Raw genomic sequence first — 57,671 nt, 5'->3', positions numbered from 1 at the left:
GTCGCTAAAGCAATGCCTGGGTTAGCAACCACCAGATCAGCCTCAGCTAGCCATTGGCTATTCCAGCTTCCAGAATGCAGCTCAACCGACTCAGGCAAAGATTCCTTTCCTGGTGGTAGCTCTCGCGTATCAATTACCTTTACGCAAGTATGGGGCTGATATTTTACGAGATGTTTAACGACAGAGAGCCCGGTAATACCGAGCCCCACAACCACTACATTTTGAATATTTTGCCAACGTTCCATTTAAACAAGATGCTCTTAATAGTTTTAAAGAGCCCCTATTCAGAGGCTCATACAGGATTAACGAACTTTCAGTGTCGCTAGGCCAACCAGTACTAATACCATTGAGATTATCCAAAAACGCACGATAACACGCGGCTCTGGCCAACCTTTAAGTTCATAGTGGTGGTGAATCGGTGCCATGCGGAAAATACGCTGACCACGCAATTTGTAAGAGCCCACCTGCAGAATCACTGACAGAGTCTCCATTACAAACACACCACCCATGATCACTAGTACCAACTCTTGACGAACGAGTACCGCAATCACACCTAACGCACCACCCAGTGCTAGAGAGCCAACATCGCCCATGAATACTTGTGCTGGGTAAGTGTTAAACCATAGGAAGCCAAGGCCTGCACCAACGATAGCAGTACATACCACCACCAGTTCAGAGGTGTATGGGATGTATGGAATGTGTAGGTATGCTGCAAAGTTAACGTTACCTGTCGCCCAAGCGATAACAGCAAAACCCGCAGCAACCATAACCGTTGGCATAATCGCCAAGCCATCTAGGCCATCAGTTAGGTTTACCGCGTTACTGGTACCCACAATAACAAAGTAAGTTAGAACAATGTACAGTAAACCAAGTTGTGGCATCACATCTTTAAAGAAAGGCACCACTAATTGTGTCGCAGCAGTGTCTTGCCCATGAGCATACAGAGCAAACGCCACAACCAATGCAATAGCCGATTGCCAGAAGTACTTCCAACGCGCAATCAAGCCATCAGTGTTCTTACGAACGACTTTACGATAATCATCAACAAAACCAACTGCACCGTAACCGCCTAGCACGACAAGTACGGCCCAAACGTAAGGGTTTGATAAGTCAGCCCAAAGTAAGACCGTAATGATGATCGCAGCAAGGATCATCACACCACCCATGGTTGGTGTACCACGCTTACTGAAGTGAGATTCTGGGCCGTCATTACGAACAACTTGGCCAATTTGCAGCATTTGCAGACGCTCAATTAAACGAGGTCCCATCCACAGCGACAGACATAAAGCCGTCAAAATGCTCGCGATTGCACGAAACGATAAGTATTCGAACAAACGGAAAAAAGAAAAGTGTGGCTGTAGTAGCTCTGCAAGCCAAATTATCATGAAAAGTTCTCCTTTAAAGCAGCGGCTATTTTACTCATTCCTGCACTATTGGCGCCTTTTACCAACAAGGTATGTGGCGCGTTTTCTGGCAAGCTCAAGTGCTGCTCTATGTGCGCGATCATCGCTTCATGCGTTGCAAAGTGAGTGCCGTTACACACTTCACTAATCACCTTGGTATCATCACCGTAAGTGAGTACATGCTCAAAAGCGAATGGGGCAGCATATTCACCGACTTGACGGTGAAGTGCAAGGCTTTCATCGCCTAATTCAGCCATATTGCCTAAAATCAACCAACGCTGACCTTTGAAGCTCGACAACAATTTAGCTGCAGCCTTCATTGCCGGTACACTGGCGTTGTAACTGTCATCTATCAGCTTGATATTCTGACTTAATTGTTGAACCTCAACTCGGCCTTTAACTGAGATAAGATTCGCTAAACCGCTTTTAATTTCTGCAAGCGTGGCACCGAATTGAATGCTCAGTGCTGCTGCGGCTAATGCGTTGGCTACATTGTGCTGACCAATAATGCCAAGTTCGACATCGATAGCACCTTGCGGGGTCTGCATATCAAAGCAAGCTTCACCCTGCTCGTTGATGCGAATATTCGTCGAAAAGTAATCCGCCGTGTCATCACTTTCAGAAAAGGTCAGTACGTTTTTGTCTGCAAGCACATCTTTCCAGAAGTCACCACCATTGCTCTCTAGGTTAACAATAGCAGTATCACCAGCAGCAAGCCCCTGAAAAATTTCGCCTTTCGCTTGTTTAACACCATCAATTGAGCCAAAGCCCTCTAGATGCGCGGCAGCAACGTTATTCACTAAGGCCACCTGTGGTTTCACAAGCTGCGTGGTATAGGCAATTTCACCAATGTGGTTCGCGCCCAGTTCTATCACGGCATAGTCGTCATTGGGTTCACTGCGCAGCAAGGTTAGTGGTACTCCAATATCATTATTGAAGTTACCCGCTGTAAACAGCACTTTGCCACGTTGTTGTAGAATACTCGCGACCATCTCTTTGACGGTCGTTTTGCCACAGCTTCCTGTTATCGCCATGGTTGGCACGTTACATTGTTTGTGGATCCAAGCACTTAGCTGACCTAAAGCAAGTTTAGTGTCTTCAACAACAACTTGAGTAATATTTAGGTCAAGTTTTCGTTGAACTAATAACGCACTCGCATTGGCCTCAACAGCCTGACCACAAAAATCATGCGCATCAAAACGTTCACCTACGAGAGCAACAAACAGTGCACCTTCTTCAACGGTGCGAGTATCGGTAGAAACCGCATTGATCAAACTATTGCTCGATTTGCCAGCCTCTATCAGCTGACCGTTCACCGCTGAGCAGATCTGCTCGAGTGATACATCAATCATTATGAAATACCTAAAAGTTGTAGTGCTGACTCTCGATCCGAATAGTGGATCGTTTTGTCTTTTAATACTTGGTAATCCTCATGGCCTTTACCAGCCAAAAGAATAATGTCATTGCTGTCTGCCTGTTCAAGCGCGAACTTAACCGCTTGGTAGCGATCGTGTTCAACAAAGGCGACTTCAGGCTCACTTAAACCTGCCAGCATGTCTTTAACAATCAATGCCGGGTCTTCACTGCGAGGGTTGTCATCTGAAATAATAATGTTATCGGCGAACTGCTCTGCGGTAACCGCCATCATTGGGCGCTTGCCTGTATCTCGATCACCACCGCAGCCAAAGATTGCCCATAGCTTTCCAGAGCAATGTACACGTAGTGCTGCCAATGCTTTCTCTAATGCGTCAGGTGTATGCGCGTAGTCGACAACCACTTTCGCTTTGTTTGGTACTTGGAACAGTTCCATACGGCCAATCACAGGTTGCAATTGAGGTGCTGTGTCGATCAAGGTTTGCTTGTCGATGCCTAGTACAAGTAGGGTCGCGAAAGCAACCAATACATTTGATGCGTTGAACTGGCCAATTAAAGGAACAGACAGTTGTCCCTGCCCCCAGCTACCATCAAAAGCGAGTTTGATACCCGTCTCTGCATAAGCAACATCCGATGCCCACACTGACTGCTGGTAGCCCGATAACGGAAGCAATGACACAGCTACTGCATTGGACAGATCAGCCATCCAAGCTTTACCGACTTCATCATCAACATTAATCACAGCGTGCTTACACTTATGCTGAGTAAACAAGCTCTTCTTAGCCAGAGCGTACTCTTGCATCGTGCCGTGGTAATCCAAGTGGTCACGGCTCAAGTTAGTAAATACACCAGCCTCAAAATCCAATGCCTTAACTCGGCCTTGAACCAAACCATGAGACGAGATTTCCATCGCGGTATAAACAGCGTTTTCTTCAGCCAACTCACTCAGCGTACGTTGTATTTCAATCGCACTACCGGTCGTATTCGCCGCCGTTTTAAGGTTGTCTAGAAAACCGTTACCCGTGGTGCCCATTACCGCAGAGCGTTGGCCGACTAAATCTAGCCACTGAGCAATCAATTGGGTGATAGTGGTTTTGCCATTGGTGCCGGTAACACCAATCAGCTTAGTCGCCTGAGACGAGTAAACACGACCGGCCAACTCAGATAACACCAAGTTAAGGTCTTTAATGTAAACAACCGGAACAGCATCCAACCACTCAATCAGACCATGGGCCTTTTCAGCATCAGCTTGTGCGATAACGGCATTGGCTCCCTGTGAGACCGCTTTGTCAATGAAACGACGGCCATCAACAGCATGCCCAACTACAGCAACAAAAATATCGCCGTCTTTGATGGCACGACTATCCAACTCCAACTGTTCAACGGCAATCGCATCCAGCTCAGGTGAACTAAAGTCACCCCAAGGAGAAAGTAAAGATGACAGCGTGAGGCTATTACTCATATTGAATCCTGATTGGCTCTATTCTTGAAACTTGTTTTCATCAGCAGGGACATTCAGAATTTGCAGTGCGCCCTTCATGATTTCAGAAAAAACAGGGGCTGCGACCGAGCCACCATAGTAGAGGTCACCTTGAGGTTCATTGATCATCACAACCAAAGAGACTCTTGGGTCACTCACTGGAGCAACACCTGCGGTATAGGCGAAGTACTCGTCTCCATAACCACCGGAAATCGCTTTTCTAGATGTACCTGTTTTTGCTGCTACTCGGTAACCCGGCACGGCAGCTCTTGTCGCTGTACCGCCCTTTTGGGTTACGCCTTCTAGCATGTTCAAAACCAACTCAGCATTTTCGCGCTTGATGATCTGTTTTGAGAAATCTTGGTCGTTGCTTTTAACGATATGGATAGGTTCGTAAACACCGTGATTCGCTAACGTCGCATAGGCATGAGCCAATTGCAGCGGAGTAATCGCTAGACCATAACCAAAGGATAAGGTAGCGATTTCAAACTTAGACCAGCGTCGACGGTTCGGGAAAATACCCGCGGTCTCACCGACTAGATTCAGCCCAGACATCTCGCCAAGACCAACAGAACTGTACATGCCCAGTAGCGCTTCAAGTGGCATATCCAGTGCTAACTTCGCCACACCGATGTTACTCGACTTCTTAAGGATTAACGCCAAGTCTGCCTTACCAACTTTGGAAGTATCACGTACACGGCTACCACCGATTTGCATGATGCCGTTACCCGTATCAATTACAGTATCAGCATCCGCGGTACCATTTTCGAGAGCGGCAAGAACAACAAACGGCTTAACCGTCGAACCTGGCTCAAAAGCATCGGTGATCACGCGGTTACGCATCTTAAAGCTTTGTAAATCAGCACGATTGTTTGGGTTGTAAGACGGTGCGTTAACCATGGCCAAAACCGCACCCGTTTTTACGTCTAATAAGATGGCAGATCCAGACGTCGCCTTGTGATCGGCTACCGCCTGTTTAATCGCTCGATAAGCGATGGCTTGTAAGCGCTGATCGATGGTCAATTCGAGTGGTTTACCTTCTTCACGCTCTTCTAGTGCAATGTTTTCAACTACTCGCCCGTAACGGTCTTTACGGATTGTACGTTTACCTGCTTCACCCGTGAGCCACTTATCGTAGCTGCGCTCGACACCTTCTAGGCCGTGTCCATCAATTCCGGTCACACCAATAAGATGCGCGCTGACTTCACCGGCTGGGTAATAACGACGTGATTCTGCTTTAAGACCAATACCCACCAGCTTTAAGTCGCGGATGTATTTCGCCATTGCTGGGCTAACTTGTCTTTGCAGGTAAATAAATCGACGGGATTTGTTGCTAGAGATCTTGTCGATCATCGATTGTCGCTCTAAGCCAAGTACATCGGCTAACGCGTACCAACGATCAATTTGGGCCATGCCGTTTTTATCGAAAATCGTTTTAGGATCGGCCCATACCGCTTCAACTGGAACACTCACAGCAAGCGGCTCGCCATTGCGGTCTGAAATAATACCGCGAGCAGAAGGAATGGCCTTAACACGTACTGAGCGAAGGTCGCCCTGACGAATTAAGTTATCTGGTTCAATAATTTGGATGTAAGCCACACGACCAACCAGCGCAGCAAAGGCAAGAAACACGAAAGCAATAACGACGTTGAAACGCCATTTAATAAGAATTGGATCCGAATCCTTTTCGCTCTTCACTCGCTCTTTCGTTGGTTTCTTAACAGCTTTTGCGGGTGCTTTTTCCTTTTTACCGGTCATTTCAGTGTGATCACAACTTCTTTTTCAGAGTCTGGACGTTTCATGTCTAGCTCTCTTTTTGCCGATGCTTGAACGCGACTATGTTCAGCCAGAGCCGTCTCTTCAAGCATTAAATTTCGCCACTCATCATCAAGCTGTTCTCGCTCCACCAACGCCGTGTCTTTTTGCGTGATCGCCTGACGTGACATATGTGTCGTAAGAACGACCCCCATCGCACTCGCGAAGATACAGATAAGAAGCATCAATGGGACCTTGCCCACGGAGATCAAATCAAAAAATATTATCTTGGCTAAGTTCGGTTTGGAGGTCTTCATTGACTATAGCTTTTCTGCGATTCGTAATACTGAGCTACGCGAACGAGTATTCTCATCCACTTCATCTTTAGAAGGCTTGATCGCTTTACCAACAGGCTTAAGATCAGCACTGCCTAGCGCTTTGATCTGCTCTTCTGTTAGTGGCAGGCCATGTGGTACTTGCGGACCTTGGCTCTCTTTACGGATAAAGCGCTTCACCATGCGGTCTTCAAGAGAGTGAAAGCTAATAACAGACAAACGGCCTTCAGGAGCAAGAATGCTTGCTGCGCCTTTCAGGGCTGTATCGATCTCTTCAAGTTCACTGTTGATGTAGATACGGAAGGCTTGGAAAGCACGTGTTGCTGGGTGCTTTTTCTCTTTGAAGCTTTTTGGAGCTACATCCGAGATAAGCTTAGCCAACTGACCAGTGCGCGTTAGAGGTTCGTTCTCTTCATTCTCTTGATAAGCGATGATGCCTTTCGCGATACGACGAGCGTGTTTGTCTTCACCGAACTCACGGATAACCCATGTGATGTCATCAAGATCGGCTTCAACTAACCACTGAGAGACAGGAATACCGGTTGTTGGGTCCATACGCATATCAAGCGGACCGTCTTTCATGAAGCTAAAGCCACGCTCAGCGTCATCTAGCTGTGGTGAAGAAACACCTAGATCCAGTAACACACCATCCACTTGACCGACTAAGTCATAACGCTCCGCATATTCAGCCATACCTGAGAACGGGCCGTGAATAATCGTAAAACGAGGGTCATCAATCTTTTGCGCTTCTGCAATCGCTTGTGGATCGCGGTCAATACTAAAGAGTCGTCCATTCTCGCCCAGTTTAGACAGGATTGTACGGCTGTGACCACCACGGCCAAAAGTACCATCGATGTAGGTACCGTCAGGTTTGATCGCAAGTCCGTCAATAGATTCGTTAAGCAATACTGAAATATGTTTGAATGCTTCTGTCATAGTCTTCTCAGTGAGTGGATTGAGCCATTAGTTCGGCAATAATTTGTTCTATTAACGTTTTAGTGTACTGATTTCACGCCGTATCTCCACCATATTGTGTATAGGCTTTGGGAATTTTTGACCCAAGCTCATATCAGGGTGAAGGATTCTAAGGAAATCTAAATAATTTACGTCAATATAAAGCAAAAAACCCATCACTACCGTTAAGTAATGATGGGTTCTTTATATAGGTGGAGTTGACACATACGCCGGGTTCTGTTCCGCTTGCGCGGCGGTAACCATTCGTCTAGGCCTGCAATCGCTCACAGGCTCAAGCAATCTACCCGCCCCCATACGCGAGCAACGCAATGTGAGGGCCTATTTGATCTTGCTCCGGGTGGAGTTTACCTTGCTACGAACTGTTGCCAGTCGCACGGTGCGCTCTTACCGCACCCTTTCAGCCTTACCTGTGCCCCTTCCGAAGAAATGAGGCCATCGGCGGTCTTCTCTCTGCTGCACTTGTCGTGGGCTCGCGCCCCCCAGACGTTATCTGGCACCCTGCTCTATGGAGCCCGGACGTTCCTCCCCTCTACCAGTCTCCCGAAGGACTTCAACGTCAGTTTCCCGAAGGACCTCAACGTCAGTCTCCCGAAGGACATCAGCAAAGCAGCGATTACCCGTTCAACTCCGAGGGCGGATTGTATAGAGATTAGGGTGCAGTGTCTAGCGAGATCACAAATATGGTGCAAACCTCTAAGCAACTGCGTAAATTTCACACAATTCAAACAAAAAAAGAGGAATGACGGCAATACCATCATTCCTCACAAGCTTTTCAATACAGGTTAGCTACTCTATAAAGAGGTTTCTAGTTGTCTAGATGCTCTAGGCCCCATTTGTATAACGCGTTCTTTTTCAGATTGTAGATTTCTGCCGTCATTGCCGCCGCTTTTTTAAGAGGCAGCTCTTTGGTTAGAATGCCTAGTGTGCGAGTCGCTTCGTCTGGCAATTCTGTGCTCGCTTCTTCACGGTGGCCGTGAATCAGTAACACCATCTCACCGCGTTTACGGTTCGCGTCTTCTTCAATCCACTCAATAAGTTCACCCAGTGGCAGCCCTTGGATGGTTTCGAAGGTTTTAGTTAGCTCACGCGCCAATACAACCTCACGGTCAGGGCCAAGAATCTCAAGCATATCTTGCAAAGAGTCTGAAATACGGTGTGGTGATTCATAGAAGATGCAGGTGCGCTCTGCCTTTGCGATCTCTAAGAACTTGTCTTTACGACCTTTGCTTTTGGGCGGTAAGAAGCCTTCAAAGCTGAAACGATCTGACGGTAAACCAGAAGCACTTAACGCGGTAATCACAGCACAAGCACCAGGAAGTGGCACAACTCTCACACCCGCTTGACGACATTGTGAGACAAGATGGTAACCTGGGTCACTAATTAAAGGAGTACCCGCATCAGAGACTAATGCGATAGACTGACCTTCTAATAACCTTTCGACTAGAACTTGCGCTTTAGTTTGTTCATTATGATCATGTAAAGCGAACGTTCTGGTTGATATATTGAAGTGAGCAAGCAGCTTACCCGTGTGGCGTGTGTCTTCGGCTGCAATAACATCGACACTTGATAAAATTTCAATTGCTCTTTGAGTGATATCTCCCAAATTTCCGATTGGGGTTGGCACAATGTAGAGAGTTGGGCTCTCTGTGAGCAAGGTTTTGTTATCTGTCATTTGTTTACCATCACTTCAACGATTAATATAGATACAAATTTATACGGAATTTAAAGAACTCATGGCAACGATGAACCATAAGAGACTCAGTGTACCACGCTTACTAACTCCAATTGCATTAGCAATTACATTGGCGGCTTGTTCTTCAGGTCCTCAAGCACCAACGAGCGTTGATATTACACTAGATCCAGCGCAATCAACTGAAAGTTACATGATGCAAGCGGATAGTAGCAAAGGAAGTCTACAAAACGACTGGTTAATCATGGCGCTTAAGGCTTCTGTGCAAGCTGGAAAAACCGATCAAGCAACTCTGCTTATTAAACGCTTAGCAAAACAAGAGCTGAGCGAAACGCAACAAGCGGAATGGCAATTAGCTCGCGCTCAACTGTTGGTGAATAACTCGCAGCCTGAACAAGCTTATAGCCAACTGAACTTCCAGCCTTGGTGGAAGCTTCCGAACGAGCAGTGGAAAGATTATCACGAGCTACGCGCGAACATCTCAGAGATGAAGAGTGAGTATTTCGAGGCAAGCCGTGAGTTAGTGCTCTATTCAGAGTACCTAGAGGCTGACGACGAGCTTCAACAGCAAACTGCCGACCGTATTTGGCAAAACCTGAATAGCTACTCTCAATACGAGATTCTAGAACTGAAAACATCACCGACAGAAGATGTGCTTTCAGGTTGGTTACAACTGGCAATCTACATGAAGACGCTGAACTCAAATCTTCCAAACCTGCAGGAAACCTTATCGGATTGGTTAGCCGAGAATCCTCAGCACCCAGCTGCTACTTACACACCTCAGGCGATCACCGACATCTTGGCGCTAGAGATCAGCAAGCCAACCAGCACTGCACTGTTGCTGCCGCTAACGGGTAAATACGGTAAGCAAGCACAACTGGTACGTGATGGCTTCATCTTTGCGATGATGAACGACAAAGAACGCGAAGAAGATGCAACGCTGACAGTAATGGATACCAACGTGCAAAGTGCTGCTGAGATTAAAGCGACACTGGAAGAGAACAACGTTGATTTCATTGTGGGTCCGCTGATCAAGAGCAACATTACTAAGCTTCAGCAAGCGCAGAAAAACCACGAGAATTCGATTCCAGCTTTAGCTCTGAACATTCCAACGCAACTAGAACCTGATACCAATATTTGCTATCTCGCTCTATCGCCTGAACAAGAAGTTGCTCAGGCAGCGAAACACCTATTTGCTCAAGGCTACAAGTATCCGCTTATCCTTGCGCCAAGAGGACGTTTAGGTGAGCGTGTTGAGCAAGCGTTTAAAGAAGAGTGGAAAAAATACAGCAGCAACGATGTGGCTATCAGCTTGTTCTCTGACAAACGCCAACTGCAACGTAATGTGAATCAGGTATTTGGCTTGCAAGAGAGCCAACAACGTATCGCTCAAATGGATGGGTTACTGAACCTAGACCTAGAAACAGAGCCACGCAGCCGTCGTGATATCGATTCTGTCTACATTGTGGCTAAGAACTCAGAGCTAACGCTAATCAAACCCTTCATTGAAGTTGCAATTAACCCTGATGCTAGCCAGCCCGCTCTTTTCTCAAACTCACGCAGCAACAGCGGTGATAAGCAGTATGAAGACCTAACCGGCGTGTTCTACAGCGACATCCCACTATTGGTTGAGAACAAAAACGAGCTTAATAAAGAGCTAAACGACCTATGGCCTGCACACTCAAACGGCCAAAAGCGTCTGCAAGCACTGGGAATGGATGCATACTACCTAATGGATGCACTGCCACAGATGAAAGCCGTACAGGGTTACAGCATTCCAGGTGAAACGGGTGTGCTAACCATCGATAACAACTGTGTGGTTCAACGTGAAATCAGCTGGGCAGAGCATGGGGCTTTTTAGCCGAAAGTTCCTACCCAAACCAACCATCACCCACAAACAAGTGGGTGATAAATACGAGGCCGTGGCAAAATCTTATCTGATTAACCACGGTTTATCGTTAATAGAAGAAAACTTCATAGCAAAATGTGGCGAGATTGATCTTATAATGCGCCATAACAATACGGTTGTGTTTGCTGAGGTAAAATACCGCAAGCAAACCCGCTACGGACATGCCGCTGAAATGGTGACTGCCAAGAAGTCACAGAAACTGCTCAAAACAGCCAATGTTTGGCTTATGCAGCAAGGCTTGTCGGTGCACTCTACAGATTTCAGGTTTGATATTGTTGCCATTGAAGGGCCGAATGACACTATCGACTGGATTCAAAACGCGATTACCCAAGGATAAACATGCTAGACAGCATTAAAGAAAGTTTCACAGAAAGTATTCAAATCCAAATTGCGGCTGCAGAAGCTCTGCCTGACGCAATCACGCATGCCGCTCAAGCAATGGTTGCGACCTTGCTTAACGGAAACAAAATTCTTTGTTGTGGTAATGGTGGTTCGGCGTCGAATGCTCAGCAATTTGTATCGTGCCTACTCAACCGGTTTGAAACAGAGCGCCCTAGCCTTCCAGCAATGGCACTCACAGCAGACAACACCACGCTAACGGCTGTGGCTAACGACTACCACTATGAAGAGATCTTCTCTAAGCAGGTGCGTGCATTCGGTCAAACTGGCGATATTCTGTTGGCTATCTCGACTAGCGGTAACAGCAAGAACATCATCAAGGCAATGGAAGCGGCGGTAACTCGCGACATGACCATCATCGCCTTTACCGGTAAAGATGGTGGTGAGATGGCAGGTTTGCTTGGTGAACACGATGTAGAGATTCGTATCCCGTCACACCGTACAGCGCGCATTCATGAAGTACACATGGTGACACTGCACTGCCTATGTGACCTAATCGATCAAGTACTCTTCCCTGCCCACGAAGAGTGATATACGGAGCATCACAATGAAATCATTAACCTCTATGAGGCTGTTTAAGCTGATTAATGTTTCGCTACTTACACTGTCTCTGTCTGGTTGTGCTGGCATTTTCATTGCTGGTGCTGCAACTACTGCAAACCTAGTCACAGATACGCGAACAACCAAAGAGATTTGGAACGACAACAACATCGAATTTGAAGTTGCAGCGATTACCAATAAACAACCATTCCGTGGCAATGTACGTGTCACCGCAAGCTCATACCGAGGTTCAGTGGTGTTGATGGGGCAAGCAACCACAGATTCAGAACGTCGCGCTTTTGAAAACCAAGCCAAAGAAGTGGCTGGCGTTGAGAGCATCCACAATCAAGTTCGAGTGAAAGAACCTTTGTCTGTAAGTGCTATCAGTAAAGACAGCTGGATTACCACTAAGGTGAAATCAGCTCTGCTTGCGAATGCTGAGCTTAACGGCATCAAAGTAAAAGTGATTACTGAGGATTCTGAAGTATTCCTACTTGGACTCGTGACTAGAGAGCATGCCGATATCGCGACAGAAGTTGCGCGTAACATATCTGGCGTAAAACAGGTTATTCGAGCGTTTGAATACGGTGAAGAAGAGACGGCTGTTAACTAGCCGTAAGCCAGTCAACTAAATGCGATATAGCAGAAAAGAAAAAGCAGCGACGAGTCGCTGCTTTTTTATTTGGTTCGTTATCTAATACCAATCGTAGTAAATAATCTATCATTCTAGCTTGTTAAAAATCTCGATAACTGCGTTAGAATTTTTGATTGTAGAATAACTACTTATCAAAAAATTCCGCCTTGCTCTCAAGCTTTTTTCCTGCGCTATTTCTGATCACTTACTTACTGTGATTGGTATAACTAACGTTATTTGATAACACGAAGGCTTGGGCGACCTTTCGCTGGACGAGGTGGCTCAGGATCTGAGTCTGGCTCTTCAGCATCTACGTCTGCCGTTGCTACGCTCAAAGATGGGCCTTTTTCTGGTTCTTCAAAAGGACTTTCTTCAATCCCTTCTTCAAACGCTTCCATGTAAGCCTCTTCAGGTTCAAACATGGTACCAGCACCATTTTCACGAGCATAAATCGCTTGTACTGCGTAAAGCGGAACGATCACAGAGTGTGGACGACCACTAAAGCGAGCACTAAACGTCACAGCTTCGTTACCCAGTTCAAGTTGTCCAACCGCACGAGGCGCGATGTTCAGAATGATCTGACCATCTTGAACAAACTCTTCTGGAACTCGCACACCCGGTAATGTTGCTTCAACAACAAGGTGTGGAGTTAGTTCGTTATCAACCAGCCACTCATAAAATGCACGAAGCATGTATGGTCGGCGTGGAGTCATATTAGAAATATCCATAAACGCTTAGCGAACGAGTCGCATCTCACGCTCAGCTTCAGTTAGAGAAGCTAGGAATGAATCACGTTCGAATACGCGGTTCATGTAAATCTTAAGCTCTTTAGAACCAGGACCAATTAGTTCGATACCAAGCTCAGGTAAACGCCATAATAGCGGAGCTAGGTAACAATCAATTAGGCTAAACTCTTCGCTCATGAAGTATTCATACTCAGCGAAGATAGGAGCAAGAGTCAGTAGGTCGTTGCGCAGTTTAACGCGAGCTGCTTCAGATTCTTCAGCGTTGCCTTTAACGATCTTCTCTGCAACTGAATACCAGTTACGCTCAATGCGGTACATCATTAGACGGCTGTTACCACGAGCAACCGGGTATACAGGCATCAACGGTGGGTGAGGGAAACGCTCATCTAGGTATTCCATGATGATCTTCGAGTCATATAGAGCAAGCTCACGATCAACAAGAGTAGGTACTGATTTGTACGGGTTCAGTTCAACAAGCTCTGCTGGTAGATTTTTTTCATCAACCAACTCAACTTCAACACTTACGCCTTTTTCAGCAAGAACGATGCGCACCTGATGGCTATACATATCAGAAGCACTTGAGAAAAGAGTCATTACAGAACGTTTATTGGCAGCTACAGCCATGGAGCCCTCCAGTACACTTTAAATAAAAACAATGGAGGCCTAAAGCCTCCATTGAACATTAACATAATTTGGGAATTAGCACGGTATTATAGCACAATTAGTGCACATCACGCCAATACTCTTTCTTCAGTAAAATCACGATGATAGTGAAGATTACTAAGAAGGCCATTACCCACCAACCCATAGCGTGACGCTCAAGTTGAACTGGGTCGCCCGAGTAAACCAAAAAGTTAACAAGGTCACGAACTGCTTCGTCGTATTCACCAGCACTTAATTCGCCAGAGCCGTCAGTCTCAGTGCCAACAACAACCGTCACTTCCTCGCCATCTACCATATGAGTATCGTAGATTGGTGTTGGGATACCTTGCAGTTCTTCAAGAACGTGCGGCATACCAACGCTTGGGAAAACAATGTTGTTCACGCCAAATGGACGAGACGGATCTTCATAGAAAGTACGAAGGTAAGTGTACAGCCAGTCTGCGCCACGAACACGAGCAACCAATGTTAGGTCTGGTGGCGGAGCACCAAACCAACTTGCCGCTTGATCAGAAGGCATAGCATTAACCATCAAGTCACCGATTTTCGCTTCAGGGTCGAAAATCAGATTTTCCTTCATAAGATCAACGGGGATCTCTAAATCATTCGCAACACGTTCATAGCGCTGGTACTGCGTTGAGTGACAAGCGAAACAGTAGTTCATGAACATCTTAGCGCCATTTTGCAATGAAGCTTTGTCTGTTAAATCATTGTTCGCTTTGTCTAATGGTACGTTTGCACCCGCTGCCATCACCAGTGACGGCAACATAGCAAATAAAATTACAATCCACTTTTTCATTTGAATGTCACCCTTTCTGGTAATGGTTTCGTCGCTTCATTTTTACTGTAGAACCACAGTAGAACGAAGAACATGAAGTAACCTAAGCTAAAGATTTGAGCCAGTAGCGTGTATGTTGGCGTTGCTGGAAGCGCACCAAGTACACCAAGCGCAATAAAGCTTATTGTGAATTGGATGATGTTAATCAAATGCAGTTTGCTACGGTAACGGTAAGAACGCACTTTACAACGGTCGAACCATGGTAGTAGGAATAGCACAACAATAGATGCGCCCATTGCTACAACACCTAGCAACTTATCAGGAACAGCACGCAGAATTGCGTAAAACGGCGTGAAGTACCATACCGGAGCGATGTGCTCTGGTGTTTTCAGTGGGTTAGCAGCTTCAAAGTTTGGCGGCTCAAGGAAGAATCCACCCATCTCTGGGTTAAAGAACAGCACATAACAGAAGAAGAATAGGAAACCGGCCACACCAACCATATCTTTCACGGTCCCGTATGGGTGGAAAGGAATAGAGTCAATGATGTCGTATTTCTTAGTGTAATCCTTGTGGAATGGGAACTGCGTTTTGTAGTCGTCGCCCATTGTGCCTTTAGGAAGTTTCGTCTCAATACCGTCTGGGTTGTTCGAACCCACTTCGTGCAGTGCTAGTACGTGAAGTACGATAAGCAGCAGAAGTACAATTGGTAGAGCGATAACGTGCAGTGCGAAGAAACGGTTCAGCGTTGCACCAGAGATGATGTAGTCACCACGGATCCAAAGCGTTAGGTCATCACCGATAACAGGGATCGCACCAAACAGAGAAATGATTACCTGAGCACCCCAGTAAGACATTTGACCCCATGGTAGTAGGTAACCCATGAAAGCCTCAGCCATAAGCACTAAGAAGATCAACATACCGAAGATCCAAAGTAGCTCACGAGGCTTTTGGTAAGAACCATAGATTAGGCCACGGAACATGTGCAGGTAGATAACAACGAAGAATGCCGAAGCACCTGTTGAGTGCATGTAACGTAGTAGCCAACCGTATTCCACATCACGCATGATGTATTCAACAGAAGCAAATGCACCCTCACCTGACGGTACGTAGTTCATTGTTAGCCAAATACCCGTAAGGATTTGGTTAACCAATACCAACATTGCCAAAGAACCGAAAAGGTACCAAAAGTTAAAGTTCTTAGGCATTGGGTATTCAGATAAATGCTTTTTATACGCATTCATCGCGGGTAGACGTTTCTCTACCCAATCAAGCAATCCTTGCATTACGCGTCTCCCTCGTCCACACCGATCATGATCTTAGTGTCACTCAAATACATATGCTTTGGTACAACAAGATTCAATGGAGCTGGTACGCCTTGGAATACTCGACCTGCCATATCAAACTTTGAACCATGACAAGGACAGAAGAAACCAGACTTAACACCCTGAACTTGTTCTGCAAAAGAATCCGGCAGGTAAGTTGGAGAACAACCTAAGTGCGTACAGAAACCAACAGCAACGAAGAATTCCGGCTTAATTGAACGGAACTCGTTCTGTGCGTATTCTGGTTGTTGTTCAGCTTCAGATTGAGGGTCACGAAGTTGACCACCGATCGATTTTAGGTTTTCTAGTACCGACTCAGCACGGCGTACAACCCATACAGGTTTACCTTGCCACTCGACACGAACCATTTGTCCCGGTTCTAACTTACTGACTTCCACTTCCACCGGCGCGCCCGCAGCTTTCGCCTTGGCACTCGGATTCCATGATTTAATAAAAGGCACGGCTACAGCAGCTGCTCCTAAACCACCAACAACGGCTGTTGTTGCGGTTAAGAAACGCCTGCGACCGTTATTTAAAGGCGCGTTGCTCATCCAAACATTCTCCCATTTGCTCCTTGTGGATTGAAATAATTCCGATTAAAGAGCATGGCTAACAAAATATGTATTTAGTTCTATTTATTGACGGCAAATGATAAATAAAACCCTACTTTTTGACAAGATAAAGCTACCTTTTTGTAACAATCATGAGGCAAAGCGCACATTGGGTTACAAAAGCTTTCAAAATATAAGAATTTGGAAATAAAACGAGGAAGGGAAAGCGTTTAGAGGGGGTATAAAAACAAAAAGCCCGGCATATAGCCGAGCTTTGAACCACAATTCCAGTCGTAAAACTGGGGGCGTGTACTTTTTCGTAAAGAAAAATTAACGCTTAGAGAATTGAGGTTTACGACGTGCTTTACGTAGACCAACTTTCTTACGTTCAACGCAACGAGCGTCACGAGTAACGTAGCCAGCTGCACGTAGAGCAGGACGTAGAGTTTCATCGTACTCCATAAGAGCGCGAGTGATACCGTGGCGGATTGCGCCAGCTTGACCAGAAATACCACCACCAGAAACAGTGATGTAAAGGTCAAGTTTCTCAGTTAGTTCAACTAGCTCAAGAGGTTGCTTAACAACCATACGAGAAGTTGGACGACCGAAGTAAACATCAAGGCTACGCTTGTTGATTACGATCTCACCAGAGCCTGGTTTGATGAAAACACGAGCTGCTGAGCTTTTGCGACGACCAGTGCCGTAGTATTGATTCTCTGCCATTTTCATAATCCCCTTAGATGTCTAGTACTTGTGGCTGTTGAGCAACATGGTTGTGCTCAGTACCAGCGTACACTTTAAGCTTACGGTACATCGCGCGGCCTAGAGGACCACGTGGAAGCATACCTTTAACTGCTAGTTCTAGAACCATTTCTGGTTTCTTAGCAATTAGCTTTTCAAAAGTGATAGTTTTAAGACCACCTGGGAACTCTGAGTGACGGTAGTAAACCTTACCCTTAGCTTTGTTACCAGTTACAGCAACTTTCTCAGCGTTAACAACGATGATGTAATCACCAGTGTCTACGTGAGGAGTGTATTCTGCTTTGTGCTTGCCGCGTAGGCGAGAAGCGATTTCACTTGCTAGACGGCCAAGAGTTTTGCCTTCAGCGTCTACAACATACCAGTCGCGTTTTACAGTTTCTGGTTTAGCAACGAAAGTTTTCATGCTAATAATTACCTATTTAAAAAATTTACACTTAAGGAATACTCGCGTATTCCCACTGTCTAAGAGTTACCATTCATCACCCCTTCGAGTGTTGGAAAACTCTTGGCATAACGTGATTTTACTCATCGCTAGAGGCCCGCAGTAACGGTAGGTCGCAGGATTATAGAGAAGAGCGAAGAAAAAATCACCTCTTTTTGAACAAAATCACGATTTTTTTAATTCTATTTCTTATTCGAGATAATCAAAGCTAACTTAAGTGTTCTTTTGCCAAATATTCATGGCTCTGCATTTCAATTAAACGCGACTGACAACGTTTAAATTCAAACTCTAGCTGACCATGGGTGTATAGCTTTTCTAGCTCCACTTCCGCTGAAATAATCAGCTTCACATTGCGCTCGTAGAACTCATCAACTAATGCAATGAAGCGCCTCGCAGCGTCATCTGAAGTCGCGCCCATTTGCAATACATCCGCCAATAGAACTGTGTGATAAACCCGAGACAACTCAATATAGTCGTTCTGGCTACGAGCCGACTGACAAAGCTGAGCAAAGGTACCATGCAGTACGCCATCACTCGCTTCGACTACATCTAATTGACGGTGGTTAACCTCTATCTGCTTAAGCTTCTCTTTATCTTCACCAACGAGCTGAGCGTAATACTTTTCGAGATTAATATTCGCTTGGCTATCTAGCGGGTAATGGTAAATCTCAGCCTGTTCTAAGGTACGTAGACGATAGTCAATACCACTATCGACATTAAGGATATGACAGTTGTCTTGAATGAGCTTGATGGCAGGTAAGAAACGCGCTCGCTGTAACCCGTTGCGATACAGATCCGCAGGTGGAATATTAGAGGTCGCAACCAAGATAGCGTTTCGAGCGAATAACTCTTGGAACAAGGTTCCTAGGATCATCGCATCGGTGATGTCTGAAACAAAGAATTCGTCGAAACAGATAATGTCCGCTTCTTCCTTCAACTTGTCTGCGACTAAAGGCAATGGATCACTCACATTACCTAGCGCCTTTAGCTCATCATGAACTCGATACATAAAGCGGTGAAAGTGAACACGCATTTTTTTAGTGGTCGGTAAGGCATCATAGAACGTATCCATTAAGTACGTTTTTCCTCGCCCTACGCCACCCCAAAAATAGAGACCTTTCGGTGGTTGTGGCAGTTCTGGCTTTTTGCCTAGTAATTTCTGGAAGCGAGTCAGTTGAGGAATGGGCGTATTCATGTAATCTTGAAATTGATGAAAGAGTTCATCTAAAGATTTTACGGCTTGCTCTTGTGCTGGATCTCTTTGAAATCCATGTTCTTTTATATCTTGTTCGTATTTTTTAATGGGATTCATGACGACATTTCCACAATGAAAGCAATATCAGACAACAACTAAAAATGAGCCCAAACAGTACGAGGAATAACGTGATGTGGTGAATAATGCAGCATCAAACTGCTAACTAGCGCACACGCATTTCTCTTTATACTGCGGCTTTCTCATAGTACCATGGAGCTGTATCACGTGTAACTAAGTAGTAACAAACATGTTAAAAAACAATAATAAGGAGCTGTTATGCCTTGGATGTATGCCGTTGCCGGTTTACTAGTCGGAGTTATTTTAGGGGTCGCTATTTCTCGTCTCATGACACCTGAATACAAAAAACAAAAGAACGTACAGAAAGAATTGGATAGCGCAAAGTTTGCCCTTGAGCAGCAGCGACAAGAGCTGGCTGATCACTTTGCGAAATCAGCAGAAATGTTGGACACATTAGGTAAAGACTACACAAAACTGTACCAACACATGGAAAAAACAAGCTCAGAGCTGATTCCTAACCTGCCAGAGCAAGATAACCCGTTTGTGAAAACAGCCGCTGCCCATTCGGACAAGCCACAAGAGAAGCCTTCAGTAAAAGAGGCGACACTTGAGGAACAACCGAAAGATTACGCTAATGGCGCAACCGGTTTATTTACAGAGCAGAAGAAAGAAATCATGAATGCTCCCGATGTTGTTACAGCAAAAGCATCGTAAACATTTAACAACTCTGTGAACTTTACAAAGGTTTTTGAGTCATAACTTTCACTCAGGTCATTTGAAACTTATCATACTTATTAAACGTATAAGAGGGTTAAGACCTTAACTAGAGAGGAGTTTATGATGAAAAAACCTTTGCTTGCTTTATCAGTGCTAACTTTAAGCTTAAGTTCAATCATCACCCCCATTAAAGCAACAGCCGCACTGCCATTAAGTGTGGGTAATGAACAATTACCGAGCCTTGCTCCTATGCTTGAACAAGTGACCCCCGCTGTGGTTAGTATTGCCGTAGAAGGCAAACAGGTACAACGTCAGCAAATCCCTGAACAATTTCAATTCTTTTTTGGTCCAGAACAAACACGAGAGCGTCCCTTCCGCGGATTAGGCTCTGGTGTCATCATTGACGCCGAGAAAGGTCATATCGTGACCAATTACCATGTCATTAATGGTGCGGACGATATCAAAGTAAAACTGCATGATGGTCGAGAGTACGATGCTGAGCTAATCGGCGGCGACCAGATGTCTGATATCGCACTGCTAAAATTAGAAGAAGCCAAAAACCTGACCCAGATAAAAGTCGCAGACTCAGACAAACTAAGAGTTGGTGATTTTAGTGTCGCGATCGGTAACCCATTCGGACTTGGGCAAACCGTGACATCCGGTATTGTTTCTGCACTCGGCCGTAGCGGCCTGAATCTAGAAAACTTTGAAAACTTCATTCAAACCGATGCAGCAATCAACAGCGGCAACTCTGGTGGTGCGCTAGTGAACCTTAACGGTGAGCTAATTGGTATCAACACCGCCATTCTTGGCCCTAACGGAGGTAATGTCGGTATCGGCTTTGCAATCCCTTCTAATATGATGACAAACCTGACAGAACAAATTCTCGACTTCGGTGAAGTAAAACGCGGCATGCTTGGCGTTCAAGGCGGAGAAGTGACCTCTGAATTGGCAGAAGCACTCGGTTATGAATCAAGCAAGGGCGCCTTTGTTAGCCAAATCGTCCCTGACAGCGCAGCCGATAAAGCAGGACTGAAAGCGGGCGATATTATTGTCTCTATTAATGGCAAACGCATTGATACCTTCAGCGAGTTAAGAGCTAAGGTCGCAACACTCGGCGCTGGTAAGCAGATTGAACTGGGTGTGGTTCGTGACGGTAAGAGCAAAACCTTTGATGTGACGCTTGGTGAATCCACCAATAATAAAACACAAGCTGAGAAGCTCCATGAAGGACTAGCTGGTGCTGAGTTAACCAACACAACAGAGAGTGACTCTGCAACGGGCGTCAAGGTATCGAATGTTGCTCAAGGTTCACCAGCCGAAGCCTATCAACTCCTGAAAGATGACATCATCATCGGAGTAAACCGCCAGCCCGTTAAGAACCTTGCTGAGTTTAGAGAGATTCTTGAAAAACAACCTGGTGTACTGGCGCTTAATATCCAGCGAGGCGACCGAACTATCTATCTTGTGATTCGATAGTCTTACGTCAGCGCAATTACAGGGAGGCTCAGTAAGTTTGCTTTAAACTTACTCAGTCTCCCTTTTCTTTAGATCAATCAAAATGCTATGCTTCACTTGTAATCAAATCAGTCATCCATTGATGGAGGCTTCACACCTTACTTGTTGAAGAGGGAAACATGCTGTCCTTTCTATTTCGTTCTATTTCCCTTGGACTCGTTTCAGCGGCGCTTATTCTTCTCGCCTTCCCGAGCTTAAGACCAGCGATTGTCGCTGACGTCACTAGCCCTAAAGTCGATAATATTGGCTCTCTTCAGATTTCATTTAACCAAGCAGTTCGCCGCGCGGCGCCTGCAGTGGTTAACATTTATAGCCGTAAATACGCTGAAAGCGATCGAAACAAACTGCTCACACAAGGTTTGGGCTCTGGGGTGATTGTTAGCGAGAAAGGCTACATCATTACCAACTTCCATGTGGTGGCTCAAGCAGACCAAATAGTTGTGGCACTTCAAGATGGCCGAGTAGCAGCTGCGCAACTTGTCGGTTCAGACAAACGCACCGATATCGCGATACTTAGAGTCAGCGGTGATAATCTACCGGTGATCCCACTCAATCCTAATTACAAAGCCAATGTCGGTGATGTTGTACTGGCTATCGGTAACCCATACAACCTAGGTCAAACAACAACCTTTGGTATCATCTCTGCAACCGGCCGTTCTTCGATCAGTGCCGATGGCCATCAAGCCTTTATCCAGACCGATGCGGCAATCAATGAAGGTAACTCAGGTGGCGCACTGGTGAACTCACAAGGTGAGCTAGTCGGTATCAATACCGCCTCTTTCCAGCAAGCTACCGACATGGAAACCTATGGGATCTCATTCGCTATCCCCTATCCGCTTGCTAATAAAATCATGGAAAAGATCATCGCCGATGGTCGTGTGATTCGTGGCTATATTGGTATCGATGGACAAGACATCAACTCAGTCACCTCACGCATGTTGGGTACTAAGAATATCGGCGGGATCGTTGTGTTGGGGATAGACCCTAATGGTCCGGCTGCCGATGCGGGTTTTGAAGCTCAAGACATTATTGTCAGTATCAACGATAACCAAGTAAATGGTCGCCAGAGTGTAATGGACATCGTTACCGACCTGCGACCTGGTACAGTTATCGATGTGGGTATATTGCGCCAAGGTGAAAGCAAAACCTTAAAGGTGACCATCGCCGAAGATGCTCGCCTGTAGAGCAAACTCTGTAAGCAATGATTCAAGCTGCTAATACACAAGTACAAAAAACCCAGCTCATAGGCTGGGTTTTCTTTTATCTAAAGATTGTTTCAAGTATCTCTACGATTCACTTTGCTCTTCGATATCGATGCGAGTCACTCGCTGTAGTCCTCTAGGCAGTAGACCACCACGACGACCACGTTCACCACGGAAGTTTTCAAGATCCGCAGGTTTCAAACCAAGCTTACGTTTACCGGCGTAGATAGTCAGCGTCGCATTCTCTGGGATAGCCATAAGATGTGAGACAAACTCTTCACGCTCTTTTGCTTTCGCAGAAGGGATGTTGATGATCTTGTTGCCTTTACCTTTGCTCAGCTGAGGGAGATCTTTAATCGGGAACAACAACATACGACCTTGGTTAGTAATCGCCAGAATCTGATTACTGTCCAAGTCAGCAATAGGGCTTGGCATCATCACTTCAGAAGCTTGTGGCAAGTTAACCAAGGCTTTACCGCTCTTGTTCTTGGACAGCAGATCGCTACCCTTACAAACAAAACCATAACCTGCATCAGAACCGACTAACCATAATTGTTCATTCTCTCCCATCACCACTTGGCGAATAGAAGTACCTGGGCTGACGTTCAAGCGGCCTGTAATTGGCTCACCTTGGCTTCGCGCCGACGGTAATGAATGTGACTCAAGGGAGTAGCTTCGACCATCACTGCCGAGGAACACCGCTTGTTGGTTACTCTTACCCTTAGCACTCGCTAAGAATTTATCACCCGATTTGTAGTTCAAACCTTCAGCGTCAACTTCATGCCCCTTGGCATGACGAATCCAACCTTTCTCAGACAACACAACCGTGATTGGTTCGCTTGGTACTAAGTCGCGCTCTGTTAGCGCTTTCGCTTCAGCGCGCTCAATCAGAGGTGAACGACGATCATCGCCGTATTTATCCGCATCTGCTTGGATTTCTTTCTTGATCAGCGTATTCAAGCGACGCTCTGAACCGAGTAGCTTTTCAAGCTTCTCACGTTCAGCTTCAAGCTCTTCTTGTTCCGCTCGGATTTTAAACTCTTCTAACTTAGCTAAGTTACGAAGTTTAATATCAAGAATCGCATTGGCTTGAATTTCAGAAATGTTGAAACGGCTCATTAGGACAGGACATGGTTCGTCTTCTGTACGAATGATCTCAATCACTTCATCGATATTAAGATAAGCAGCAAGCAAACCTTCTAAGATGTGCAAGCGTGCCAGTACTTTATCTAAACGGTACTGCAAACGACGGCGAACCGTTGTGCGACGGAACTCGATCCACTCTTTCAGGATTTGAACTAAGCCTTTAACTTGAGGACGATTATCTAAACCAATCATGTTCAAGTTAACGCGGAAGTTTTTCTCTAGATCCGTCGACGCGAACAGGTGACTCATCAATTGGTCACAGTCGATACGATTCGAACGAGGAACGACAACGATACGCGTTGGGTTCTCGTGATCCGATTCATCTCGCAAGTCGTCAACCATTGGCAGCTTCTTAGCGCGCATCTGGTTAGCGATTTGCTCAAGTAACTTCGCACCTGACACTTGATGAGGTAAAGCCGTGATAACAATATCAGAGCCTTCCTTGTGCCAAACCGCGCGCATCTTGATGCTGCCACGTCCAGTACGGTAGATCTTTTCGATGTCCGATTTCGGGGAGATAATCTCAGCTTCAGTCGGGTAATCTGGACCTTGAATGAAACCCATCACGTCTGAAAGCTCAGACTTAGGCGTATCAATTAGGTGAATGGCTGCATTCGCGACTTCACGCACGTTGTGTGGTGGAATATCGGTCGCCATACCTACCGCGATACCAGTGATACCGTTAAGTAGGATGTGAGGTAGGCGAGCAGGCAACATTTGAGGCTCTTTCATCGTGCCATCAAAGTTTGGTTGCCAGTCAACAGTGCCTTGACCTAGTTCACCTAGAAGAACCTCAGCAAACTTAGATAATTTGGCTTCGGTATAACGCATCGCAGCGAACGATTTCGGATCATCAGGAGCACCCCAGTTACCTTGACCATCTACCAATGGGTAGCGGTAAGAGAAAGGCTGCGCCATCAATACCATCGCTTCGTAACAAGCAGAGTCACCATGTGGGTGATACTTACCTAATACGTCACCAACGGTACGTGCTGATTTTTTGTATTTCGATGCAGCCGATAAGCCTAGCTCAGACATCGCGTAGATAATACGACGCTGTACTGGCTTCAAGCCATCACCGATATACGGCAATGCACGATCCATGATCACGTACATTGAGTAATTTAAGTAGGCATCTTCGGTGAACTTGCGCATTGGCAGCTGTTCAACGCCATCATATGTAATTTCGTTAGACATCCATTATACCTCGGCCATATCACCGTTAGTCTGTAGCCATGTACGGCGATCATCTGCACGTTTCTTACCAAGCAGCATGTCCATCATCTCGTTGGTTGCTTCGCTGTCATCAATCGTTAACTGCACAAGGCGACGAGTGTTTGGATCCATGGTGGTTTCACGCAACTGAAGTGGGTTCATTTCACCCAGACCTTTGAATCGTTGCACGTTGATCTTGGCTTTCTTCTGCGATAGTCGCTCAAGCACACCGTCTTTCTCTGCGTCATCGAGTGCGTAGAACACTTCTTTACCGCAATCGATACGATACAGAGGAGGCATTGCCACATAGATATGACCCGCTTCAACTAATGCATGGAAATGGCGAGTAAACAAAGCACACAGCAGTGTCGCGATATGAAGACCATCCGAGTCCGCATCGGCAAGGATACAGATCTTACCGTAACGCAGACCGGATAAATCATCGTTGTCCGGGTCGATGCCTAGAGCCACCGAGATGTCGTGCACTTCTTGCGAAGCCAATACTTGGTCGGCTGACACTTCCCATGTATTTAGGATCTTACCGCGAAGTGGCATAACTGCTTGGAACTCACGATCACGTGCTTGTTTAGCAGAACCACCCGCCGAGTCCCCTTCCACGAAGAAGATTTCGGTACGGCTTAAGTCTTGAACTGAACAGTCAGTTAGCTTACCCGGCAGTGCTGGGCCTGAAGCGATTTTCTTACGCACAACCTTTTTGCTTGCGCGCATACGGCGGTGGGCATTCGCAATACAAGCTTCTGCTAGCTGTTCTGCCAGTTGTGGCTTTTCGTTCAACCACAGGCTAAACGCATCTTTTACCACACCAGACACAAACGCAGCAGTTTGACGTGAAGACAAGCGCTCTTTTGTTTGACCAGCAAACTGCGGATCTTGCATCTTCACCGACAGTACGTACGAACAGCGATCGAAGATATCGTCGCCCGTTAGCTTAACGCCACGCGGCAGCAAATTACGGAATTCACAGAACTCACGCATTGCATCAAGAAGACCTTGGCGAAGACCGTTTACGTGTGTACCACCTTGTTTAGTCGGTACTAAGTTCACGTAACTTTCGGTGATCATGTCGCCGCCTTCTGGCTGCCAGATGATCGCCCAGTTTGCCATTTCTGTTTCAGCAACGAATTCGCCAACATACGGTTCTTCAGGCAGCAAGGTGTAACCTTTCACGCCTTCGGCAAGGTAGTCTTTTAGACCATCTTCATAGAACCATTTATGCTCTTCACCACCGACTTTGTCGATAAAGGTAATTTCTAAACCTGGGCAAAGCACTGCTTTTGCACGTAGGTTGTTAATCAGACGAAGTGTCGAGAATTTAGGGCTATCGAAGTACTTAGGATCAGGCCAGAAATGTACTGATGTACCACTGTTACGATGACCACAAGTGCCCGTCACAGTAAGCTCTGTTACTGCATGACCGCCTTCAAGTGCGATCTCGTGAACCTGACCTTCTCGGCGTACGGTCACTTCAACACGTTTTGACAGCGCGTTTACAACCGAGATACCTACACCGTGCAGACCACCAGAGAACTTATAGTTGTTATTCGAGAATTTACCGCCAGAGTGGAGCTTAGTTAAAATCAGCTCAACACCTGAGATCCCTTTTTCAGGGTGGATATCGACAGGCATACCACGGCCGTCATCGGTAACTTCTAACGATTGGTCTGCATGAAGTACCACTTTGATCTTCTTAGCGTGTCCCGCTAGTGCTTCATCGACCGAGTTATCAATGACTTCTTGGGCAAGGTGGTTAGGTCTTTCTGTCTCGGTATACATTCCCGGGCGGTGTCGCACAGGGTCGAGACCTTCAAGTACCTCGAGGTCTTTTGCATTATATTGTTCAGTCATAATACGGAGTTTACTCAAAAAGTTTGCGTCAGTTCGCTGGCTCCAGTTTCACTAAAGCAGAATCATTACTATGAACCGTCATAGTAGAGCGAACGAGCGAAGTATTGGGGAATATAGTCTGGAAGCTGAGTAATGATGTCAAGCTAGTTCAAAAACTAAGACATCAAACTATGATATTTCACCATTGATAGATGAAATAACAGGCAAACAAGAGAAAATCACTTGGTTGGTGGAACAGATTAAAGATTTAGAAAGGTGATGATTTGTTGTGGGTAGCGTTCAAAATCAACAAAGCTATGATCCCCGCCCTCTTCTACTGTCTGTGTTGCACCTTGGTACTTCTCTACCGCTTGTCGGTAATCCAGAACTTCGTCTTCCGTTTGCTGAAGTAACCAGAAGTCGCTCGGCTTAGCGATAGCCGAAACCTCTAACGCCTTCAGTTCATCAATATGTTTTGTTTCCAGTACATATCGTTCATCTGTGTATGGGTTTACTTGTTCACCTAAATAGTCAGCAAGAAGCTCATACGGCTTCACTGCTGGGTTTACAACCACCGCTTTAAAACCATAGTGGCTATTCAGCCATGTTGAAAGATAGCCACCCAGCGAGCTACCGACCAACGCTATTTGATATTGCTCTTTGTATTGCTCCACCAGCTGCTGTAAATGAAGTGCCGCTTGTTGAGGGAAACTCGGCAGTTGAGGGGTTACGACTTTAATATCAGCGCGATGCTCCGCACAGTAATCTGCCATCACATTCGCTTTATGAGAACGTGATGAGCTGTTAAATCCGTGAATATAGAGAAGCAGCGATGGCTTATTAGCTTGTTGATTAGAGCCTAGCATCAATAACCGCCTTCATTAGTAACCAGCAGCCTTAAAATCAGGCAAGAACTGCCCATGAGGCAGACGACGAACTTGCGTGCTAACGGTACCGTCTTGATGTAATTCAATCTCTCTCCAGCCCGGAGACAAAGTATCAACCGCGAAGTCATCTGAGTTAGGTTTGAATTGCACACAAGTCGACGGTGTTGCCATGACTTGTACACCATGATGATCTCGGTTCATGTCTTGATGAACGTGACCACACAGTACGGCTTTAACATTGGTGTGCTGTTGAACCACATCCCAAAATTGATCGGCGTCTTTTAGGTTATGTTGATCTAACCATGCGCTGCCAACCAACAATGGATGGTGGTGCAATAGAACCAAGGTATTACGTTCAGGGAACTCCGTCAGCTTCTGTTCTAATAGGTCAAGCTGTTGATCGCTGAGGCGACCATGAGGCACACCAACCACCTGCGAGTCTAGCATCACCATCTGCCAGTTATCGCCTAGCAAGACATGCTCAACACACTGTATTTGTGGTGATGGTAAAACACTGCCCATATTAGGCTTAAAGTCATGGTTCCCTGGCAGCCAATAGCATGGCTTTTCCAAAGGCTGAATCCCTGACTCAAATTTCTGGTACGACTCAGCACTGTGATCTTGAGATATATCACCGGTTGCTAAAATCGCTTGATAGTCAAAGCCCTGACTAACAATGCCATCGACTACAGCACGAAAGCTATCTTGAGTGTTGATGCTTAATAAGCTGCCATTGCTCGGCGCAAATAAATGCGTGTCCGTTAGCTGCACAAGCTTAATAGTGCTCTCATCAAATTTTGAAGTGTGTGATAATTCCAAAATAACAAATCCAGATACGTTACTGTTTAGACTTTAAAAGTGTTGATAAATAGGCTCAATTAAAAGGCAATTGGGGTTCGGCTGATACCCGTTTTTAAACAAAACGTTAACCATTCCCCAAGAAATTTATTCAATTGAAATTTCTCGTCCTTTTGCAGAAGCTTAGTGTTGGGGTAGTCATATTTCGCTTTGACTCGCGAAAAATCCCCGCTAGCGCACACTTCTGCAACTCGAGCGTCGTGATATAGCCTGACAGACATTTTTGGCAAAGGAAACACTGGCATCGCATCACTCTGACATATATCTATTAATGTGGTGTATTTTGTGACCTCATTCACTGTCAATTGATACACCATATTAACGGCTTGGTAACAGCGAACGTCACCAACCTCATGCCCAACCGGTAACAAAGCGTTCAGTTTGGCATAGTTAGTCTCGTAAACTCGCATCAATTCAGCAAGATCAACATGATACGGTTTTTTGACCGCGATATTTGGCATGACGTTAATCTATCCACTCTGACTGTAATTCTTGGTAGTTCAATTGTAGCCACTGTAGCGCAATGATCGTGGCTCCATTTTCAAATACACCATCTTTTACCAACTGATAAGCCGCTTCGCGACTCATCACTTGTACACGAATGTCTTCACCTTCGTAGTCCAATCCGTGTACCCCTTTGGCTGTCGTTGCATCAACACAGCCAACAAAGACGTCGAGCTTTTCAGAGCAACCACCAGATGAAGGATAATACGAAGTAATAGGCAATACAGATCCGACTTCGACTCCGGCTTCTTCCATTGCTTCACGACGAGCGACGTCTTGTGGCGATTCGTCCGTATCAATGATCCCAGCAACAATTTCGTATTGCCATGGGTTCTCATGCTCTAGGGCTCCGACACGGATCTGTTCGACGATCACCACTTCATCACGCACAGGATCATAAGGTAGCAAAGCGGCAGCATGTCCACGCTCAAACATCTCACGCTCTATTGGTTGGCTCCAGCCTCCCTCAAATAGTCTATGTTTAAATGTGTACTTGACCATTTTGAAAAAACCACGAAACAGCGTCTCTTTTGAGACTATTTCCACATCTTGCGGAGTAAACTCATGTCGTTGATTGTCATACTGTTGCATTTGGTACCTCACTAAGTGATCTTTATAGTTTACTCATTGTCCGAGTTAACTACCAAGGATAAGGTTCAACTTTTTATATAAAATTTATAATTAAAGTTAAGCTTTAAAAAATAAATATTGCACAAGTGGACAGTTAACTGTAAAAAAGTGCAAAGTTTCGAGTAAATTACCACCAAACTGGGTTAAACTCTTCTAAAGAAAATTCCATAAAAGGCAGGAATAGGAAAATGAAAAAACTGCTTCCACTATTTATCAGTGCAGCAATTGGCAGCCTGAGTTCGTCAGCTTTTGCTGATACGCTAGCTGAAGTTTACGACCAAGCAAAACAGAACGATCCACAACTTCTTCGTTCAGCAGCGCAGCGCGATGCCGCTTTTGAAGCAGTAACGTCAAGTCGTAGCTCTTTGTTACCGCAAATCAACCTAACAGCAAACTACGACATTAATCGTGGTGATCGAGATACATCAGGTGTTGGTAATTCAAGCATTGATAACAACACTTGGGGAGCTGCTATCGGCTTCAGCCAAGAGCTTTACCAGCGTTCTTCATGGATCACACTAGATACGGCAGAGAAAACCGCTCGTCAATCTGATTCAGCTTACGCGGCAGAACAACAAGCCTTGATCCTTCGTGTTGCGACAGCATACTTCGAAGTGCTTCGCGCTCAAGATAACCTAGAATTTGTTCGTGCAGAGAAAGCAGCGGTTGCTCGTCAACTAGAACAAACTAAGCAACGTTTTGAAGTAGGTCTTTCAGCAATCACCGATGTACATGATGCGCAAGCTCAGTACGATGGTGTTTTGGCTGATGAAGTTCTTGCAGAGAACGACCTAACGAATAGCTACGAAGGTCTTCGTGAGATTACAGGTCAGGAACACTCTAACCTAAGCATCCTAGATACTGATCGTTTCTCAGCAAGCAAATCTTCTGAGTCTGCAGTTGCACTTGTTGAACAAGCAGAACAAAAGAACCTTAGCTTATTGGCTGCACGTATCTCTCAAGACGTAGCAAAAGACAACATCTCTCTAGCAAGCTCTGGTCACCTACCAAGCTTAACCCTAGATGGTAGCTACGCTGTTTCAGATCAATCAAACAGCACCCAAGATTACGACCAAGACAACCTAAACATTGGTTTGAACTTAGTTGTACCTCTATACACGGGTGGTAACACAACTTCATTGACTAAACAGGCTGAATACAACTACGTTGCAGCAAGTGAAGATCTAGAAGCAACTTACCGTAGCGTTGTAAAAGACGTACGTGCATTCAACAACAACATCAGCGCTTCGATCGGTGCTCTACGCGCTTACGAACAGTCTGTAGTTTCTGCTCAGTCTGCTCTAGAAGCAACAGAAGCTGGTTTTGATGTAGGTACTCGTACTATCGTTGACGTACTAGATTCGACTCGTCGTCTATATGATGCGAACAAAAACCTTTCAGATGCTCGTTACAACTACATCCTAAGTGTACTTCAGCTTCGTCAAGCAGTTGGTACGCTAAGCGAACAAGACATTGTTGATGTAAACGCAGGTCTAAAAGTAGCAAGTAAGTAACTCTTAATTACTCAAGTTACCGTTACAAAAATGCCGCTCATTGAGCGGCATTTTTATTATCGATTAAAGCGAGATTTACTGCCTAACTAAAAGCTTAACGCCAAAAACTAAAAACTAGCCTCGACCACCTTTAATCGCTTTAATGATTTCAGTGGTAGAGCAACCATCTTCAAAGTTAAGTACTTTCACTTCACCACCAGCAGCAATCACTTCCGCACCACCAGCAATCTCTTCAGGCTTGTAATCACCACCTTTCACAAGAATGCTTGGCAGTACCTCAGAGATTAAACGTTGAGGGGTATCTTCAGAGAATGGCACAACCCAATCAACTGCACCTAAGCCAGCCAATACCGCCATACGACGATCAGTTGGGTTCACAGGGCGACCAGGGCCTTTCAAGCGTTTCACTGATTCGTCAGTATTCACCGCAACGATCAAACGATCGCCCAACTCAGCCGCATGGTTCATGTAAGAAACATGACCAGCATGCAGAATATCAAAGCAGCCATTGGTCATCACCACTTTCTCGCCTTTCGCACGAGCACGCTTCACCGCTTCAACCAGTGCCGCTTCAGAGATAACACCGTAGTCTGTGTCTTGACTACCGTGAATCGCTTCCGCTAACTCAATCGTAGACAGTGTAGATGTACCAAGCTTACCTACTACCACACCCGCAGCAGCGTTCGCCAGTGCACACGCCTCATCCAGTGGCTTACCAGCAGCAACGGAAGCTGCCAGTACCGAGATAACCGTATCACCCGCACCTGTCACGTCATACACTTCTTTAGCTTGAGTCGGCAAGTGGAATGGTTCCAAACCTTTGCGAAGCAAAGTCATACCATGTTCGCTGCGCGTTACCAACAAAGCCTCGAAATCAAACTCTTCGATTAACGCGAGTCCTTTTTCGATCATTTCTTCTTCAGATTTTACTTTGCCAGCCACCAACTCGAACTCAGCCATGTTTGGTGTAAGCAACGTTGCTCCACGGTAGCGTTCAAAGTCTGCGCCTTTCGGGTCGATAAACACAGGAACTTTTACTGCGCGTGCTTTTTGGATAAAGCTCTGCACGTGCTCCAACGCACCTTTCGCGTAATCAGATAGAATTACCGAGCGCACGTTAGGGAGCGCTTGCTCCATACGAGACAAAACAAGCTCAGGATCCGTATTCTCGAATTTGTCTTCAAAATCAAGGCGAATGAGCTGCTGACCACGACTCATCACTCGCAGTTTAGTAATGGTTGGGTAGTCTTCCAACTCAACGAAATCACATTTAACCTTTAGTGCGCCTAAGGTATTTTTTAACACCTCAGCAGGCTCATCTTTACCGGTCAAACCAACGATATGAGCATGGCCACCAAGAGAAGCAATATTCATTGCTACGTTGGCTGCACCACCAGGACGCTCTTCGTTATTTTCTACTTTTACAACGGGTACAGGCGCTTCTGGTGAAATACGGCCAGTTGGGCCATACCAGTAACGGTCAAGCATTACGTCACCGACAACAAGAACGCCTGATTGGCTGTAGTCAGGTAGAATTGGTTTCATTATGGATCTCCAAAAATCGAATCTGGCTAGAGTCTAGCACACTGATTACAGAGGCTAAACTATAGATAAATGAGTAAAAGCCTATCAAGATAGGTACATCCGTCATTACTATATGACTGGGTTATGCTTCCATCCACTGCTTCCATGCTTGAACAACATGTTCTCTTTCCATTTCAAACTTTTCAATCGCCACATCCGCATCAAGATTAAGTAGATTACGGTGGTGGATTTCATCTCTTAATGTTGTATAAGCATGGGTTAATGCCATGCCTTGCTGCTCGTCCATAATCCCTTGTGACAACAAGCTTTCGAAGATTCGTACATTGTCACACCAACGAGTAAGCTTTGGCTTCTCATTACTGTATCTAAGCACTAAATATTGCGCTAAGAATTCAATATCGGTAATACCACCCGCATCTTGTTTAAGCATGAATCTATCGACTTTTTTACCGCCTAAATGGCCGCGCATTTTTTCACGCATATCCACAACGGACTTTTTGAGTGTTGCCTCATCTCGTGGCAAGCACAAAACCTCATGCCTAGTTTTGTTAAACGCAGATACCAATAAGTCATCACCGTAAATCATACGAGCACGAGTGAGGGCCTGGTGCTCCCATGTCCACGCGTCATTGTGCTGATACTCGTCAAAGGCATCGGTTGGACTCACCAATAGACCAGATGCACCAGAAGGGCGTAGGCGAGTATCGACTTCGTACAAAATGCCAGAAGCAGTTCTGGTCGAGAAAATATGAATAATACGCTGCGCTAATCTTAAGTAGAATTGGCGTCCATCGATCTCTTTCTTTCCATCAGTATAGATGTGTACCGGGCAGTCGTGCATGAACACGATATCAAGATCGGAGTTATAACCAAGCTCCCAACCACCGACTTTGCCATAACCAACGACAGCAAAACCGCGACCTTCGCGATCTTTAACATGGGTCGGTTCACCAAACTTGGCGGATACTTGTAACCAAGCTTGATTGACCCCCGCCTCCACAATGGCTTCTGCTAAGTAGGTCAGGTGATCACTGACCTTCATGACAGGTAGAGCACCCGCAATATCCGCGGCTGCAATTCTCAATATACAGGTCTGCTTAAACTGACGCAGACCTTCCATCTGTTGCTCCATATCATCTTCAGGGATACGGGCTAGATAATCACGCAACTCGGTCTTGTAAGACTCTAAAGGCACGGGATTGTAGAGTTGCTGAGGGTCGATAAGTTCATCTAACAGAATTGGATAACGACCCAACTGCTCCGAAATCATCGGGCTTGCTGTACATAAGCGAACTAACTGAGTCAGCGCTGCTGGGTGTTCATCCAATAGCTCAAGGTAAGTGGTACGCGTCACTATTTTTTGCAGTAAATGTAGCACTCGCGACAAACCAAACTCGGCGTCTTTATTCGTATATAAAGCTTGAAATACTTTAGGCATTAGACGATTCAGGACTTCCCGCCCACGAGGGCCAAGGGTCTTTTTAGCCAAATCGGCTTTAAACTGAATGATCGTTTTCGCCGCATCAGGCGGGCTCGCGACCGCAATATCGTGTTCCAACACGTGCTCAATTACATCGGGTTTATGGGCCATATCCCACAACTCGCTAAAGTGGCTCGCGATTGGGTTCGCATCTTCTTCATCGACCCCAATCAAGTCTTCAAATACCGTATGTACATTTGCCATATGAGCACGGGTCGCATCAATCAAACCATCCCAATCGGAAAACTGCATGGCGACGGCTAGCTGTAACTGTTCGAATTCACCATCGGGTAGGGTTTGAGTTTGCTTATCGGCCATCGCTTGTAATAGGTTTTCTAGGCGGCGTAAAAACAGGTAAGCTTCACGTAAATGTCCCACCTCTTGAGCTTCCAGAAGGTTAAGTGACTCAATCGCACTCAAGGTTTCTAATAATCCTCGGCCACGAAGGCTTGGTTCGCGTCCACCACGAATCAATTGGAAGACTTGGGCTATAAACTCAACTTCGCGAATACCACCAGAACCAAGCTTGATATTGTTTGAAAGGCCACGGCGGCGTACTTCGCTGCTGATCATTGATTTCATACGGCGCAGAGATTGAATCGCACTAAAATCAATATAACGGCGGAACACAAACGGGCGTAGCATTTGGCGAAGCTCTTGATACTCAGGGTACATCTCACTGCCCATCACACGCGCTTTGACCATAGCGTAGCGTTCCCAATCGCGACCTTGTTCTTGATAGTAATCTTCTAGCGCAGCGTAACTCATGACCAGTGGACCACTCTCACCGAATGGACGCAGGCGCATGTCTACTCGATAACAGAATCCATCGAAGGTTTGCTGATCAAGCGCCTTAATAATACGTTGCCCGAGACGTGTAAAGAACTGCGCATTGGCAATGCTGCGTCTTGCACCTTGGGTTTCACCATTCTCTGGGTAGGTGAAGATCAGATCGATATCGGAAGAGAAGTTAAGCTCACCGCCCCCTAGCTTGCCCATACCAATGATCAACATCGGCTGTGCTTCGCCTTGTTCATTACAAGGTGTGCCCCACTCTTTACAACAAATATCGTACTGCCATTGGTAGGTTTCGAAGATCATCGCCTCAGCCAACATCGATAGATGATTTAGGCTCTGCTCTAGCTCCCACGAACCCATGAAATCACGCCAAGCAATGTAGGTCATTTCTCGATTGCGGAATTGACGCAGCACGCGCTGACCGCTCATTTCATCGGTGCAACCAGAAAGTAATTCAGCCAAGCGTTCTCGGTATCCTTCAGCACGTTCTTCGTATGCCAACATATCAGGTAAGTCACCGCATAAAACCGTATCACGCTGCAGGCAATCACCAATAAAACAGCTTAAACCGAGTACACGTTTAAGATCTTCAGTCAGTGGCTCAGACCAAGTATTGATGGCTTCACTTTGATGCTCTAATAATTGCTCAAAAGCAGACTGGGAGTGAGTGATGAGTTGAGAAGGCAATGGCATGTTTCTTCCTTGTATAAGCTGCGCGCCGAACAATCGGTTTATCGATTCAGTTCTTCAATAACGAGTTTTCATAACTAAAGATAAGTTATACCAAAGTTACGCCAATAAAAAACGCCCACATTAGCAATGTGGGCGTTTTATCGATTAACTTATCTGGTTGAGCTTACAACCGAGAAACAGTCTCTGGGAATTAGCCTTTGACGGATGAAGATTGGGTGCTGAGGACTAAACCTTAAATTGCTTAATCTTACCGTCGAGTTCTTGCGCGTTACTTTCCATAAGCTGAGAGGTCTCGAGCAGTTCACCAACCACCACAACTGAAGCTTCAACAAGCTCGCGTACATTGGTCAGGTTGACGCTCATCTCTTCAGCAACACTGCTCTGTTGGCCTGCAGCGGTCGCGATCTGGAAGTTCATATCATTGATTTGATTGACTTGGCTTACAATGCCGTCAAGCTCACTTCCCGCGTTAGTCACCAGATCAACACCTTCAGCCGCTTCAACAACACTCTTCTCCATCAGTTCTACCGCAGAGTTAGCGCTGCTTTGTAGATGACTGATCATGTCTTGAATCTCTACCGTCGCTTGCTGAGTGCGCTGTGCAAGGTTACGAACCTCATCAGCAACAACCGCAAAACCACGACCCGCTTCACCGGCACGTGCCGCTTCAATTGCAGCGTTCAATGCTAGTAGGTTTGTCTGTTCTGAAATGCCTTGGATAGTACCAACCACACTGCCAATTGAGTCAACGCGTTCTTCTACTTGGTTTACCGCTGCTGCAGATGCTGCGATATCTGAAGATAGCTCACTCATCTTAGACACTGATCCTTGAACGAACTTCTGACCAGTAAGAGCTTGGCCTGATGCCTGTTCAGTCAATGACGAAGCGCTTTGTGCATGCTCAGCGACAGTTTGCACCGTCGACGTCATCTCACTCATTGCTGTTGCCAGTTGATCGATCTCGTTGAACTCTTCTTGAGCTGACTCTTTGGTTTCAGACATGCTGATGGTCATCACTTCCGTCAGAGCAAACAGCTCATCAGAAGAGGCCACCTGAGTTTTGATCATGTCGTTCAGTTGGACGCGAGTTTTTTCAAGTTCGCGTGCCACATCGCCGTATTCATCTTTACAATCCATTTGAATCGGCACTGATAAGTTCTTATCTGCCATGGTTTTAATGGCGTCATTAAGGTATTGAGTCTGGCGCAGCATAACGCGCGCCGCTGCTAACAGAAGAACCACAAACACAATGATCATCAAGGCTGTTTGCCAAGCCACTTGAACTAGGTAAGTCTCGTAATGCTGTTGTGCGACTTGCGCATTGTTCGTTACAGCAAGCAATGAATCGTAAAACGTACTTGCGTCCCATAGCTGCTTCGAAATGATCAAGATAGTGCTGAATATCATCAACATGACCATTTTTGGAACGAGACGAACGTCAGAGATTATCCTTTCCCACGGCTTGAATGACAGTTTAGTCATTGTCAGTTCTCCATTAATTCTTATATATTGATGGCTTCTATATCCGCGAGGTGGCTATGTCAGTCAAAGTTCGCGATTTATTTTGAGCCTCGTATGAATGTTGAATAATACCAAAGACGCCACCAAGCCGATGAGCTTATTGTCACTGATTCTCTCTTTCTTAGCGTTATTTGTGATCTCAGGCTTATTGTTCGTACCGATCGATAAAGAATCGAAACAAGTCCTTATCGGCCTCGATTTTATAATCTGTAGTGTTTTTCTTTTTCAGCTCACAATTGATCTATTTAGATCACAAAACAAAAAAGAATTTCTAAAAGTACACTGGATCGATTTCTTAGCAAGTATCCCAATGATCGAGCCTCTTCGTTTCGCCCGTATTTTTCAAATTCTGCGAGTCATCTTAGTTCTGCGTTCAAGTAAACGTATTTTAAGAGAGTTATTTCGTAATAGGAAAGAGACCACTTTCGCTTCCATCATTCTGCTTTTGGTGATCTTACTGACTATCGGTGCTGGCACGATCCTGCTATTGGAACACAAAGATCCGAACGCCAACATCACTACAGGTCATGATGCTTTATGGTGGGCGTTTGTGACCATCAGTACTGTGGGTTATGGCGACCATTACCCAGTGACAACTTCCGGTCAGTTAGTGGCTTCAATGGTGATCATCTGTGGTGTCGGTGTGTTTGGTATGATTTCAGGCTTGATTACTTCTTTGATCACCTCCCCAACTCATCATGAGAATCAACGAGCGGAAAACAAAGAGAAACACCTTGAGAAGATCATCGAGCAGCAACAGAAAATCTTAGAGCGACTCGAAAAACTTGAGCAACAAACAAAAAAATAGGGCCCGAGCCCTATTTTCAAATTCATACTTCTATTGATACAGGTATCGAGTTTAGTCTTGCCAGTATGGCTCAACCTCAACACTGATTTGGCGTGTCTGTTCCATCGCATGCAGAATGGACACTTCTTGACGAGCTAACCAACGCTCTAGCTGAAGCTTCTCATCGCCTTCCAGCTTCTCAGTCAAAGGCTCTAATGTTTTAAGTGCCAGCAAGTCATCAATGCCTTGCACCATATCGGCCCATGGCAAGCGGAAGCTGTTTCGTTCATCGTCATCATACAAACTCGCGAAACCAACGCCAGAATACAGATTACGCATCAAACGGTATTGCTGATCAATATACGCTTGGCTAGTCATCACTCGCTCTGGCGGGAAAGCTTCCATCAAATCGGCCCATGTGCGATCGAGTTGCTGCACGGAAAACCATTCGATACCACGAGCCATTTGCTCACGTGCTTTTTCATCTAAGAAAGGTTGCCAGCCACGAGACAAGATCCAACGGCTCAGATCTAATAATAACCCAGTGTATCGAGCAGAACTCAGCAAGGTAAGCAGATCTTCACGATCTGGCAGTTGCTCTTGCATCTCTTTAAGCTCAGCGACTAAGAACTTACGCGCATCGAGTTTACGTAGTACATGGCCTTTATCTTCCAGCAAGTCTTCGAAGTGATCATAACTTTTCAGCCAGTCGAGCTCTTGCTCAAGCCACTTCAACTCTTGACGTAAAATAGCACTCGCACGTCTAGGGACAATGCCACCATAAATGGTGAAAGTCTGGCGGATAAAGCTCAGTGAATGACTGATCTCATGTAGCGCTTCAATCGATTGACGCTCAGTGAAAATCTGCTCGTGATAGTGCCAATGAGCGAGAGCATGCTCTAAAGATTGAATGAAACACGATTCAACGGTATCACTTTTGTCAGTATCAACTAAGGTCAAAGGAGTGACTTCATCTCCTTGATAACCTTGAGCAAGGCGGTAACCCTTAGCTGCTTTACTTAGGTTACCCAAACGCATGCCACCTTGTTCGCAGAATTGGCGAGACAATGTAAATAGCGCATCCGTTTGACCGGATTTAAGTTCCAATTCGACTTCGCAAATCGGTTCTTGCAGGTCGCCTGATTCAACAAAGCCTTGATCGAATGCGACCTCGACTTGGCTACCATCAGGCATACCAATCAACCACTGCTCACGCGTGAAGTTGGTAGAGAACAGAGGAGTCAGCTCAGCTTGCAACGTTTCGATGTCTTTACCTGCTGGCCAGATATCCTCTGGGTGCAGGGCTAACTTAGGTTCGTTGCTGTCGTGTTCTGCATTGTATTCAGGCCTTTGATGCAGGCCAGCAACCACACGACCAGCAGTCTTTACGGTTTGTACAAATACGTCATCAAAGCGTCGAATGCGTAAGCCTGTATCGTGCTTACGTAGCCAGTTGTCAGCGGTGTCAAAGTAGATGTTACCTAGCTCACGACAACTGTGCTGAAGTACTTTAGTTTCAGCAATTTTATTGCGTAAAGTCTCTGAAAATTCAGGAGAAACAAAAAACTTCAGTTCTATCTCGGTTTCCATAGTTATACCTTTCTGTGAAGATAGGGACAGGATATTGCCAATTTGAAAAGTCGGCAAGTCAGAAATATCGCCCTTATGATGATCTAAAACAGTTTTAATGAGAGATTGATTAGGTTAACATGCGCGACTTTGTAGCCATCGCTTAACATTTCACCATGAATATGGTGTATGTTGTTTTAAGGTTATTATTTATTAGGTTGGATGACCATGCCAGTAAATACAATTATGGGGTTATTTGCAAAGTCCCCAATTAAACCTTTGCAGCGTCACGTAGTATGCGTGAACGAATGTTGTTCTCACCTAGTTAATTTCTTTGAAGTTTCTTCAAAAGGTGACTGGGAAAAAGCATCAGAAATTCGAGCTCAAATTTCTCACCTTGAGAAAGAAGCTGACGTACTAAAACGTGAAATTCGCCTTAAACTTCCTCGTGGTTTGTTTATGCCAGTTGATCGCACCGATATGTTGGAGCTATTAACTCAACAAGACAAACTCGCAAACCTAGCGAAAGACATTGCTGGCCGTGTATATGGTCGTCAACTTGTCATTCCTGCTCCTATGCAAGAAAACTTCATCGCTTACGTTAAACGTTGTCTAGATGCAGCGAACCAAGCACAAAACGTAATCAATGAATTAGACGAATTACTTGAGACTGGCTTTAAAGGCCGTGAAGTAACACTCGTTGCCGAAATGATTCATCAATTAGATGTAATTGAAGATGACACGGATGCGATGCAGATCGAACTACGCCAACAACTAATGGCAATTGAAGGCGATCTGAATCCAGTTGATATCATGTTCTTATACAAAATTCTTGAATGGGTTGGTGGTATTGCAGATCAAGCACAGCGTGTAGGCGCTCGTCTTGAAGTAATGCTTTCTCGATCTTAAATCATACGTTAACCATATAACGAAGAGCATTTTTTGAACAAACCACTTATGCGCTGAGTATTCCTCTCGCTGAGCGGTTTTTTGCGTCTAAATTTGTTCCGCTTGTTATCAAACAACTAGGTATTACGATGGATATCCTTGCTAACTACGGCACTGTCCTGATTATTGTTGCAGCAGCTTTCGGTTTCTTGATGGCTATTGGTATTGGTGCAAATGACGTTGCGAACGCAATGGGCACCTCAGTAGGCTCTAAAGCTTTAACCGTTAAACAAGCGATCATTATCGCAATGATCTTTGAATTCGCAGGTGCTTACCTTGCGGGCGGCGAAGTAACAGACACGATCCGTAAAGGTGTTATCGAAACGTCTCTATTCGCTCATCAACCAGATGTACTTGTGTACGGCATGATGTCAGCACTTCTTGCTGCGGGTACATGGCTACTTCTCGCTTCTTACATGGGCTGGCCGGTTTCTACGACTCATTCAATCATCGGTGCAATCATCGGCTTCGCTTGTGTGTCTGTAGGTACTGAAGCGGTAGACTGGAACAGCGTTCAAGGCATTGTGGGCAGTTGGATTATCACACCGGTTATTTCCGGTTTCTTCGCTTACGTCATATTTGTAAGTGCTCAACGACTGATTTTTGATACAGAGAACCCGCTATTTAACGCGAAACGCTTTGTACCGGTATACATGTTCATTACAACAATGGTAATTGCACTTGTAACCATCAAGAAAGGCCTTAAGCACGTTGGTCTTCACCTAAGCAACACTGAAGCATGGGTTTGGGCTGCTGGCGTTTCTGCGCTTGTAATGATCGGCGGTTACCTATACATCCAGAAGAAATTCGCTAACCGCGAAGAAGACCACGGCTTTGCAGGTGTTGAAGGCATCTTCTCTGTACTCATGGTTATCACAGCTTGTGCGATGGCATTTGCACACGGTTCAAACGACGTTGCGAACGCGATTGGTCCACTGTCTGCTGTTGTATCAACCGTTGAGCACATGGGTGAAATCACAGGTAAGAGTACTATCGCATGGTGGATTCTTCCTCTAGGTGGATTCGGTATCGTTGTTGGTCTTGCAACAATGGGTCATAAAGTAATGGCAACCGTTGGTACTGGTATTACAGAACTAACACCAAGCCGTGGCTTTGCTGCACAACTTGCAACTGCATGTACGGTTGTACTAGCTTCAGGTACTGGCCTTCCAATCTCTACTACACAAACACTCGTTGGTGCTGTTTTAGGTGTTGGTTTTGCTCGTGGTATCGCAGCACTAAACTTAGGCGTTGTACGTAATATCGTGGCTTCTTGGATTGTGACACTACCTGCAGGTGCTCTACTTGCTGTTGTGTTCTTCTACGGAATTCAAGCTGCGTTTACTATGTAATCGCGACTGCGTTAGTGAATACTAGCGTCAGAACAGTGTGAGCTTCAGTAACGATATGTAAATGCCATGTCATTATTGACTCAAACGCACAGAAAGGGAGGCTTTGCCTCCCTTCTTTGTTGCACCGCATAAAGAAACTAAATATTATTTGCTGATTGAGGCTGACTCATACGCCTACCCAATTTGAATCGTTAAGGGATTTACTGTGAAAAAACTGATTAGCTTAGTTTTGTTCGCAATGCTTGCGGCTCCAGCTGCCTTTGCACAAGACCGTTATATTGCTGACAAACTATTTACTTATATGCATTCTGGCCCAAACAACACATTCCGTATCATCGGTAGTGTTGATGCTGGTGAAAAGATTACATTCCTACAAACTAACAAGAGTACGGGTTACACCCAAATTCAAGACAACCGTGGCCGTAAAGGTTGGGTTGAAAGCAAGTTTGTAAGCACTCAAGAAAGCATGGCACTGCGTATGCCTAAGCTAGAGAAAGAGCTGACGGAAGTTAAAGGCAAGCTAGCGAATGCTCGTCAGAGTGCTGACAGCGAAAAAGCTGGCCTAGCAAGCTCTCTAGATTCTCGTAACAAGCAGATTGCTGAACTAGAACAGAACTACAGTGAAATTAGCCAACAGCTAACGAGTTCTCAAACAGAGAACCGTGAACTGCGCGCTAAGCTAGACACTCAAAAAGACGACCTACTATTGAAGTACTTCATGTACGGTGGTGGTGTTGCGGGTATTGGTCTACTTCTAGGCCTTGTTCTGCCACACATCATGCCTCGTCGCAGAAAATCACCAAACGGTTGGGCGTAGACTTAACGCTTGTATCAGGTACAGTAAATTCAGTATCGAATATCAAAAAGGAGCACCGAGGTGCTCCTTTTTATTTATCTGTTATCTAAATACGTATAGAAATCGCTAACCTTTCCACTCGTACAGAGCCGGGATTTCTATCTTCTGTTGATTGAACTCTATGATCACTGATTGTGGCTTAATCTCTAGTAATTGAATGTCTTGTCCAATCCAATCTCCTTGCGCCACTTCTTGGCCGTTCACTTTTACCCAACGCTTGGTTTCGCTGCTCGAGTACATATGGGTTTGTAGGTCTAACTTAGGAAGGACGCCTGATAAGCTATTGGTGTGCGTTTCCAACTCAATGACCGGAGAACCCCTTTGCCCTGAGGGTCTAGAATCCATCGGCTCAGGAGCGCTTTGTTGCTCCCCCATAATGGATTCAAGCTTCAATGCCAAATCAGGTGGCAACTCACTGAGGTCTAGCCCTTGCAGCAGATCACTGTCCGATTGTAAGTCACTATTTGATTGCAGAGCAGTCGTTTCATCACTCGCGCCTGGCTGAACGGATGACGATTCAGAACTGGCTGTCATTTGAGTGTTGTTATCAGCATTAGCGAAGATCACTGCTGAGCCACCAGCGGTGTTTGCACGATTAGCGCCAGAATCAATCTGTGCATACATCTCTTGGCGTGGCAATGCTTTCAACGGTTGGCTCGCCGGTGCAGGGCGAACGGTGAACAAGGCATCTTCTTCCTCAGACACGGCATCCATGCTTGCTATATCAGCATCCGCAATTTCAGGCTCAATGTCTGATTCAGTTTTAAATTCTGGCAGAGCGACATTGGCAGCTTGGTTCACGGCTTCTTGTTGTTGGATATACGATTGATAAGCCAAGACGCCACCCACCAACAAAGAAGGAACCAAGATTAAGAGTAGCCCCATCGCTAACGATGAACCTCGCTTGTTGCTCATCCCTTTTGCAGAATTAGGAACATGATGATTCTGGTAGCCTTTGAAGCTTGGTTTGCTAAGAGAGTGCTGATTAATAGAAGATGGCTTGTGAGACGGCTGTTTAAGTTCGTGCATAATACGTGACATTAGCTTTCGCCCCCTTCTAGTGACATCAGCTTAGGCGAATCGAGTTGAGCTAATCTCTGCAATCTTGCTAAGGTGCGCTTACCTGCAATGCCATCAACAGACATACCTTGCCACGTTTGAAATGCTTCGATTTTCATTTTTAACTCATAATCAAATACATCACTACCGGAAACAACCTCTCCTAATACTTCAGAAAGCAGTAGATCAAGCAAAGCAACCGCTTCACCTTGATAGCCCTCTTTAAGGGTCTCTCGCAGCGGCTGCTTCCAAATAGCGACGTAATCGCCTTGCCAGATTTGCTCTAAGGATTGCTTCGGCATCACCAAGAGCTTTTCGTTAACGAGGAGCTCGACAGACTCCTCAGACGCACCATAAAGCACAGCAAACACTGGTTCTTGATCGATATCCAGATTAAGGACCACGGGTACGCCAAGCTCTAACAATGTATCCAAATTTGACTGTTGTTGCTCGCACACAAAGACACTTTGCGGCTCACTTAAGCACAAGCCATCACGCAGTGAAGACTGATACCCCCAGAGCGTATACAAGTCCTTGATAGCGAGAGAACGATTGGTTCCCTGCATCAAGTGCTGTTGAATATCTTGTGGCAAAGCAAACTTGGAAGGTTTTGGCTCAGCAACCAACTTAGGAACATCTGATACCAAAGAACGCTGAGTACGTGCTAACACTTCCGTCTTTGCTCCATTTGATGCATCCGTAGGCAACCAAGCATTGATATAGCTTGGAGCGAAGTTAAAGGTCGCTATTGCAAGACCAACGCTTAACGTCGCAATCCCTGCGTATTGGAATAACTTAGGCGCGACACGAGAAGTTAGAGCTTTCTCGACGTGATACACATCGGCCTGAAAGGACATAACCTGCTGACACGCTCGGTTAACCGTTTCATTGCTCGGTAGCTGCTCACCGTCATGAAAAGCCAACTGCAGTGCTTTATCACACACCAAGTTAATGAGCCTTGGAATACCATGCGTATATTGAGCAATCAGCTTGATAGAACGGTTCGAAAACAACATCTGCTCGCCACCCGCCGTCTCCAAACGAAACGCGATGTACTTGCCCGTTTCTTCGGTATTAAGAGGCAGTAAGTGATAACGACCAGTAATGCGCTGTGCTAGCTGACGTAGCTGCGTGGTTTGTAAGTGCTGTTGTAATTCCGGCTGGCCGACCAACAGTACTTTTAACAGCTTACGATTGTCGGTTTCCAAGTTTGTTAGAAGGCGTAACTGCTCCAACACATCGGCAGCGAGGTGTTGGGCTTCATCGATCACCAATAGGGTTTGAATGCCTTCGGCATGGCTATCAAGTATAAAATAATGAATAGCCTGACTGAGCTGTTTCAACGATGCTTGTTCTGGGTACTCGACCTCAAACTCATCGCAGATAGCTTCTAGTAAATCCGTATTTGAAAACGTAGGGTTAAGTATAAGGCCAGCCTGAGTATGACTATCCAATGAAGACAACATCGCCTTAGCGACCGTTGTTTTCCCTGTACCAACCTCACCAGTAAGCATCGCAAAGCCCCCACCCTCGCCTAAACCGGCTTGTAGGTTCTGCATCGCTTCTTGATGGCGCTGACTCAAAAACAAGTAGCGAGAATTTGGTACAATCGAAAATGGCATCTCAACGAAGCCAAAATATTCCTTATACATGTGCTGCCCTATAATTACGATTAATGGAAAGTACCATTGCTTGCAGTAAAGTCCAGCAGTGATAAAACATTTCGAGGTGATAAGTTGCAAATTTACGATAGCCTACCAAAAGACAACGGGCTACAACGCTATCTAGTCGGTGGAGCAGTGCGCGATAAGCTGCTCAATATTGATAGTTATGATAGAGATTGGGTCGTGGTAGGGAGTACCCCTCAAGAGATGGAAAACCTTGGCTTTACTGCTGTGGGAAAAGATTTCCCGGTATTCTTGCACCCAAAAACCAAAGAAGAGCACGCACTGGCTCGCACTGAGAGAAAATCAGGCTCTGGTTACACAGGCTTCGAATGTTACTTCGCGCCAGACGTGAGTTTGGAAGAAGACCTGATGCGTCGAGATCTGACCATCAACTCTATAGCTCAAGATGATAAAGGCCAACTTCACGATCCTTATCATGGCCAGAAAGATCTCTCTGATCGTATTCTAAGGCACGTCTCGGACGCTTTTGTTGAAGATCCTCTCCGTGTGCTGCGTGTGGCTCGCTTCGCCGCCAAACTCCATCACCTCAACTTTACGGTTGCACCAGAAACCATGGTGATGATGAGCGAGATAGTTCAATCCGGTGAACTGGCACATCTCACTGCCGAACGAGTTTGGCAAGAGTGGCATAAATCCCTTAGTACTCCGCACCCTGAAGTATTCCTTTCGATACTTAAAGAGTGTGGTGCATTGGCTGTTGTGTTGCCTGAAATTGACGCGCTGTTTGGTGTACCTCAACCGGAAAAGTGGCACCCTGAGATCGACACGGGCATTCACACTCTGATGGTTGCTCAGCAAGCTGCGCGATTAAGCTCATCGTTACCCGTGCGTTTTGCCGCTCAAGTACATGATTTAGGTAAAGGCGTCACGCCAGAAAGCGAGTGGCCAAGCCACAAAATGCATTGCCATACAGGCTTAAAAATCATTAAGAAGCTGTGTGAAAGAGTCAGAGTGCCCAATGAATTCAGAGACCTTGCGTTGTTAGTGTGCGAGCAACATTCTAATATCCACCGCGCAGGCGAGCTCAAACCAACCACCTTTCTCAAGGTTCTCAACAAGTTCGATGTTTGGCGTAAGCCAGATAGGCTCGACGATATACTACTTTGCTGCCAGGCCGACCACGCAGGCCGAAAAGGATTAGAAGATCAGCCTTATCCTCAAAAAGCGCGCTTTGAAGTCGCCTACCAAGCGGCGCTTCAAGTCGAAGTAAAAGCGATCATTACCGCTGGTTTTAAAGGCAAAGATATTCGAGAAGAACAAGAGAAACGCAGAGCCATCGCAATTGAAAACGCCCTATCAGAACTCGCTAGCAGTTAATCGTCGCCGCTCTACCTAAAACGTATAAAAAGCCCGCAGTTAAGCGGGCCTTTTGTTTCAATTCTTACAGCGAGACCGTTGCCTGTGTCTGTTACTGCATCATTAAGAAAGCAAACAGACCACAACCTAGAATCAGGCGGTAGATAACGAACGGTGTCATGCCCATACGAGAGATAAGCTTCAAGAAAAAGTGGATACAGATGTAAGCACTGATGAAAGACACCGCAACGCCCGTTAGCAAAGTGCCAACATGGATTGGATCACCGCTTGTCACCAACTTAAGACCTAAATAACCACCAGCCAGAGTGATGATTGGGATAGACATCAAGAAAGAGAATCGAGCCGCCGCTTCACGTGTGAAACCAAGGTAAAGCGCCGCGGTAATGGTTGCGCCAGAACGAGACGTGCCCGGAATGATCGCCATTGCTTGAGCAAGACCAATAAACAGCGCCTTTTTCCAACCCGCTTGGTATTCGTCATCGCGCAGGCTTGAGTTCTTGTCCACCCACCATAACAATAGACCAAAGATAATCGTTGTCGTCGCGATCACCCACGCACTGCGTAAGTAAAGCTCAACAATATCTTTCATCAACAAGCCAAAGATACACGCAGGAATCGTCGCGAGAATGATCATCCACGCTAACTTCGCTTCTTTACTACGATCGCCTTTAAACACTGAACCAAAGAATGCGCTCAACAGAGAGACCACTTCTTTACGGAAATAGATAACAACAGCTGCCAAAGTACCAACGTGGACAGCGACATCAAAAGCCAAACCTTGATCTTCCCAGCCTAAAACAGCTGAAGGAAGGATTAGGTGTGCAGAACTGGAAATAGGTAAAAACTCTGTAAAGCCTTGCACCAACGCCAATATAAACGCTTCAAAATAACTCATTACTTACCTTAAAAATTATAGTTTTATATCTACGACAGAGAGCGAGTCTAATTGCTGCATCTTCTGCCATATTTCACTGACGGTTCTTCCGTCTTGCGGGATCACTCGCGCAGGACAAAGATCATAAAGCGGCTGTGTTACAAAAGGATATTTGTAGATATCACTGCGTGGTAATTCTGGTTCACACTCAGAAACCTCCTCTCCAAACAGCACAATATCAAGATCGAGCTTTCGATCTTGTAGTTTGTGCGCATCTTGAGAGCGACCCCATTTAAACTCAATTTTACGCAGCTGCTGTGAAAATTCAGTCAATGAGAGTGACGTGTCGAGCTCTATCACAAAGTTATAAAACGGATGGCTATTAAAACCGACGGGCTCACAGTGATAGATTTTAGAGCATTTAAGGTTAGTCCCTAACGATTGAAGCTCTGTCCATGCCACCCTTGCATGCTTGTCGCGGTCTATGTTCGTGCCAACACCAACATAGGCTACTGTCATGCTTGACCTCGTTCGATGATCACACCAACGGCTTTTGCTTGTGGCACTGCGCCAGGTTTAGCCAATCGGATTTTAATCCACGGCACAGAGAACTGAGTCATAATAAGCTCTGCGACTTCTTCAGCAACACGTTCTACGAGTAGAAAACGGCCATTTGCAATGTGCTCAAGTACTGCAGTGCTCACTTTCGAATAATCCAAAGCATCAACCACATCATCACTCTTGCCTGCTGGGCGGTTGTCATGAGCCATTTCAATATCAAGCACCAGTTTCTGTTTGATCTCTTGCTCCCAATCGTAAACACCGATCGTTGTAATTACTTCTAGCTGCTCAATGAAAACTTTATCCAGTGCCATGACTTGTCCTTTTAGAGGTCGGATACCCAAATTGGGGAAAAAAACGTATTATTTGCGTAATTCGAGATATGATATCAATTACTCTTGGATTGAGCATTATTTTCCCATCGTTAGGCGTATAACCGTTAAAGGACAGACATGACCCCATTGGCACTTATCATGATCATTGCTGCCTACTTACTAGGTTCAATCTCTAGTGCGGTCTTGATATGCCGAGTTTTGAGGCTCCCAGATCCTCGAACAGTAGGTTCTAACAACCCAGGAGCAACCAATGTCCTGCGTGTTGGCGGTAAAGGCGCAGCAGCTGCCGTCCTTTTGTGTGACATGCTGAAAGGCACTATCCCTGTCTGGCTTGGCTACTACCTCAAGATCGACCCAATCATTCTTGGGGTTGTGGCAATTGCGGCGTGTCTTGGCCATATGTATCCGATCTTCTTCCACTTCAAAGGTGGTAAAGGCGTGGCAACCGCACTTGGCGCTATCGCCCCAATAGGATTCGATCTAACCGGAATGATCATGGCGACTTGGTTAGTGGTCGCGTTTTTGTTTCGTTACTCTTCTTTAGCGGCACTGGTTACTGTGCTACTTGCCCCTTTCTACGCTTGGTTAGTCAAACCTCAATACACATTGCCAGTAGCCATGCTGTGCTGTTTGATCGTGTTACGTCACCACCAGAATATCCGCCGCCTACTCGATGGCAGCGAACCAAAACTCGGACAAAAAAAATCGGCTTAAACTGTCACGTCTAAGCCGAACCATAATATTCAGTATTTAAAGCTTATAGCAGATGTTTATCTAAAAACGTCTTCAGCATTGTGTTCACAAACTCTGGTTGCTCTAACGAGCTAATATGACCTGCGCCAGGAATCACCACTAATTCACTGCCCGTAATGCAATCGTGCATTAGGTATGACTCAAGTACCGGACGTGGTTTATCTTCTTGTCCTACAGCAATCAAAACAGGCAGAGCAAAGTTCTCTACCGATTCAATCATATCGCGACGTCCAAACACCATTCGACCAATTCGTGCCACTTCTTCAGCGTTGTCGCCCTCAAGAGCTGATAACTGCTGAGTAAACCCTTCCACTAAAGCTGGCGTGTTGGTTTGCGTATCATTAGCGAAGAACAGTGGAACAACCGCTTCAACAATTGGCTGAGGAACCGTCTTGGTTTGAGTGATGGTATCTAACATGCTGAAGTACTTTGCGTGAGCAACTTCTGGTTCTAAACCCACAAAAGTATCCATTAGAACCAAAGACTTAATACGTGCAGGTGCAAGTTCCGCTAACTCAGTCCCCCACATACCGCCAACCGATAAGCCAACCACTGAGAATTCTTCGATCTCTAAATGATCAAGCAGAGCCAAAACGTGCTGAGCGTAATCTTTCAAGTTACGCATCGAAGTGGGTGCTGCTTGAGATTCACCATGAGACCAAAGCTCTGGAACAATACAGCGATACTGAGTTTTTAACGCTTCGATCTGCGGCTTCCACATTGCACTATCCCAAAGGTAGCTGTGGCCGAGTACAACAACAGGGCCTTGACCTTCATCTAGGTACGCCATCGATTGATTGTCTACTGTGAACTTGTTCATTTTCTTCCCTAATCTCTATCAGCAATTATTTATCGACATACAGTCGGTAAGCTAGGATATAAAAACGGCCGCACAAGGCGACCGTTTATCGAAACACTATAGTCAATTACGCAATTGGCTCTAGCTGGTCAATAGGCCAACGCGGTGTGGCATGAACAGACAAATCAGCCGTTTCGCCATTCTTTAGGCGCTGCATGCCCGCATAAGCGATCATCGCACCATTATCTGTACAGAATTCTGTGCGTGGGTAGTACACCTCACCACCGACTTTCTTAGCAAGAGCTTCAAGCTCAACACGCAGTTGTTTGTTGGCACTTACACCGCCAGCAATCACTATACGTTTCATGCCCGTTTCAACCAAGGCTCGCTTACACTTGATTACTAAGGTTGCACAAACAGCTTCTTGGAATGCATAAGCGATATCAGCGCGAGTTTGGTCATCATTATCGTTATCGCGAATGGTATTCGCTGCGAACGTCTTCAAACCAGAAAAGCTCATATCTAGACCCGGACGATCGGTCATTGGACGCGGGAACTTAAAATGACCCGGAGTGCCTTTTTCCGCCAAACGAGATAACAGTGGACCACCAGGGTAATCTAAGCCCATCAGTTTCGCGGTTTTATCAAACGCTTCACCCGCTGCATCATCAATCGATTCACCAAGGATTCGGTATTCACCAATACCTTTCACTTCTACCATCATGGTATGGCCGCCAGAAACCAGCAGAGCCACAAATGGGAATGGTGGTGGGTTATCTTCTAGCATTGGCGCAAGAAGGTGACCTTCCATATGGTGAACAGGCACTGCAGGCACTCCCCACGCATAAGCAATACTGCGACCAATCGTTGCACCAACCAGCAGTGCACCCACTAAACCAGGGCCAGCCGTGTAAGCCACACCATCAATGTCTTTCGACGTTAGGTTCGCTTCAGCTAATGCCGCTTTAATAAGAGGAATTGTTTTTTTCACGTGGTCACGTGAAGCTAGCTCAGGTACCACACCACCGTAATCGGCGTGCAGCTTTACTTGGCTATATAATTGATGAGAAAGCAGCCCTTGCTCATCATCATAAATCGCGATTCCTGTTTCATCACAAGAGGTTTCAATACCAATAATGCGCATAATTTTCTCGGCACGCTTTCGTCTAAAATGGGAAATTAGCGCAATATTACCCTGCCTAAGCTCTTCAAACAAATATTGTACAGACTATAATCGACAAAGTGCTTTACAAAGCCACTGTGATCGGATTAAAATTCCGCACCATTTTTGATCAAGCTGGTTAATGGCCAAACGCGAATAGAGAGTTAGCTCGATGGGTAACTTCTCTGATTTGGTACTGAGTAGCCAGCGATAATGAATAACCCCTGAGGTGAAAGGCATATGCCAATAGTTAAAGTACGTGAAAACGAACCGTTCGACGTTGCACTACGTCGTTTCAAGCGCTCTTGTGAAAAAGCAGGTATCCTTTCTGAAGTTCGCCGTCGCGAGCACTACGAAAAGCCAACTACAGTTCGCAAACGCGCTAAAGCAGCAGCTCAAAAGCGTCACGCTAAGAAGCTAGCTCGCGAAAACGCACGTCGCGTTCGCCTGTACTAATAACTTAATCCATAAGGACTGAGTTATGGCTCTTATTGAACAACTCAAAGAAGAGCAAAAATTAGCGATGAAAGCCAAGGACAAACCGCGCCTTGGCACTATCCGCTTAGCTCTTTCAGCAATTAAGCAACGTGAAGTTGACGAACGGATCACTCTGAACGACGACGACATTCTTGCTGTATTAGTTAAAATGGTTAAGCAACGTCGCGATTCTGTTGCTCAATATGAATCAGCAAATCGTCAAGATCTTGCTGACGTGGAAAAAGCAGAAATTACGGTACTTGAAGGCTTTATGCCTCAACCGCTAAGTGATGAAGAAGTTATTGCACTACTTGATAGCGCAATCGCCGAAGCTCAACCAGCGGGCATGCAAGACATGGGTAAAGTAATGGCTATCTTGAAACCACAAATTCAAGGGCGTGCAGATATGGGTAAAGTTAGTGGTTTAGTTCGTTCTAAACTCGCTTAATCCCAAATCAAATTGCAACAAGCCGTGCAATCCTTCGGAACGCACGGCTTGTTTGTATCTGTAACCTATTCAAACTATTATTATCCACACTCTCAGTTAGTGCATTTTTCTAAGGTTTTATGGCAGGACACATCCCGCGTAGTTTCATTGATGATCTCCTAGCGCGTCTCGACATTGTCGACATAGTGGACGCACGCGTGAAACTTAAGAAAAAAGGCAAAAACTATGGTGCTTGTTGCCCATTCCACAACGAAAAGACCCCTTCTTTTAGCGTAAGCCAAGAAAAACAGTTTTATCACTGCTTTGGTTGTGGCGTACACGGTAATGCTATCGACTTCATTATGGAGTTCGAACGTCTCGATTTTGTTGAAGCCATTGAAGAGCTTGCCTCTTTCTTAGGCCTCGATGTTCCTAGAGAGCAACGTAGCGGCGAGATATCAACAGCACCAAGAGCCAACAGCGAACAAAAACGTAACCTCTACGATTTGATGGGCGGCATCAGTAATTTTTACCGCTCTCAACTGAAAATATCAGCCAACAAACCTGCGATTGATTACCTAAAGAATCGTGGCCTTTCGGGCGAGATCGTCCAGAAGTTTGGCATTGGTTATGTGGCCGATGAGTGGGACTTAGTTCGTAAGAACTTTGGCCAACAGAAAGAAGCCCAAGACATGCTCGTAACTGGCGGCATGTTAATTGAGAACGATAAAGGTAACCGATACGACCGATTCCGTGGACGCGTAATGTTCCCGATTCGCGATCGTCGTGGCCGTGTGATTGGTTTTGGTGGTCGAGTATTAGAAGACGGTACTCCAAAATATCTCAACTCACCAGAAACGCCTATCTTCCATAAAGGTAAAGAGCTTTACGGCCTTTATGAAGTGCTGCAAGCCTACCGTGAACCGCCGCAAATACTTGTGGTTGAAGGTTACATGGATGTCGTGGCATTAGCGCAATATGGTGTTGATTACTCAGTAGCATCACTGGGCACATCGACAACCGGTGACCACGTTCAAATGCTGTTCCGCCAAACCAGCACAGTGGTTTGTTGTTACGATGGTGACCGAGCAGGTAAAGAAGCCGCGTGGCGCGCACTAGAAAATGCCCTTGAGTACCTGAAAACCGGTAACACACTCAAGTTTCTATTCTTGCCCGACGGTGAAGACCCAGACAGCTATATAAGAGAACACGGCAAAGCCGCTTTCGAACAGCTTGTTCATAATGCGACGCCGCTTTCGACTTATTTGTTCGATAACCTGATTGAAATACACAAGTTGAACTTGGGAACAACGGAAGGAAAATCGGCACTGCGTGCACACGCTAGCGCCTTGATTAACAAAATCCCTGACAGTTACTTCCAAGAGTTGCTCGAAAAATTGCTCGATGAGCGCACTGGATTTGATAACCAATTGAGGCGAGCGCGTGTTCATACACAGAACCCGATACCTCAACCGCATAAAGAGCTGAAACGCACTCCAATGCGTGAAGTTATCGCTTTGCTTATCCAAAATCCGAGCTATGCTGATATGGTACCGGATTTATCAAGTGTCAAAGGCTTACAATTGCCTGGGCTAAGTTTATTCGTCGAAGTACTTGATAAATGCCACGCGCATCCCCATATCAACACAGGCCAATTATTAGAGCATTGGCGACACAACAAACATGAGGCTCTTCTGTCTCGTCTCGCGAGCTGGGAAATCCCCCTCGACGAAGACAATCAAGAAGACATATTTTTAGACTCATTGGACAACATACTTGCCCAGTGCGTTGAAAAACAAATTGAAAACCTGCAGGCCAAAGCAAGAAGCGTCGGTTTATCAGCCGAAGAAAAAAGGGAGCTACTAGCTTTAATGCTAGATCTAAAAGCGTAACCCTGTTTGATTAGTCAGCATTTAATAAATTTGTTAACATAATTGGTTTGCATTTGAGAATGCAACGTCCTTCACCAGACCTGAAGTTGGATATCATCTATGGATCAAAATCCGCAGTCACAGCTAAAATTACTTGTTATTAAAGGCAAGGAACAAGGCTATCTGACCTACGCCGAAGTAAACGACCACCTACCTGCAGAAATCGTGGATTCTGAACAGGTAGAAGACATCATTCAAATGATCAACGACATGGGTATCAAGGTAGTTGAAACTGCACCTGATGCTGATGATCTAGCACTTAATGATGACGATGCCAATATAGATGAAGATGCAGCCGAAGCTGCAGCTGCTGCGCTTTCAAGCGTAGAAAGCGAGATTGGCCGTACTACTGACCCAGTTCGTATGTACATGCGTGAAATGGGTACGGTTGAACTACTGACTCGTGAAGGCGAAATCGACATTGCGAAGCGTATTGAAGATGGTATCAATACAGTTCAACTATCGGTTGCTGAGTACCCAGGCACTATTCCATACATCTTGGAACAGTTTGACCGCGTACAAGCAGAAGAGATTCGCTTAACAGACCTAATCAATGGCTTTGTTGACCCAGACGACGATGGCACAGCTGCGCCAACGGCGACTCACATCGGTTCAGAACTTGCTGAAACTGATCTGGAAGACGAAGACAAAGAAGACGCTGAAGACGACGAGGAAGAGGAAGAAGAAGATACAGGTATCGATCCTGAGCTTGCTCTTGAGAAGTTCACAGCGCTTCGTACTAGCTACCAGAACCGTCAGCTAGCGATCAACGAGTACGGCCATGAAAGCCCGAAAGCAACGCTTGCAACGACAATGATGCAAGACGTATTCAAAGAGTTCCGTCTAACACCAAAACAGTTTGATTACCTAGTAAACGAACTGCGTAACTCTATGGATCGCGTACGTACTCAAGAACGTCTAATCATGCGTCAAACGGTTGAGTACGGCAAAATGCCGAAGAAATCTTTCATTGCTCTATTTACTGGTAACGAATCTAGCGAAGCATGGTTGGATGAAGTTCTTGCTTCAGACAAGCCATACGCAGAAAAGATCAAACGTAACGAGCACGACATCCGTCGCTCTATCCAAAAACTGGATATGATCGAACGTGAAACGTCTCTTACTGTTCAAAGCATCAAAGATATCAGCCGTCGTATGTCTATCGGTGAAGCGAAAGCTCGTCGTGCGAAGAAAGAGATGGTTGAAGCGAACTTACGTCTAGTAATCTCGATTGCTAAGAAGTACACAAACCGTGGTCTACAATTCCTGGATCTAATCCAAGAAGGTAACATCGGTCTGATGAAAGCGGTAGATAAGTTTGAATACCGTCGTGGTTACAAGTTCTCTACTTACGCTACTTGGTGGATCCGTCAAGCAATCACTCGTTCGATTGCCGACCAAGCTCGTACTATCCGTATTCCGGTTCACATGATCGAAACGATCAACAAACTAAACCGTATCTCTCGTCAAATGCTACAAGAGATGGGTCGTGAACCACTTCCGGAAGAACTGGCTGAACGCATGCAAATGCCTGAAGACAAGATCCGTAAAGTACTGAAAATCGCTAAAGAGCCAATCTCAATGGAGACACCAATCGGTGACGACGAAGATTCGCACCTAGGTGATTTCATCGAGGATACAACGCTAGAACTACCTCTAGACTCTGCAACGGCAACCAGCCTACGCGGTGCAACTAAAGACGTTCTTGCAGGCCTAACACCTCGTGAAGCTAAAGTACTGCGTATGCGTTTCGGTATCGACATGAACACTGACCACACTCTTGAAGAGGTTGGTAAACAGTTCGACGTAACTCGTGAACGTATCCGTCAGATCGAAGCAAAAGCACTGCGTAAACTTCGTCACCCAAGCCGCTCAGAAACTCTGCGTAGCTTCCTAGACGAGTAATCGCACACTCAAGTGTGGTTAGCTTTTAAGCATAAATAAGAAAAGGTGAGCGTTGGCTCACCTTTTTTTTATCCGTGTGATTTAAGTGGCTAAGATGTAAGCGGAATTGCCCCTTATAGTGTCTAGACACCATTGAACGCTTCCCCTATAATCTATGCCCTACGGCCCCTTAGCTCAGTGGTTAGAGCGCACGACTCATAATCGTTCGGTCCCCAGTTCAAATCTGGGAGGGGCCACCAAATTAGAAAAGCCAGAACAGTTCACGCTGCTCTGGCTTTTTGCTTTTCTGATTCAGTACCAATCACACCCTGCACTTCCGAACCAAAAACGAATCGTCCCGCACACAATTCCAATTGCCTCTCTGTGACTAAACATACTTTTCTTTTATAAAAAAATCGGCAATATGAGTGTACACAAATCATTCAATAGTTCAGGGAAGAAACATGAAAGACGAAACACTCTCGATTCACTTCGGCTACGAAACTGATCCAACAACCAAATCGGTTGCCACACCTATTTACCAAACCGTCGCTTACGAATTCGATGACGCACAACATGGCGCCGACCTGTTTAACCTTGCGGTGCCAGGTAATATCTACACACGGATAATGAATCCAACCAATGATGTGTTAGAAAAACGCATGGCCGCCTTAGAAGGGGGGATTGCAGGCTTAGTGGTAAGTGCGGGCAGTGCTGCGATCAACTACGCGATTCAGACGTTGGCGCAAATCGGTGACAACATTGTCTCAACGCCTCAGCTTTACGGTGGTACTTACACCCTATTTGCTCACATGTTGCCAAACCAAGGAATTGAAGTTCGTTTTGCTAAAGACGACAAACCAGAAAGCTTAGCGGCACTGATCGATGAAAAAACCAAGGCGGTTTACTGTGAAAGTATTGGTAACCCTGCTGGTAATATCATCGACTTAGAACGTGTTGCAGAACTTGCCCACGCACAAGGAGTGCCTGTGATTGTTGATAACACAGTCGCGACGCCTGTGCTGTGTAAACCTATCGATTTTGGTGCTGACATCGTGGTGCACTCACTAACCAAATACGTGGGTGGTCACGGTACAACGTTAGGTGGCGTGATTGTCGATTCAGGAAAATTCCCATGGGCAGAGCACAAAGAGCGCTTCCCTGTTTTTAATCAGCCAGAGCCTTCTTATCATGGCGTGGTTTATACCGAGGCATTTGGTGAGGCTGCGTTTATTGGTCGAGCTAGAACGGTTCCCCTACGTAATACAGGTGCAGCACTGTCGCCAATGAATGCTTTCATGTTGATGCAAGGCTTGGAGACATTGTCGTTACGTATGGAGCGACACACAGAGAATGCCTTGAAAGTGGCAGAATACCTCAGCCAACACGAAAAAGTCAGTTGGGTAAGCTACGCTGGTCTGCCTAGCTCAGAATTCTACCCGCTTGCTGAAAAATACATGCAGGGTAAGCCATCGGCTATTCTATCTTTTGGTTTAAAAGACGGTTATGAAGCCGGTGTTCGCTTCTATGATGCACTGCAAATCTTCAAGCGCTTAGTTAACATTGGCGATGCGAAATCTCTCGCTTGTCACCCAGCTTCGACGACACACCGTCAACTAAGCGAAGCTGAACAGAAACAAGCCGGTGTATCACCGGAGATGATTCGCCTATCAGTAGGTATCGAGCACATTGACGATATCTTGGCTGACCTAGAGCAAGCACTGAGCGCTTAATGACGCTACAGCTAGCTCTAACACTGATCGTTAAGTAACAGAATCGAGTAGGAGGAGG

Annotated in this window: 52 protein-coding genes, 1 tRNA gene and 1 other RNA gene (1 of these 54 running past the window's edge); 20 read left to right on the top strand and 34 right to left on the bottom strand. The window is 45.7% G+C overall.

Annotated elements, in window-relative coordinates:
• The 9 genes from murD to rsmI all read right to left on the bottom strand — a co-directional run.
• Positions 1-245, bottom strand: the 5' portion of a protein-coding gene (gene murD / locus AB4585_RS17570; protein ID WP_372155035.1) for a UDP-N-acetylmuramoyl-L-alanine--D-glutamate ligase. The gene continues 1,072 nt to the left of window position 1, outside the view; the window shows 245 of its 1,317 coding nt (coding positions 1-245); the start codon lies at positions 243-245; its stop codon lies beyond the left edge, outside the window.
• A 57-nt stretch (positions 246-302) separates the two neighbouring features.
• Entirely contained in the window at positions 303-1,385 is a 1,083-nt protein-coding gene (mraY, locus tag AB4585_RS17565; protein ID WP_017059284.1) for a phospho-N-acetylmuramoyl-pentapeptide-transferase, read from the bottom strand.
• A complete protein-coding gene (gene murF / locus AB4585_RS17560) occupies positions 1,382-2,755 on the bottom strand; it encodes a UDP-N-acetylmuramoyl-tripeptide--D-alanyl-D-alanine ligase (RefSeq protein ID WP_017059283.1) in 1,374 nt (457 codons plus the stop codon). The genes mraY and murF overlap by 4 nt, the downstream gene beginning before the upstream one ends.
• A complete protein-coding gene (murE, locus tag AB4585_RS17555) occupies positions 2,755-4,239 on the bottom strand; it encodes a UDP-N-acetylmuramoyl-L-alanyl-D-glutamate--2,6-diaminopimelate ligase (RefSeq protein WP_017062900.1) in 1,485 nt (494 codons plus the stop codon). The genes murF and murE overlap by 1 nt, the downstream gene beginning before the upstream one ends.
• A gap of 18 nt (positions 4,240-4,257) precedes the next feature.
• On the bottom strand, positions 4,258-6,015 hold the full coding sequence (locus AB4585_RS17550) for a peptidoglycan glycosyltransferase FtsI (protein ID WP_017070830.1): 1,758 nt from the start codon (positions 6,013-6,015) through the stop codon (positions 4,258-4,260).
• Positions 6,012-6,329: a cell division protein FtsL gene (gene ftsL, locus AB4585_RS17545; protein WP_019824585.1), complete on the bottom strand. Its 318-nt coding sequence runs from the start codon at positions 6,327-6,329 to the stop codon at positions 6,012-6,014. The genes AB4585_RS17550 and ftsL overlap by 4 nt, the downstream gene beginning before the upstream one ends.
• Before the next feature lie 3 nt (positions 6,330-6,332).
• Positions 6,333-7,283: a 16S rRNA (cytosine(1402)-N(4))-methyltransferase RsmH gene (rsmH, locus tag AB4585_RS17540; protein ID WP_017066240.1), complete on the bottom strand. Its 951-nt coding sequence runs from the start codon at positions 7,281-7,283 to the stop codon at positions 6,333-6,335.
• Positions 7,284-7,511: 228 nt separating this feature from the next.
• Positions 7,512-7,951, bottom strand: an RNA gene (gene rnpB / locus AB4585_RS17535) — RNase P RNA component class A.
• 176 nt (positions 7,952-8,127) lie between these two features.
• Positions 8,128-8,994 carry a 16S rRNA (cytidine(1402)-2'-O)-methyltransferase gene (gene rsmI / locus AB4585_RS17530; protein WP_019824587.1) on the bottom strand — a complete coding sequence of 289 codons (867 nt, stop codon included), beginning with the start codon at positions 8,992-8,994 and terminating at the stop codon, positions 8,128-8,130.
• Positions 8,995-9,055: 61 nt separating this feature from the next.
• Between rsmI and AB4585_RS17525 the strand changes: the two genes are divergently transcribed.
• From AB4585_RS17525 to AB4585_RS17510, 4 genes are read left to right on the top strand one after another with little or no spacing between them, the layout of a single operon-like run.
• On the top strand, positions 9,056-10,873 hold the full coding sequence (locus AB4585_RS17525) for a penicillin-binding protein activator (RefSeq protein WP_137002193.1): 1,818 nt from the start codon (positions 9,056-9,058) through the stop codon (positions 10,871-10,873).
• Positions 10,860-11,258 (top strand): YraN family protein, encoded by a 399-nt coding sequence (locus AB4585_RS17520; RefSeq protein ID WP_372155079.1) that lies wholly within the window; start codon positions 10,860-10,862, stop codon positions 11,256-11,258. The genes AB4585_RS17525 and AB4585_RS17520 overlap by 14 nt, the downstream gene beginning before the upstream one ends.
• A 2-nt stretch (positions 11,259-11,260) precedes the next feature.
• Positions 11,261-11,851 (top strand): phosphoheptose isomerase, encoded by a 591-nt coding sequence (locus AB4585_RS17515; protein WP_004729817.1) that lies wholly within the window; start codon positions 11,261-11,263, stop codon positions 11,849-11,851.
• A 16-nt stretch (positions 11,852-11,867) separates the two neighbouring features.
• Positions 11,868-12,473 (top strand): BON domain-containing protein, encoded by a 606-nt coding sequence (locus AB4585_RS17510; protein ID WP_017062905.1) that lies wholly within the window; start codon positions 11,868-11,870, stop codon positions 12,471-12,473.
• Positions 12,474-12,727: 254 nt separating this feature from the next.
• On the opposite strand, the gene sspB is transcribed toward AB4585_RS17510, so the two are convergent.
• From sspB to zapE, 8 genes are all read right to left on the bottom strand, one after another.
• Positions 12,728-13,222, bottom strand: a complete 495-nt coding sequence (gene sspB, locus AB4585_RS17505) for a ClpXP protease specificity-enhancing factor (RefSeq protein WP_017072808.1) — start codon at positions 13,220-13,222, stop codon at positions 12,728-12,730.
• 6 nt (positions 13,223-13,228) lie between these two features.
• The gene (gene sspA / locus AB4585_RS17500) at positions 13,229-13,864 is read right to left on the bottom strand and encodes a stringent starvation protein SspA (RefSeq protein ID WP_009848943.1); all 636 of its coding nucleotides are present in this window, start codon (positions 13,862-13,864) and stop codon (positions 13,229-13,231) included.
• Between the two features lie 97 nt (positions 13,865-13,961).
• Entirely contained in the window at positions 13,962-14,699 is a 738-nt protein-coding gene (locus tag AB4585_RS17495; RefSeq protein ID WP_017061436.1) for a cytochrome c1, read from the bottom strand.
• Positions 14,696-15,961: a cytochrome bc complex cytochrome b subunit gene (locus AB4585_RS17490; protein WP_017061435.1), complete on the bottom strand. Its 1,266-nt coding sequence runs from the start codon at positions 15,959-15,961 to the stop codon at positions 14,696-14,698. The genes AB4585_RS17495 and AB4585_RS17490 overlap by 4 nt, the downstream gene beginning before the upstream one ends.
• Entirely contained in the window at positions 15,961-16,551 is a 591-nt protein-coding gene (petA, locus tag AB4585_RS17485) for a ubiquinol-cytochrome c reductase iron-sulfur subunit (protein ID WP_017061434.1), read from the bottom strand. The genes AB4585_RS17490 and petA overlap by 1 nt, the downstream gene beginning before the upstream one ends.
• 330 nt (positions 16,552-16,881) lie before the next feature.
• Positions 16,882-17,274: a 30S ribosomal protein S9 gene (gene rpsI, locus AB4585_RS17480; protein ID WP_004740758.1), complete on the bottom strand. Its 393-nt coding sequence runs from the start codon at positions 17,272-17,274 to the stop codon at positions 16,882-16,884.
• Positions 17,275-17,287: 13 nt separating this feature from the next.
• Complete coding sequence (gene rplM / locus AB4585_RS17475; protein WP_010434689.1) at positions 17,288-17,716, bottom strand: 50S ribosomal protein L13; 429 nt, start codon at positions 17,714-17,716, stop codon at positions 17,288-17,290.
• Positions 17,717-17,963: 247 nt separating this feature from the next.
• On the bottom strand, positions 17,964-19,067 hold the full coding sequence (gene zapE, locus AB4585_RS17470; protein WP_017061433.1) for a cell division protein ZapE: 1,104 nt from the start codon (positions 19,065-19,067) through the stop codon (positions 17,964-17,966).
• A 219-nt stretch (positions 19,068-19,286) separates the two neighbouring features.
• Between zapE and zapG the strand changes: the two genes are divergently transcribed.
• The 3 genes from zapG to degS all read left to right on the top strand — a co-directional run bounded on the left by zapG (position 19,287) and on the right by degS (position 22,447).
• Positions 19,287-19,742: a Z-ring associated protein ZapG gene (gene zapG, locus AB4585_RS17465; protein ID WP_017061432.1), complete on the top strand. Its 456-nt coding sequence runs from the start codon at positions 19,287-19,289 to the stop codon at positions 19,740-19,742.
• A gap of 126 nt (positions 19,743-19,868) precedes the next feature.
• Positions 19,869-21,224 carry a Do family serine endopeptidase gene (locus AB4585_RS17460; protein ID WP_017061431.1) on the top strand — a complete coding sequence of 452 codons (1,356 nt, stop codon included), beginning with the start codon at positions 19,869-19,871 and terminating at the stop codon, positions 21,222-21,224.
• A 158-nt stretch (positions 21,225-21,382) separates the two neighbouring features.
• Positions 21,383-22,447: an outer membrane-stress sensor serine endopeptidase DegS gene (gene degS, locus AB4585_RS17455; RefSeq protein WP_171732331.1), complete on the top strand. Its 1,065-nt coding sequence runs from the start codon at positions 21,383-21,385 to the stop codon at positions 22,445-22,447.
• 102 nt (positions 22,448-22,549) lie between these two features.
• Here degS and parC read toward each other — a convergent pair whose 3' ends face one another.
• The 6 genes from parC to nudF all read right to left on the bottom strand — a co-directional run bounded on the left by parC (position 22,550) and on the right by nudF (position 29,511).
• Positions 22,550-24,808, bottom strand: a complete 2,259-nt coding sequence (gene parC / locus AB4585_RS17450; protein ID WP_017067236.1) for a DNA topoisomerase IV subunit A — start codon at positions 24,806-24,808, stop codon at positions 22,550-22,552.
• A gap of 3 nt (positions 24,809-24,811) precedes the next feature.
• Entirely contained in the window at positions 24,812-26,692 is a 1,881-nt protein-coding gene (gene parE, locus AB4585_RS17445; RefSeq protein ID WP_017061428.1) for a DNA topoisomerase IV subunit B, read from the bottom strand.
• 239 nt (positions 26,693-26,931) lie between these two features.
• Positions 26,932-27,537: an esterase YqiA gene (yqiA, locus tag AB4585_RS17440; RefSeq protein ID WP_102319687.1), complete on the bottom strand. Its 606-nt coding sequence runs from the start codon at positions 27,535-27,537 to the stop codon at positions 26,932-26,934.
• A gap of 15 nt (positions 27,538-27,552) precedes the next feature.
• A complete protein-coding gene (gene cpdA, locus AB4585_RS17435) occupies positions 27,553-28,377 on the bottom strand; it encodes a 3',5'-cyclic-AMP phosphodiesterase (protein ID WP_017061426.1) in 825 nt (274 codons plus the stop codon).
• A gap of 59 nt (positions 28,378-28,436) precedes the next feature.
• Positions 28,437-28,877, bottom strand: coding sequence for a DUF1249 family protein (locus tag AB4585_RS17430; protein ID WP_008222561.1), 441 nt, complete (start codon positions 28,875-28,877; stop codon positions 28,437-28,439).
• A 4-nt stretch (positions 28,878-28,881) separates the two neighbouring features.
• Positions 28,882-29,511, bottom strand: coding sequence for an ADP-ribose diphosphatase (nudF, locus tag AB4585_RS17425; RefSeq protein ID WP_017061425.1), 630 nt, complete (start codon positions 29,509-29,511; stop codon positions 28,882-28,884).
• A gap of 227 nt (positions 29,512-29,738) precedes the next feature.
• On the opposite strand from nudF, the gene tolC reads away from it, so the two are divergent.
• Entirely contained in the window at positions 29,739-31,064 is a 1,326-nt protein-coding gene (gene tolC / locus AB4585_RS17420; protein WP_017061424.1) for an outer membrane channel protein TolC, read from the top strand.
• A 114-nt stretch (positions 31,065-31,178) separates the two neighbouring features.
• On the opposite strand, the gene hldE is transcribed toward tolC, so the two are convergent.
• The 3 genes from hldE to AB4585_RS17405 all read right to left on the bottom strand — a co-directional run bounded on the left by hldE (position 31,179) and on the right by AB4585_RS17405 (position 37,062).
• On the bottom strand, positions 31,179-32,609 hold the full coding sequence (gene hldE / locus AB4585_RS17415; protein WP_372155038.1) for a bifunctional D-glycero-beta-D-manno-heptose-7-phosphate kinase/D-glycero-beta-D-manno-heptose 1-phosphate adenylyltransferase HldE: 1,431 nt from the start codon (positions 32,607-32,609) through the stop codon (positions 31,179-31,181).
• 121 nt (positions 32,610-32,730) lie between these two features.
• Positions 32,731-35,580 (bottom strand): bifunctional [glutamate--ammonia ligase]-adenylyl-L-tyrosine phosphorylase/[glutamate--ammonia-ligase] adenylyltransferase, encoded by a 2,850-nt coding sequence (glnE, locus tag AB4585_RS17410; RefSeq protein WP_372155040.1) that lies wholly within the window; start codon positions 35,578-35,580, stop codon positions 32,731-32,733.
• 225 nt (positions 35,581-35,805) lie between these two features.
• Positions 35,806-37,062, bottom strand: coding sequence for a methyl-accepting chemotaxis protein (locus tag AB4585_RS17405; protein ID WP_048658011.1), 1,257 nt, complete (start codon positions 37,060-37,062; stop codon positions 35,806-35,808).
• A gap of 97 nt (positions 37,063-37,159) precedes the next feature.
• Between AB4585_RS17405 and AB4585_RS17400 the strand changes: the two genes are divergently transcribed.
• On the top strand, positions 37,160-37,909 hold the full coding sequence (locus tag AB4585_RS17400) for a potassium channel family protein (protein ID WP_372170407.1): 750 nt from the start codon (positions 37,160-37,162) through the stop codon (positions 37,907-37,909).
• A gap of 51 nt (positions 37,910-37,960) precedes the next feature.
• Here AB4585_RS17400 and AB4585_RS17395 read toward each other — a convergent pair whose 3' ends face one another.
• The gene (locus tag AB4585_RS17395) at positions 37,961-39,478 is read right to left on the bottom strand and encodes a CYTH domain-containing protein (protein ID WP_372129610.1); all 1,518 of its coding nucleotides are present in this window, start codon (positions 39,476-39,478) and stop codon (positions 37,961-37,963) included.
• Positions 39,479-39,685: 207 nt separating this feature from the next.
• Between AB4585_RS17395 and AB4585_RS17390 the strand changes: the two genes are divergently transcribed.
• The 3 genes from AB4585_RS17390 to AB4585_RS17380 all read left to right on the top strand — a co-directional run bounded on the left by AB4585_RS17390 (position 39,686) and on the right by AB4585_RS17380 (position 42,574).
• Positions 39,686-40,366 (top strand): TIGR00153 family protein, encoded by a 681-nt coding sequence (locus tag AB4585_RS17390; RefSeq protein ID WP_010434644.1) that lies wholly within the window; start codon positions 39,686-39,688, stop codon positions 40,364-40,366.
• Between the two features lie 128 nt (positions 40,367-40,494).
• Positions 40,495-41,757: an inorganic phosphate transporter gene (locus tag AB4585_RS17385; RefSeq protein WP_017062916.1), complete on the top strand. Its 1,263-nt coding sequence runs from the start codon at positions 40,495-40,497 to the stop codon at positions 41,755-41,757.
• A 205-nt stretch (positions 41,758-41,962) separates the two neighbouring features.
• Positions 41,963-42,574 (top strand): TIGR04211 family SH3 domain-containing protein, encoded by a 612-nt coding sequence (locus AB4585_RS17380; protein WP_017062917.1) that lies wholly within the window; start codon positions 41,963-41,965, stop codon positions 42,572-42,574.
• 105 nt (positions 42,575-42,679) lie between these two features.
• On the opposite strand, the gene AB4585_RS17375 is transcribed toward AB4585_RS17380, so the two are convergent.
• Entirely contained in the window at positions 42,680-43,654 is a 975-nt protein-coding gene (locus AB4585_RS17375) for a general secretion pathway protein GspB (RefSeq protein WP_372155043.1), read from the bottom strand.
• Positions 43,654-45,324, bottom strand: a complete 1,671-nt coding sequence (locus AB4585_RS17370) for an AAA family ATPase (RefSeq protein ID WP_372155045.1) — start codon at positions 45,322-45,324, stop codon at positions 43,654-43,656. Before AB4585_RS17370 ends, AB4585_RS17375 begins: the two co-directional genes overlap by 1 nt.
• A 36-nt stretch (positions 45,325-45,360) precedes the next feature.
• Here AB4585_RS17370 and AB4585_RS17365 point away from each other — a divergent pair, with 36 nt between their 5' ends.
• Positions 45,361-46,677, top strand: a complete 1,317-nt coding sequence (locus tag AB4585_RS17365) for a multifunctional CCA addition/repair protein (RefSeq protein WP_372155047.1) — start codon at positions 45,361-45,363, stop codon at positions 46,675-46,677.
• 91 nt (positions 46,678-46,768) lie between these two features.
• On the opposite strand, the gene AB4585_RS17360 is transcribed toward AB4585_RS17365, so the two are convergent.
• The 3 genes from AB4585_RS17360 to folB are packed head-to-tail and all read right to left on the bottom strand — an operon-like array spanning position 46,769 to position 48,426.
• Positions 46,769-47,572 carry an undecaprenyl-diphosphate phosphatase gene (locus AB4585_RS17360; protein WP_010434624.1) on the bottom strand — a complete coding sequence of 268 codons (804 nt, stop codon included), beginning with the start codon at positions 47,570-47,572 and terminating at the stop codon, positions 46,769-46,771.
• A 15-nt stretch (positions 47,573-47,587) separates the two neighbouring features.
• Positions 47,588-48,070, bottom strand: coding sequence for a 2-amino-4-hydroxy-6-hydroxymethyldihydropteridine diphosphokinase (gene folK / locus AB4585_RS17355; RefSeq protein WP_017062921.1), 483 nt, complete (start codon positions 48,068-48,070; stop codon positions 47,588-47,590).
• The gene (gene folB, locus AB4585_RS17350) at positions 48,067-48,426 is read right to left on the bottom strand and encodes a dihydroneopterin aldolase (protein ID WP_017061412.1); all 360 of its coding nucleotides are present in this window, start codon (positions 48,424-48,426) and stop codon (positions 48,067-48,069) included. The genes folK and folB overlap by 4 nt, the downstream gene beginning before the upstream one ends.
• A gap of 138 nt (positions 48,427-48,564) precedes the next feature.
• Between folB and plsY the strand changes: the two genes are divergently transcribed.
• Complete coding sequence (plsY, locus tag AB4585_RS17345) at positions 48,565-49,161, top strand: glycerol-3-phosphate 1-O-acyltransferase PlsY (RefSeq protein ID WP_009847793.1); 597 nt, start codon at positions 48,565-48,567, stop codon at positions 49,159-49,161.
• A gap of 43 nt (positions 49,162-49,204) precedes the next feature.
• On the opposite strand, the gene AB4585_RS17340 is transcribed toward plsY, so the two are convergent.
• Both AB4585_RS17340 and tsaD read right to left on the bottom strand, forming a co-directional pair.
• Positions 49,205-50,020 carry an alpha/beta fold hydrolase gene (locus tag AB4585_RS17340; protein ID WP_017061411.1) on the bottom strand — a complete coding sequence of 272 codons (816 nt, stop codon included), beginning with the start codon at positions 50,018-50,020 and terminating at the stop codon, positions 49,205-49,207.
• 106 nt (positions 50,021-50,126) lie between these two features.
• Entirely contained in the window at positions 50,127-51,143 is a 1,017-nt protein-coding gene (gene tsaD / locus AB4585_RS17335; RefSeq protein WP_372155048.1) for a tRNA (adenosine(37)-N6)-threonylcarbamoyltransferase complex transferase subunit TsaD, read from the bottom strand.
• Between the two features lie 258 nt (positions 51,144-51,401).
• Here tsaD and rpsU point away from each other — a divergent pair, with 258 nt between their 5' ends.
• The 6 genes from rpsU to AB4585_RS17305 all read left to right on the top strand — a co-directional run bounded on the left by rpsU (position 51,402) and on the right by AB4585_RS17305 (position 57,613).
• Positions 51,402-51,617 carry a 30S ribosomal protein S21 gene (gene rpsU, locus AB4585_RS17330; RefSeq protein ID WP_004396009.1) on the top strand — a complete coding sequence of 72 codons (216 nt, stop codon included), beginning with the start codon at positions 51,402-51,404 and terminating at the stop codon, positions 51,615-51,617.
• 25 nt (positions 51,618-51,642) lie between these two features.
• Positions 51,643-52,086 carry a GatB/YqeY domain-containing protein gene (locus tag AB4585_RS17325; RefSeq protein WP_017061409.1) on the top strand — a complete coding sequence of 148 codons (444 nt, stop codon included), beginning with the start codon at positions 51,643-51,645 and terminating at the stop codon, positions 52,084-52,086.
• A 119-nt stretch (positions 52,087-52,205) separates the two neighbouring features.
• Positions 52,206-53,957, top strand: a complete 1,752-nt coding sequence (dnaG, locus tag AB4585_RS17320) for a DNA primase (protein ID WP_102428404.1) — start codon at positions 52,206-52,208, stop codon at positions 53,955-53,957.
• Positions 53,958-54,056: 99 nt separating this feature from the next.
• A complete protein-coding gene (gene rpoD / locus AB4585_RS17315) occupies positions 54,057-55,901 on the top strand; it encodes an RNA polymerase sigma factor RpoD (protein WP_017061407.1) in 1,845 nt (614 codons plus the stop codon).
• Between the two features lie 163 nt (positions 55,902-56,064).
• Positions 56,065-56,140, top strand: a tRNA-Ile gene (locus tag AB4585_RS17310).
• Positions 56,141-56,344: 204 nt separating this feature from the next.
• Positions 56,345-57,613, top strand: a complete 1,269-nt coding sequence (locus tag AB4585_RS17305; protein WP_048657999.1) for an O-acetylhomoserine aminocarboxypropyltransferase/cysteine synthase family protein — start codon at positions 56,345-56,347, stop codon at positions 57,611-57,613.
• The last annotated feature ends 58 nt before the right edge of the window (positions 57,614-57,671 follow it).

This window comes from Vibrio sp. 10N.222.49.C9, assembly GCF_041474985.1.
GTDB classification, from domain to species: Bacteria; Pseudomonadota; Gammaproteobacteria; order Enterobacterales; family Vibrionaceae; genus Vibrio; species Vibrio crassostreae_C.
The sequence above is the reverse complement of the archived record's forward strand: the minus strand, read 5'-3'. Positions and strand labels throughout refer to the sequence as shown.

Coding starts and splice junctions, on each gene's coding strand:
- ftsL (WP_019824585.1), bottom strand. CDS start 6,329: ATGAAGACCTCCAAACCGAACTTAGCCAAGATAATATTTTTTGATTTG.
- petA (WP_017061434.1), bottom strand. CDS start 16,551: ATGAGCAACGCGCCTTTAAATAACGGTCGCAGGCGTTTCTTAACCGCA.
- AB4585_RS17510 (WP_017062905.1), top strand. CDS start 11,868: ATGAAATCATTAACCTCTATGAGGCTGTTTAAGCTGATTAATGTTTCG.
- AB4585_RS17550 (WP_017070830.1), bottom strand. CDS start 6,015: ATGACCGGTAAAAAGGAAAAAGCACCCGCAAAAGCTGTTAAGAAACCA.
- murF (WP_017059283.1), bottom strand. CDS start 2,755: ATGATTGATGTATCACTCGAGCAGATCTGCTCAGCGGTGAACGGTCAG.
- AB4585_RS17400 (WP_372170407.1), top strand. CDS start 37,160: ATGTTGAATAATACCAAAGACGCCACCAAGCCGATGAGCTTATTGTCA.
- parE (WP_017061428.1), bottom strand. CDS start 26,692: ATGACTGAACAATATAATGCAAAAGACCTCGAGGTACTTGAAGGTCTC.
- zapE (WP_017061433.1), bottom strand. CDS start 19,067: ATGAATCCCATTAAAAAATACGAACAAGATATAAAAGAACATGGATTT.
- plsY (WP_009847793.1), top strand. CDS start 48,565: ATGACCCCATTGGCACTTATCATGATCATTGCTGCCTACTTACTAGGT.
- AB4585_RS17395 (WP_372129610.1), bottom strand. CDS start 39,478: ATGGAAACCGAGATAGAACTGAAGTTTTTTGTTTCTCCTGAATTTTCA.
- AB4585_RS17430 (WP_008222561.1), bottom strand. CDS start 28,877: ATGCCAAATATCGCGGTCAAAAAACCGTATCATGTTGATCTTGCTGAA.
- dnaG (WP_102428404.1), top strand. CDS start 52,206: ATGGCAGGACACATCCCGCGTAGTTTCATTGATGATCTCCTAGCGCGT.
- glnE (WP_372155040.1), bottom strand. CDS start 35,580: ATGCCATTGCCTTCTCAACTCATCACTCACTCCCAGTCTGCTTTTGAG.
- rpoD (WP_017061407.1), top strand. CDS start 54,057: ATGGATCAAAATCCGCAGTCACAGCTAAAATTACTTGTTATTAAAGGC.
- AB4585_RS17390 (WP_010434644.1), top strand. CDS start 39,686: ATGCCAGTAAATACAATTATGGGGTTATTTGCAAAGTCCCCAATTAAA.
- AB4585_RS17525 (WP_137002193.1), top strand. CDS start 9,056: ATGGCAACGATGAACCATAAGAGACTCAGTGTACCACGCTTACTAACT.
- rpsI (WP_004740758.1), bottom strand. CDS start 17,274: ATGGCAGAGAATCAATACTACGGCACTGGTCGTCGCAAAAGCTCAGCA.
- rpsU (WP_004396009.1), top strand. CDS start 51,402: ATGCCAATAGTTAAAGTACGTGAAAACGAACCGTTCGACGTTGCACTA.
- AB4585_RS17520 (WP_372155079.1), top strand. CDS start 10,860: ATGGGGCTTTTTAGCCGAAAGTTCCTACCCAAACCAACCATCACCCAC.
- zapG (WP_017061432.1), top strand. CDS start 19,287: ATGCCTTGGATGTATGCCGTTGCCGGTTTACTAGTCGGAGTTATTTTA.
- AB4585_RS17495 (WP_017061436.1), bottom strand. CDS start 14,699: ATGAAAAAGTGGATTGTAATTTTATTTGCTATGTTGCCGTCACTGGTG.
- AB4585_RS17405 (WP_048658011.1), bottom strand. CDS start 37,062: ATGACTAAACTGTCATTCAAGCCGTGGGAAAGGATAATCTCTGACGTT.
- AB4585_RS17340 (WP_017061411.1), bottom strand. CDS start 50,020: ATGAACAAGTTCACAGTAGACAATCAATCGATGGCGTACCTAGATGAA.
- AB4585_RS17460 (WP_017061431.1), top strand. CDS start 19,869: ATGAAAAAACCTTTGCTTGCTTTATCAGTGCTAACTTTAAGCTTAAGT.
- AB4585_RS17325 (WP_017061409.1), top strand. CDS start 51,643: ATGGCTCTTATTGAACAACTCAAAGAAGAGCAAAAATTAGCGATGAAA.
- parC (WP_017067236.1), bottom strand. CDS start 24,808: ATGTCTAACGAAATTACATATGATGGCGTTGAACAGCTGCCAATGCGC.
- rsmI (WP_019824587.1), bottom strand. CDS start 8,994: ATGACAGATAACAAAACCTTGCTCACAGAGAGCCCAACTCTCTACATT.
- nudF (WP_017061425.1), bottom strand. CDS start 29,511: ATGCAACAGTATGACAATCAACGACATGAGTTTACTCCGCAAGATGTG.
- AB4585_RS17370 (WP_372155045.1), bottom strand. CDS start 45,324: ATGTATAAGGAATATTTTGGCTTCGTTGAGATGCCATTTTCGATTGTA.
- folB (WP_017061412.1), bottom strand. CDS start 48,426: ATGGCACTGGATAAAGTTTTCATTGAGCAGCTAGAAGTAATTACAACG.
- AB4585_RS17375 (WP_372155043.1), bottom strand. CDS start 43,654: ATGTCACGTATTATGCACGAACTTAAACAGCCGTCTCACAAGCCATCT.
- AB4585_RS17490 (WP_017061435.1), bottom strand. CDS start 15,961: ATGCAAGGATTGCTTGATTGGGTAGAGAAACGTCTACCCGCGATGAAT.
- yqiA (WP_102319687.1), bottom strand. CDS start 27,537: ATGCTAGGCTCTAATCAACAAGCTAATAAGCCATCGCTGCTTCTCTAT.
- sspB (WP_017072808.1), bottom strand. CDS start 13,222: ATGGATATTTCTAATATGACTCCACGCCGACCATACATGCTTCGTGCA.
- murE (WP_017062900.1), bottom strand. CDS start 4,239: ATGAGTAATAGCCTCACGCTGTCATCTTTACTTTCTCCTTGGGGTGAC.
- hldE (WP_372155038.1), bottom strand. CDS start 32,609: ATGAAACCAATTCTACCTGACTACAGCCAATCAGGCGTTCTTGTTGTC.
- AB4585_RS17305 (WP_048657999.1), top strand. CDS start 56,345: ATGAAAGACGAAACACTCTCGATTCACTTCGGCTACGAAACTGATCCA.
- degS (WP_171732331.1), top strand. CDS start 21,383: ATGCTGTCCTTTCTATTTCGTTCTATTTCCCTTGGACTCGTTTCAGCG.
- folK (WP_017062921.1), bottom strand. CDS start 48,070: ATGACAGTAGCCTATGTTGGTGTTGGCACGAACATAGACCGCGACAAG.
- rplM (WP_010434689.1), bottom strand. CDS start 17,716: ATGAAAACTTTCGTTGCTAAACCAGAAACTGTAAAACGCGACTGGTAT.
- AB4585_RS17360 (WP_010434624.1), bottom strand. CDS start 47,572: ATGAGTTATTTTGAAGCGTTTATATTGGCGTTGGTGCAAGGCTTTACA.
- AB4585_RS17385 (WP_017062916.1), top strand. CDS start 40,495: ATGGATATCCTTGCTAACTACGGCACTGTCCTGATTATTGTTGCAGCA.
- rsmH (WP_017066240.1), bottom strand. CDS start 7,283: ATGACAGAAGCATTCAAACATATTTCAGTATTGCTTAACGAATCTATT.
- tsaD (WP_372155048.1), bottom strand. CDS start 51,143: ATGCGCATTATTGGTATTGAAACCTCTTGTGATGAAACAGGAATCGCG.
- mraY (WP_017059284.1), bottom strand. CDS start 1,385: ATGATAATTTGGCTTGCAGAGCTACTACAGCCACACTTTTCTTTTTTC.
- sspA (WP_009848943.1), bottom strand. CDS start 13,864: ATGGCTGTAGCTGCCAATAAACGTTCTGTAATGACTCTTTTCTCAAGT.
- tolC (WP_017061424.1), top strand. CDS start 29,739: ATGAAAAAACTGCTTCCACTATTTATCAGTGCAGCAATTGGCAGCCTG.
- AB4585_RS17515 (WP_004729817.1), top strand. CDS start 11,261: ATGCTAGACAGCATTAAAGAAAGTTTCACAGAAAGTATTCAAATCCAA.